At 63.7% G+C, this 55,837-nt stretch carries 54 protein-coding genes and 1 riboswitch (1 of these 55 only partly in view); of the genes, 27 read left to right on the top strand and 27 right to left on the bottom strand.

The genetic code is table 11. The features are described 5' to 3' along the window. Positions 1–74: 74 nt before the first annotated feature. From FHW92_RS17270 to dapA, 10 genes are all read right to left on the bottom strand, one after another. Complete coding sequence (locus FHW92_RS17270) at positions 75–806, bottom strand: class I SAM-dependent methyltransferase (RefSeq protein WP_168604523.1); 732 nt, start codon at positions 804–806, stop codon at positions 75–77. 94 nt (positions 807–900) lie between these two features. Then, positions 901–3,003 carry an NAD-dependent DNA ligase LigA gene (gene ligA, locus FHW92_RS17265; RefSeq protein WP_168604522.1) on the bottom strand — a complete coding sequence of 701 codons (2,103 nt, stop codon included), beginning with the start codon at positions 3,001–3,003 and terminating at the stop codon, positions 901–903. A gap of 9 nt (positions 3,004–3,012) precedes the next feature. Next, the gene (locus FHW92_RS17260; RefSeq protein WP_168604521.1) at positions 3,013–3,687 is read right to left on the bottom strand and encodes a GNAT family N-acetyltransferase; all 675 of its coding nucleotides are present in this window, start codon (positions 3,685–3,687) and stop codon (positions 3,013–3,015) included. A gap of 103 nt (positions 3,688–3,790) precedes the next feature. Then, positions 3,791–5,455, bottom strand: a complete 1,665-nt coding sequence (recN, locus tag FHW92_RS17255; protein WP_168604520.1) for a DNA repair protein RecN — start codon at positions 5,453–5,455, stop codon at positions 3,791–3,793. Between the two features lie 55 nt (positions 5,456–5,510). Beyond that, positions 5,511–5,744, bottom strand: a complete 234-nt coding sequence (locus tag FHW92_RS17250) for a hypothetical protein (protein WP_168604519.1) — start codon at positions 5,742–5,744, stop codon at positions 5,511–5,513. A 76-nt stretch (positions 5,745–5,820) separates the two neighbouring features. Then, positions 5,821–6,285, bottom strand: a complete 465-nt coding sequence (locus FHW92_RS17245) for an Rrf2 family transcriptional regulator (protein ID WP_168604518.1) — start codon at positions 6,283–6,285, stop codon at positions 5,821–5,823. Positions 6,286–6,449: 164 nt separating this feature from the next. Continuing rightward, the gene (locus FHW92_RS17240; protein WP_168604517.1) at positions 6,450–7,256 is read right to left on the bottom strand and encodes an outer membrane protein assembly factor BamD; all 807 of its coding nucleotides are present in this window, start codon (positions 7,254–7,256) and stop codon (positions 6,450–6,452) included. Between the two features lie 82 nt (positions 7,257–7,338). Continuing rightward, positions 7,339–7,962, bottom strand: a complete 624-nt coding sequence (locus FHW92_RS17235; protein ID WP_168604516.1) for a TetR/AcrR family transcriptional regulator — start codon at positions 7,960–7,962, stop codon at positions 7,339–7,341. A 244-nt stretch (positions 7,963–8,206) separates the two neighbouring features. Continuing rightward, positions 8,207–9,115 carry a CmcJ/NvfI family oxidoreductase gene (locus tag FHW92_RS17230; RefSeq protein ID WP_168604515.1) on the bottom strand — a complete coding sequence of 303 codons (909 nt, stop codon included), beginning with the start codon at positions 9,113–9,115 and terminating at the stop codon, positions 8,207–8,209. Between the two features lie 261 nt (positions 9,116–9,376). Then, positions 9,377–10,261, bottom strand: coding sequence for a 4-hydroxy-tetrahydrodipicolinate synthase (gene dapA, locus FHW92_RS17225; protein ID WP_168604514.1), 885 nt, complete (start codon positions 10,259–10,261; stop codon positions 9,377–9,379). Between the two features lie 110 nt (positions 10,262–10,371). Between dapA and FHW92_RS26245 the strand changes: the two genes are divergently transcribed. Continuing rightward, on the top strand, positions 10,372–12,660 hold the full coding sequence (locus FHW92_RS26245) for a lytic transglycosylase domain-containing protein (RefSeq protein ID WP_168604513.1): 2,289 nt from the start codon (positions 10,372–10,374) through the stop codon (positions 12,658–12,660). Here FHW92_RS26245 and FHW92_RS17215 read toward each other — a convergent pair. Next, positions 12,644–13,129 (bottom strand): DinB family protein, encoded by a 486-nt coding sequence (locus FHW92_RS17215; RefSeq protein ID WP_168604512.1) that lies wholly within the window; start codon positions 13,127–13,129, stop codon positions 12,644–12,646. The two genes, FHW92_RS26245 and FHW92_RS17215, sit on opposite strands and share 17 nt — an antisense overlap. 41 nt (positions 13,130–13,170) lie before the next feature. Then, positions 13,171–13,878 carry a DUF2490 domain-containing protein gene (locus FHW92_RS17210; protein WP_349237704.1) on the bottom strand — a complete coding sequence of 236 codons (708 nt, stop codon included), beginning with the start codon at positions 13,876–13,878 and terminating at the stop codon, positions 13,171–13,173. A gap of 189 nt (positions 13,879–14,067) precedes the next feature. Here FHW92_RS17210 and FHW92_RS17205 point away from each other — a divergent pair, with 189 nt between their 5' ends. From FHW92_RS17205 to FHW92_RS17180, 6 genes are all read left to right on the top strand, one after another. Next, positions 14,068–14,508, top strand: coding sequence for a hypothetical protein (locus tag FHW92_RS17205; protein WP_246870238.1), 441 nt, complete (start codon positions 14,068–14,070; stop codon positions 14,506–14,508). 49 nt (positions 14,509–14,557) lie between these two features. Then, positions 14,558–15,079, top strand: coding sequence for a GreA/GreB family elongation factor (locus tag FHW92_RS17200; protein WP_168604706.1), 522 nt, complete (start codon positions 14,558–14,560; stop codon positions 15,077–15,079). Positions 15,080–15,248: 169 nt separating this feature from the next. Next, positions 15,249–16,520 carry an ammonium transporter gene (locus FHW92_RS17195; RefSeq protein ID WP_168604705.1) on the top strand — a complete coding sequence of 424 codons (1,272 nt, stop codon included), beginning with the start codon at positions 15,249–15,251 and terminating at the stop codon, positions 16,518–16,520. A 49-nt stretch (positions 16,521–16,569) separates the two neighbouring features. Then, positions 16,570–17,055: a hypothetical protein gene (locus FHW92_RS17190; RefSeq protein WP_168604511.1), complete on the top strand. Its 486-nt coding sequence runs from the start codon at positions 16,570–16,572 to the stop codon at positions 17,053–17,055. Positions 17,056–17,101: 46 nt separating this feature from the next. Beyond that, positions 17,102–18,385: a 23S rRNA (adenine(2503)-C(2))-methyltransferase RlmN gene (gene rlmN / locus FHW92_RS17185; RefSeq protein WP_172249329.1), complete on the top strand. Its 1,284-nt coding sequence runs from the start codon at positions 17,102–17,104 to the stop codon at positions 18,383–18,385. 31 nt (positions 18,386–18,416) lie between these two features. After that, a complete protein-coding gene (locus FHW92_RS17180; RefSeq protein ID WP_168604510.1) occupies positions 18,417–18,989 on the top strand; it encodes a hypothetical protein in 573 nt (190 codons plus the stop codon). Positions 18,990–19,034: 45 nt separating this feature from the next. On the opposite strand, the gene FHW92_RS17175 is transcribed toward FHW92_RS17180, so the two are convergent. The 3 genes from FHW92_RS17175 to FHW92_RS17165 form a co-directional block, all read right to left on the bottom strand. Further along, positions 19,035–19,211, bottom strand: a complete 177-nt coding sequence (locus FHW92_RS17175) for a hypothetical protein (RefSeq protein ID WP_168604509.1) — start codon at positions 19,209–19,211, stop codon at positions 19,035–19,037. 12 nt (positions 19,212–19,223) lie between these two features. After that, complete coding sequence (locus FHW92_RS17170; protein ID WP_168604508.1) at positions 19,224–20,099, bottom strand: hypothetical protein; 876 nt, start codon at positions 20,097–20,099, stop codon at positions 19,224–19,226. Positions 20,100–20,182: 83 nt separating this feature from the next. After that, positions 20,183–21,019 carry a PhzF family phenazine biosynthesis protein gene (locus FHW92_RS17165; RefSeq protein ID WP_349237703.1) on the bottom strand — a complete coding sequence of 279 codons (837 nt, stop codon included), beginning with the start codon at positions 21,017–21,019 and terminating at the stop codon, positions 20,183–20,185. 84 nt (positions 21,020–21,103) lie between these two features. On the opposite strand from FHW92_RS17165, the gene FHW92_RS17160 reads away from it, so the two are divergent. Both FHW92_RS17160 and FHW92_RS17155 read left to right on the top strand, forming a co-directional pair. Beyond that, a complete protein-coding gene (locus tag FHW92_RS17160) occupies positions 21,104–21,859 on the top strand; it encodes an SDR family oxidoreductase (RefSeq protein ID WP_168604507.1) in 756 nt (251 codons plus the stop codon). Positions 21,860–21,937: 78 nt separating this feature from the next. Beyond that, positions 21,938–23,149 carry an argininosuccinate synthase gene (locus FHW92_RS17155; protein WP_168604506.1) on the top strand — a complete coding sequence of 404 codons (1,212 nt, stop codon included), beginning with the start codon at positions 21,938–21,940 and terminating at the stop codon, positions 23,147–23,149. 281 nt (positions 23,150–23,430) lie between these two features. On the opposite strand, the gene FHW92_RS25820 is transcribed toward FHW92_RS17155, so the two are convergent. From FHW92_RS25820 to FHW92_RS17115, 8 genes are all read right to left on the bottom strand, one after another. Next, positions 23,431–24,138 (bottom strand): phosphatase PAP2 family protein, encoded by a 708-nt coding sequence (locus FHW92_RS25820; protein ID WP_168604505.1) that lies wholly within the window; start codon positions 24,136–24,138, stop codon positions 23,431–23,433. Positions 24,139–24,256: 118 nt separating this feature from the next. Then, entirely contained in the window at positions 24,257–24,532 is a 276-nt protein-coding gene (locus FHW92_RS17145; protein ID WP_168604504.1) for a hypothetical protein, read from the bottom strand. After that, positions 24,529–27,441: an excinuclease ABC subunit UvrA gene (gene uvrA, locus FHW92_RS17140; RefSeq protein WP_168604503.1), complete on the bottom strand. Its 2,913-nt coding sequence runs from the start codon at positions 27,439–27,441 to the stop codon at positions 24,529–24,531. The genes FHW92_RS17145 and uvrA overlap by 4 nt, the downstream gene beginning before the upstream one ends. Before the next feature lie 70 nt (positions 27,442–27,511). Next, on the bottom strand, positions 27,512–28,807 hold the full coding sequence (locus FHW92_RS17135) for a DUF3857 domain-containing protein (RefSeq protein WP_168604502.1): 1,296 nt from the start codon (positions 28,805–28,807) through the stop codon (positions 27,512–27,514). 82 nt (positions 28,808–28,889) lie between these two features. Next, a complete protein-coding gene (locus FHW92_RS17130; RefSeq protein WP_172249331.1) occupies positions 28,890–29,645 on the bottom strand; it encodes an ABC transporter ATP-binding protein in 756 nt (251 codons plus the stop codon). Next, entirely contained in the window at positions 29,642–30,619 is a 978-nt protein-coding gene (locus FHW92_RS17125) for an iron ABC transporter permease (RefSeq protein ID WP_172249333.1), read from the bottom strand. The genes FHW92_RS17130 and FHW92_RS17125 overlap by 4 nt, the downstream gene beginning before the upstream one ends. Next, positions 30,619–31,422, bottom strand: a complete 804-nt coding sequence (locus FHW92_RS17120; protein ID WP_168604701.1) for an ABC transporter substrate-binding protein — start codon at positions 31,420–31,422, stop codon at positions 30,619–30,621. The genes FHW92_RS17125 and FHW92_RS17120 overlap by 1 nt, the downstream gene beginning before the upstream one ends. Before the next feature lie 36 nt (positions 31,423–31,458). Then, positions 31,459–33,306, bottom strand: a complete 1,848-nt coding sequence (locus FHW92_RS17115; RefSeq protein WP_168604500.1) for a TonB-dependent receptor — start codon at positions 33,304–33,306, stop codon at positions 31,459–31,461. Between the two features lie 113 nt (positions 33,307–33,419). Next, a riboswitch (cobalamin riboswitch) is annotated at positions 33,420–33,631 on the bottom strand. A 319-nt stretch (positions 33,632–33,950) separates the two neighbouring features. Between FHW92_RS17115 and FHW92_RS17110 the strand changes: the two genes are divergently transcribed. The 9 genes from FHW92_RS17110 to lpdA all read left to right on the top strand — a co-directional run bounded on the left by FHW92_RS17110 (position 33,951) and on the right by lpdA (position 46,209). Beyond that, positions 33,951–35,099 carry a cell wall hydrolase gene (locus FHW92_RS17110; protein WP_246870237.1) on the top strand — a complete coding sequence of 383 codons (1,149 nt, stop codon included), beginning with the start codon at positions 33,951–33,953 and terminating at the stop codon, positions 35,097–35,099. Between the two features lie 204 nt (positions 35,100–35,303). Continuing rightward, positions 35,304–35,639, top strand: a complete 336-nt coding sequence (locus tag FHW92_RS17105) for a hypothetical protein (protein WP_168604499.1) — start codon at positions 35,304–35,306, stop codon at positions 35,637–35,639. Between the two features lie 155 nt (positions 35,640–35,794). After that, entirely contained in the window at positions 35,795–37,747 is a 1,953-nt protein-coding gene (locus FHW92_RS17100; protein ID WP_168604498.1) for an EAL domain-containing protein, read from the top strand. 304 nt (positions 37,748–38,051) lie between these two features. Beyond that, the gene (gene mdh / locus FHW92_RS17095) at positions 38,052–39,014 is read left to right on the top strand and encodes a malate dehydrogenase (RefSeq protein ID WP_168604497.1); all 963 of its coding nucleotides are present in this window, start codon (positions 38,052–38,054) and stop codon (positions 39,012–39,014) included. 75 nt (positions 39,015–39,089) lie between these two features. Then, the gene (sucD, locus tag FHW92_RS17090; protein WP_168604496.1) at positions 39,090–39,980 is read left to right on the top strand and encodes a succinate--CoA ligase subunit alpha; all 891 of its coding nucleotides are present in this window, start codon (positions 39,090–39,092) and stop codon (positions 39,978–39,980) included. A gap of 172 nt (positions 39,981–40,152) precedes the next feature. Continuing rightward, positions 40,153–43,005, top strand: a complete 2,853-nt coding sequence (locus FHW92_RS17085) for a 2-oxoglutarate dehydrogenase E1 component (RefSeq protein WP_168604495.1) — start codon at positions 40,153–40,155, stop codon at positions 43,003–43,005. Between the two features lie 40 nt (positions 43,006–43,045). Beyond that, entirely contained in the window at positions 43,046–44,272 is a 1,227-nt protein-coding gene (gene odhB / locus FHW92_RS17080; protein ID WP_168604494.1) for a 2-oxoglutarate dehydrogenase complex dihydrolipoyllysine-residue succinyltransferase, read from the top strand. Between the two features lie 12 nt (positions 44,273–44,284). Beyond that, a complete protein-coding gene (locus FHW92_RS17075; protein ID WP_168604493.1) occupies positions 44,285–44,779 on the top strand; it encodes a YfbM family protein in 495 nt (164 codons plus the stop codon). Between the two features lie 29 nt (positions 44,780–44,808). Then, entirely contained in the window at positions 44,809–46,209 is a 1,401-nt protein-coding gene (gene lpdA / locus FHW92_RS17070; RefSeq protein ID WP_168604492.1) for a dihydrolipoyl dehydrogenase, read from the top strand. An 84-nt stretch (positions 46,210–46,293) separates the two neighbouring features. On the opposite strand, the gene FHW92_RS17065 is transcribed toward lpdA, so the two are convergent. Together FHW92_RS17065 and FHW92_RS17060 are read right to left on the bottom strand one after the other, a co-directional pair. Continuing rightward, positions 46,294–47,343, bottom strand: a complete 1,050-nt coding sequence (locus FHW92_RS17065) for a LacI family DNA-binding transcriptional regulator (RefSeq protein ID WP_168604491.1) — start codon at positions 47,341–47,343, stop codon at positions 46,294–46,296. A gap of 90 nt (positions 47,344–47,433) precedes the next feature. Next, positions 47,434–47,952: a sterol desaturase family protein gene (locus FHW92_RS17060; RefSeq protein WP_168604490.1), complete on the bottom strand. Its 519-nt coding sequence runs from the start codon at positions 47,950–47,952 to the stop codon at positions 47,434–47,436. Positions 47,953–48,073: 121 nt separating this feature from the next. Between FHW92_RS17060 and leuC the strand changes: the two genes are divergently transcribed. From leuC to FHW92_RS17025, 7 genes are all read left to right on the top strand, one after another. Next, the gene (gene leuC, locus FHW92_RS17055) at positions 48,074–49,504 is read left to right on the top strand and encodes a 3-isopropylmalate dehydratase large subunit (protein ID WP_168604489.1); all 1,431 of its coding nucleotides are present in this window, start codon (positions 48,074–48,076) and stop codon (positions 49,502–49,504) included. A gap of 39 nt (positions 49,505–49,543) precedes the next feature. Beyond that, complete coding sequence (locus FHW92_RS17050; RefSeq protein WP_168604488.1) at positions 49,544–49,729, top strand: hypothetical protein; 186 nt, start codon at positions 49,544–49,546, stop codon at positions 49,727–49,729. Positions 49,730–49,747: 18 nt separating this feature from the next. After that, a complete protein-coding gene (gene leuD, locus FHW92_RS17045; protein ID WP_168604487.1) occupies positions 49,748–50,344 on the top strand; it encodes a 3-isopropylmalate dehydratase small subunit in 597 nt (198 codons plus the stop codon). A gap of 261 nt (positions 50,345–50,605) precedes the next feature. Then, entirely contained in the window at positions 50,606–50,929 is a 324-nt protein-coding gene (locus FHW92_RS17040; RefSeq protein ID WP_168604486.1) for a DUF1476 domain-containing protein, read from the top strand. Positions 50,930–50,990: 61 nt separating this feature from the next. Further along, complete coding sequence (locus tag FHW92_RS17035; protein WP_168604485.1) at positions 50,991–51,224, top strand: BolA family transcriptional regulator; 234 nt, start codon at positions 50,991–50,993, stop codon at positions 51,222–51,224. 71 nt (positions 51,225–51,295) lie between these two features. Then, entirely contained in the window at positions 51,296–51,619 is a 324-nt protein-coding gene (gene grxD / locus FHW92_RS17030) for a Grx4 family monothiol glutaredoxin (RefSeq protein WP_168604484.1), read from the top strand. 304 nt (positions 51,620–51,923) lie between these two features. Then, positions 51,924–52,712, top strand: a complete 789-nt coding sequence (locus FHW92_RS17025; protein ID WP_246870236.1) for an NUDIX domain-containing protein — start codon at positions 51,924–51,926, stop codon at positions 52,710–52,712. Positions 52,713–52,715: 3 nt separating this feature from the next. On the opposite strand, the gene FHW92_RS17020 is transcribed toward FHW92_RS17025, so the two are convergent. Next, on the bottom strand, positions 52,716–53,072 hold the full coding sequence (locus FHW92_RS17020; protein ID WP_216662347.1) for a PilZ domain-containing protein: 357 nt from the start codon (positions 53,070–53,072) through the stop codon (positions 52,716–52,718). A 215-nt stretch (positions 53,073–53,287) separates the two neighbouring features. On the opposite strand from FHW92_RS17020, the gene FHW92_RS17015 reads away from it, so the two are divergent. Further along, positions 53,288–55,033: a gamma-glutamyltransferase family protein gene (locus FHW92_RS17015; RefSeq protein WP_168604698.1), complete on the top strand. Its 1,746-nt coding sequence runs from the start codon at positions 53,288–53,290 to the stop codon at positions 55,031–55,033. A 35-nt stretch (positions 55,034–55,068) separates the two neighbouring features. On the opposite strand, the gene FHW92_RS17010 is transcribed toward FHW92_RS17015, so the two are convergent. Next, a complete protein-coding gene (locus FHW92_RS17010) occupies positions 55,069–55,602 on the bottom strand; it encodes a GNAT family N-acetyltransferase (protein ID WP_168604482.1) in 534 nt (177 codons plus the stop codon). 190 nt (positions 55,603–55,792) lie between these two features. On the opposite strand from FHW92_RS17010, the gene FHW92_RS17005 reads away from it, so the two are divergent. After that, on the top strand, positions 55,793–55,837 hold the start of the coding sequence (locus FHW92_RS17005; RefSeq protein WP_246870257.1) for a methyl-accepting chemotaxis protein. 1,821 nt of this gene lie beyond the right edge of the window; 45 of the gene's 1,866 nt are visible here — the first part of the coding sequence; the start codon lies at positions 55,793–55,795; its stop codon lies beyond the right edge, outside the window.

The following is a 55,837-nucleotide window of genomic DNA, read 5'->3' as shown; positions in this document are numbered from 1 at the left end:
TGGCAAATCTCCCGCCACCCCAAAAACGGGATTGCCAAGGGACGAGTCCCTTGGCCCGCCGGAGGCAAAACCCCTTACTTGGTAAACTTCAGCAAAAACTGATCCGTCTTGTCATGCAGATCGAACACCTTCTTGGTGTGATCGTCCTCTGCATTGGCCAAAGCCTTGCTTTCACCGGCAAATTTGAAGCCCGCCTTGACCACTTCGGCCTTCACCAGTTCCGGATCGATCCGATGCAGCGCGTCCGTATCCGTGGTGCCCGAACCCGACTTGGCCGCATGATCGCTGACCAGATAGGTGCCGCCCGGCTTCAACGCCGCCAGCGCGGCCGCATTGGTCGGCTCGGGGCTTTTGCCGGTATGGTGCAGGTCGTGATAGTTCTGCGTGGTCCAGATCAGGTCCACCTTTTCAGGCGGCGCGATCTGCTCGCCCAGCACCAGCTTCACATTGGAATAGGCCGGGTTCTTCAGGATCGGATCGAGTCGCGCCAGACGCTCGGGCGGGGTTCCGGCGGGCATCCAGATATAGACGACGCCGGTGGGGCCCACCGCCTTGGAGAGCAGGCGGGTAAAATAGCCGCCGCCGGGCAGCAATTCGCCCACCTTCATGCCCGGCTTGACCCCGGCAAAGGCCAGCAAATCGCCCGGTTTGCGCCCGGCATCGCGCGACACATCGGCCTCGGGGCGGTCCTTGTCGGCCAGGGCCGCCGCGATCGCCGCCTTGTTGCCCTGCGCCAGCACCGCACCTGGCACCATCGCCGTGCCGGCCAGCGCCAATGCGCCCGCGATCATCCACGCCTTCGACATATCTGATACTCCCCACCTATTATGAGACGGATGGGAACCTATCCTAACGCGAGGGATTGCCAAGGCCGCGAATGTAAGATTTTGTACGCGCTCGCTATCCGGCCCGCGCGACGATCTCGGCCCATTCCGCCTCGGTGATCACCGGGATGCCCAGTTTCTCCGCCTGCGTCAGTTTCGACCCCGCCCCCGGCCCGGCCACCACCAGATCGGTCTTCGCGCTGACCGACCCTGCCGAGCGCGCGCCCAGCCGTTCGGCCTGCGCCTTGGCTTCATCGCGACTCATGGTTTCCAGCTTGCCGGTGAACACCACCGTCTTGCCCGCCACCTCGCTGGCCTTGGTTTCGACGATATAGTCGGGCGGGCTGACCTCGTTCAAAAGGTCTTCCCACACGGTGACATTATGCGCCTCGTGGAAGAAATCGCCCAATGCCTCGACCACGGCGGGGCCAATCCCGTCGATGCTCACCAGTTCGGCGCGCGCATCGGCCACTTCGGGCAGTTCGGCCGCGCCCGCATCTCCGTCTGTGCGCAACTGGTTGGCCTTTTGCGCCACCGCGCGCAACGCGGGCAAGGTCACGAAACGCTTGCACAGATCGCGCGCCGTCACCGCGCCGACATGCCGAATGCCAAGCCCGAACAGCAGCCGCGCCGCATCGGGCTGTCGCTTGGCCTCGATGGCGTTCAACAGGTTATCCACAGACTTGTCCTGCCAACCTTCGCGCCCGACAATATCGCCGCGGCGGCGATAGAGGCGGAAAATATCAGCCGGGCTTTCCAGCCAGCCCAGGTTGAAAAATTCCTGAATCGTTTTTTCACCTAATCCTTCAATATCTAATGCGCCCCTGCTGACAAAATGCTTGAGGCGTTCGGTGCGTTGAGCCGGACAGATCAGCCCCCCAGTGCAGCGCACATCGACCTCGCCCTCCTCGGCCACGGCTTCGCTGCCGCATTCGGGGCAATGGTCGGGGAAATCAAAGGCGGGGCGCGGATCCTCGCGGGTCAGGTTTTCGACCACCTGCGGAATCACATCGCCCGCGCGCTGCAACACCACCCGGTCGCCGATCCGCACGCCCAGACGCGCAATCTCGTCCCGGTTGTGCAGCGTGACATTCGTGACCGTCACCCCCCCTACCAGCACGGGCGCCAGACGCCCCACAGGGGTCAGCTTGCCGGTGCGGCCCACCTGAATGTCGATGGCCTCCAGCGTGGTTTCGGCTTGCTCGGCGGGGAATTTGCGGGCGATGGCCCAGCGCGGCGCCTTGGCGACAAAGCCGAGACGATCCTGAAGGGCAAAGTCATCGACCTTGTAGACCACTCCGTCAATTTCATAGGGGAGGTCAATGCGTTGCTTTTGAATATTGCGATAATGGTCGAGCATCGCCGCAAGATCCTCGCAGCGCTGCAGCCAGGGCGAAACCGGCACACCCCAGGCCGCAATCCGCTCCATCGTCGCCCATTGGCTGCCCGCCGGAATGCTGCTGGCCGCGCCCCAGCCATGCGCCAGAAAACGCAGCGGCCGCGATGCCGTCACCCGCGCATCCTTCTGCCGCAAAGACCCTGCCGCCGCATTGCGCGGGTTGGCAAAAATCTTATCGCCCGCCTGCTCCTGCCGCTCGTTCAGTGCGATAAAGGCCGCGCGCTCCATATAGACTTCGCCGCGGATTTCGAAAACATCGGGCGCATCCCCTTGCAATTCCTGAGGAATATCGGGAATATGCGCGACATTGGCGGTCACATCCTCGCCCACCTGTCCATCGCCGCGCGTCGCCGCGCGCACCAATTTGCCCTGCTCATAGCGCAGCGAGAGCGACAGGCCGTCGATCTTGTCCTCAGCCGTAAAGGCCACCGGCGCGTCTTCGGCAAGGTTCAAGAACCGCCGCACGCGCGCGACAAATTCGCCCACTTCCTCGTCGGTGAACGCATTGTCGAGGCTCATCATGCGCACCTCATGCGCCACCTTGCGCAGGGGCGATGCGGCCACTTCATGGCCCACCTTGTTGGTCGGACTGTCGGCGCGGATCAGATGCGGAAAGGCCGCTTCAAGCTCGGCATTGCGGCGGACCATCGCGTCATATTCGGCGTCCGGGATCTCGGGCGCATCATTGAGATGGTAGGCCTTGTTCGCCCGGTTGATCTTGCGGGCAAGGCGCATCAGTTCGTTGGCGGCTTCAGCTTCGTTGGGCAGGGATATCGTCATGACACCCTCTTAGCCCAGCGTCAGCACGCTCGCCACCATCGGGCGCCGAATGGCGAAACCGAGTTGTTCATAAAGTGCTATCGCCGCAGCATTCCCGGCCCATGAATGCAGATAGGCCCGATCGCCCCGCGCCGCCAGATCGGCCATCACCCGCAGGATCAACCGACGCGCCAAGCCCCGCCCGCGATAATCGGGATCGGTACAGACCCCGCTGACCTCGGCCCAGCCATCGCCGGGGCGAGCGCGCTCCCCCGCCATGGCGATGAGGCGTTCGCCATCGAACATGCCATAGAATTGCCCGTAAAGGCGGGTCTTTGGTCCCCATGGCCCCGGCTTTGTCGCAATGGCGAGCGCGGCCATCTGTTCCGCATGGCTCTCATCCAGAGGCATGATCCCGGCAAAGTCCGCCTCGGGCGGCGAATTTTGCGACACCATCTGCACCAAGGGTGCTGTCAACCTGGCGGTCAGGCCGGGGGCGAACACTTCCTCGGCTTCGACCAGCCAGATTTCATCCTCCGCTCCGTTCAACAGTTCGGCCAGCGCAGCCTCCTGCCCCGGTGCGGCATTGGCGAAAGGGCCATAATCGGGGTCGATCCGCACCGCGGTCTGCCCCGCATTCCAGCGGGCCAGATGCGATTGGCGGGTGTTGAGGGCGGTCCAGAACGGGCGGTCGAGAGGATGCATAACACGTTATATAGAGAGGATAAGGCGAGGGTCCAGACCCGGCATCGCCCAACCATCATTTAAACACAGCCAATGCCCTCGCCCGCCATCGCCGCAAGCGCTGCTAAACCCGCTCCAGCAGCCGATCCGCCTGCGCCCTTGCCTCAGGCGTAATTTCCGCACCCGACAGCATCCGCGCGATCTCTTCCTGCCGCCCGCCACCGTCGAGCAGGACCACGCCCGTCCGCGTCACCAGCCCGTCGGAGGATTTGGCGATAAAATAATGCTGCCCCCCGCGCGCCGCCACCTGCGGACTATGCGTGACCGCCAGCAATTGTCCGGAGGAGGCCAGACGCGCCAGACGCTCGCCAATCGCCTGCGCCACCGCGCCGCCCACGCCCCGGTCGATTTCGTCGAAGATCATCGTGGCCGCCCCGCCCTCTTCCGCAAGAGCGACCTTTAACGCCAGGATAAAGCGCGACAATTCGCCGCCCGAAGCGATCTTGGCCAGAGGCGCGAAATCCGCGCCGGGGTTGGTGGCGATCATGAATTCAACGCGGTCCATGCCCGATGCCCCCCACTGGGCTTCATTAAGCCGGGCCACATCGGTGCGAAACCGCGCCGCGTCCAGTTTCAATGGGGCCAGTTCGGCCTTGACCGCCGCGTCCAGCCGCAAGGCCGCCTCGGCCCGCGCGCTGCTCGCCGCCTCGGCCAGTTTCAGCCATGCCACGCGCGCCTTGGCCGCCGCCTGTTCCAGCGCCGCCACCTCGGCCTCCCCGCCCTCGATGGCGCTCAGGGCGCTGCGCATTTCCTCCAGCTTGGCGGGCAATTCCTCAACCGCGCAGCCGTGCTTACGCCCTGCCGCGCGCAGATCGAACAGGCGCGTTTCCACCCGGTCGAGCGCCAGCGGATCAAACGCCAGCGCATCGAGCGCCCGGTTCAGCTTGTCCTCGGCATCGTCGGCCTCGATCATCGCCCGGTCGAGCGCCGCCAGCACTTCTTCGAGCAGGGCATGTTCGCCCGCGATCCGGTCCAGCCGCCGCGCCGCCACGCGCAATTCGGCCAGCGGCGAATGCGATCCGGCAAACACCTGCTGCACAGCAGCCAGATCGCCCGCCAACCGCTCGCCCTTCTGCATGGTCGCACGCTCGCCGGCCAGTTCCTCCTCCTCGCCTGCCTGAGGCGAAAGAGCTTCGAGTTCAGCCACATGCGCCTGATAGAGTTCGCGATCTTCGGCCGCCTTGGCAATGCCCGCGCGCGTCTTGGCCAGCTTGGCCTCGGCCTGCCCCCAGGCCTTCCACGCGGTCTCCATCGCGGCGGTATCGACCCGCGCATAGCGATCAAGCAAGGCACGATGACCACGCGGATTGACCAGCCCGCGATCATCATGCTGCCCATGGATTTCAACCAGATAGGGCGCCACTTCGCGCAGCAGGGCAACACTGGCGGGCTGATCGTTGATGAAGGCCTTGGACCCGCCGTCCGCCTTGATCTGACGCCGAATCAGGATGGGCTCGCCCGGCTCCACCTCGACGCCCGCATCGGCCAGCGTCTGCGCCACCGCGCCATGCAGCGCGCCCGGTTCGAACGAGGCGGTCACGCTGCCCAGTTCGGCGCCTGCGCGGACCAGACCGCTGTCGGCCCTCATCCCCAGAATCAGGCCCAGGGCATCGAGCAGGATCGACTTGCCCGCCCCCGTCTCGCCCGTAAGCACGCCAAGGCCCGGCGCGAAAGCGAGATCGAGCGCCTCGATCAACACGATGTTGCGAATGGAAAGATGGCTAAGCATGTTCGCGCATCGTTCTAGCCGATGCGCAGGCCCGCGTCTATGCCCTCAAACGCCTTCAAAACATCCAGCGCCAGACCGCAACGGCCACCGAAATCAGCCAGACGCCCAGAATCAGTCCATGTTCGATATGAAACGCGGGCTGCCCCCGGTTGGCGTTCAGCAATTCCGGCCCATCGGGATGCAGCGTGGGCGGCGGGTTTTGCAGCATCTCGCGCACAAGCTCTGCGGCGGCGGCATCATCGAGCCATTCGCCCTGATCCTGCCCGGAAATTCTGCGCCATTCGCTCATACTCGACCCTGCCCTTCGGCGGTAATCTGGGCGATGGTGGCTTAAGCCCCGGTATTATCCCGATAAGGACAATATCTTACTCCGCCGCTTCGGCCGGTGATTCCTCGGGCGGATCGGCAAAGGGCGGCTCGACCATGATCGGGTCGGCCAGAGTCAGCCGGTCGAGCATGGCGGCCATTTCGTCGCGCACGGCTAGCATCAGCCCGCGCAACCGGCAATCTGCCTCGGGCAGGCAATTGGCGCAATGTTCGTGGGCAAACCGGCTCGCACAGGGGACGAGCGCCAGACTGCCCCGCGTCAGACGGATGATGTCGCCATAGCGGATGTCGCAAGGCGCCAGCGCCAGTTCATAGCCGCCTTCGCGGCCACGATGGCTGATCACCAGCCCTTCGCGCACCATTTCCGACAGGATGACGGTGAGGAACTTGCGTGGGATATTCTGCGCCTCGGCAATCGCGTCGAGCCGAATCGGACCCTGCTGCCACAGGTCAGCAAGGTGCTGAAGCGCGCGGATCGTGTAGCGGGTTTTCTGCGATAGCATGGCGGCGGCATAACAGCGCCCATCCGAAGAAAATGTCAATCACCGGGTTAGACATTCCACGGTGTCATGCAAAGATATGCCCCGCCACCCGCCACCCGCCGCCCAACGCAAAAGGCCCACGCCATCCCTGGCGCGGGCCCTTGCAAAACGGCCGATCCGAGGGATCAGCTGACCTTGGTGCCGGGGGCATATTTGCCCATCATGGCATAGGCTTTTTCATACCACTCGCTGCCCGGATAATTGGCGCCCAGCACAGCGGCGTATTTCTGCGCCTCGACGGGAATGCCCAGCGCCAGATTGGTTTCCACCAGACGGAACAGCGCCTCGGCGGTGTGGCTGGTCGTCTGATACTTGTCGATCACATTGCGGAAACGGATATCAGCGGCCAGCCAGCGGCCCGAACGCTCGTAAAAGCGGCCGATGTCCATTTCCTTGCCGGCCAGATGATCGTTCACCAGATCGATCTTGAGGCGGGCATCGGTGGCATAGCGCGTGTCGGGATAGCGGCGCACCACGTCATTGAGCGCCGAAAGCGCCTGAAGGGTGATCTTCTGATCGCGGCTGACATCGCTGATCTGCTCGTAATAGCTCATCGCGATCAGGTAATAGGCGTAAGGCGCATCCTTGTTGCCCGGATGAATCGAGAGGAAGCGCTGCGCCGACTGCACCGACTTGGCGTAATCGCGCGCCGAATAATAGGAAAACGCGCTCATCAACTGTGCGCGGCGGGCCCAGGGGCTGTAGGGGTGCTGACGCTCCACCTCGTCAAACAGCGCGGCGGCCGTCTTGTCCTCGCCCGCATCCAGACGCTTCTTCGCCTCCAGATAGAGCGAATCGACGTCGCGCGCGACATAGGCGGTATCCTTGGGCTTCTTGCCCCGCCCGGCGCAACCGCCGGTGATCGCCATCGCGCCAACGGCACAGGCAAGGAGGAGAACACGCGGCGACAGGCTGATGCTGGGCTTAGACATGGTTTGGCCTATAGCCAGCGTCTGGCTGAACGCCAAGTGAAAGCGCATGGTTGCCTGTCGCAATTCATGGGGTACCCGTCCCTTATCTTGCGGTCCGCTGGGTCGACTGCAACATCCGGCGCAGCAATTGCGCATAATGGCGCGAAACCAGCTCGATCTCCTGATCGGGGCGGACCGCCACGCGGAACAGGCGCGGCGCCATCACCACACTGGCCAGCAGCACCGTGGCCCAGACCTCGGCATCATGGGCGCCGCTGACCGTGGGGCCGCCCTTGCCATCCTCGTGGCGCGTCACCTGGGGCGATCGCGAGGCCAGTTCGACCAGTTCGTCCCAGCGCGGAAAATTGTTATGGATCGGCGGATGGTTGACCAGATCCATCACCCATTCATGCATCAGTTCGGGATTGAGCAGCGAGAACTGCACCGCCTTTTCCAGCCATACCTGCGAATCGCCGGGCGCCACCATCATTTCGCCCAGCCGGGCCCCGAACCACGCCTTGGCGGCCGACAGCAGGGCCTCGCGGCTGTCAAAATGATAATAGACGGTCGAGCGGTTCATCCGGGCATCGCGGGCAAGCGAGGCCACCGTCAAGGAATCAACACCGTCACGCCCTATCAGCCCCACCGCCCGCTCAACCAGTTGGCGGTGTGTTTCCTCATAATTGCGATTGCGACGCTGTTCTAAAGTCTGGCGCGTTTCCGACATGCCCCTTGGCAATTCCACATTTGTTGGGAAATCAAGCTGTTTAACCTGTTTTCCCTCTATAAGGGGTAATTTATTCAGGAACCGTTCGCCAACTTTGAACAATCGTTAGCGTTTCGTCGTAAAACCATTTTTACCCCATCGCTACCATCACGCCAACCGCGCCCGGATGGTGAATCAAGATTCGCCAATGGTTAGCGATGGGTTAATCGGAAACACCCCCTTTTGCCGGGGGCGCCAACCGTCCTCAATTCCAATAGGCCACCGCGCGCAATTCGATGCTGGCGCGAATTTGGGCATGGGCCAGACTGGTGTCGTGAAAGGCCGTGTGCGGGCAACGCCATGTGCGCGCATGATCGCTGTCGTGGAATTTGAACAACAGCACATCATCGTGCTCCATGTTCGAAAAATACCACCAGCGATGCGCCGGATTGTGACGGAAAATAGTGGCGGCGATCATCTGATCCTCGCCCTCGACCGGCGCGGTCAAAGCCTCGCCCACCGGGAATTGATCGACCACGAACAAAGTGTTCGAAACGCCCTCGCCATCGGCCACAGAGCGACCATCACACACCGCCAGCGGCCAGTCCTGCGGCCCGGGCGAGAAGGTGCGCCACAGCGAGACACAGCAGAAGCGGCGATAGCCGTCGCGCGAACCGAAATGCTGCTCATGCATCCGCGCGGCGGCCTTTTGCCCGGTCAGCGTGTTGTAATCGACATGGGCCTCACCGGCGGGAGGCTGGATGCCACCGGCGTGCTGATAGTTTTCCGTCTTTTCCTGGGCGCGGGTCGAAAGATCGGCGCTGGTGCGGATCATCCAGCCCTGCGTGGCCACCCGGTCGGCCCCGGTCAGGTTGCGGATGATCCGGGTGGCCTCGGCGTGATATTTCTCGTCCACCTCTTCCCGGTTCCAGAAATCCTCGACCGCGCTCGGCCCCTTGCCGATCATGAAACCATGGGTGTCAAAGGCGAAGTGATCACGGATCGGCATGCCATCGCGCACCACCGCCTCGTAATCGCGATATTCGCCGGTGTTGATCTCGGCCCCGGCGCGAACATAGCGGCGCGTGACGAAATCCCCCGGCGCCAGATAGCGTATCAGGGCCGGAGCCTGCCGCTGCCGGTCCTCTACGGCATCATGGGTGATGGTGGCCATTATCTGCTCCTCTCTCTCGGATTCGCGCTCTCGGGCGACGTCGGAGAGAAGGTAACGGATGTTAGAGAATTACACAAGTGTGTAAGAGGGGGGGATGCGAGGACACAGACCCGCCTGCCGCCCCAATAAGCCCGCCCTCCCCGCGCCGCAGGCCATAAAAAAGACGGCCCCGCCACAAACGCAACGGAGCCGCCCAAACCCAATTATAGGGATTGCAAAGGGTCGAGACCCTTTGCCCGCCGGAGGTAAAACCTCCTTAAATTACTTCACCAACCCGGCATGCACCAAAGCCGCATCCACCGCCTTGCGCGCGCCCTCATTGCAGGGCACCAGCGGCAGGCGCAGCTCCGCGCCAAAGCCTTCGAACACCTTGGACAGGGCATACTTGACCGGCCCCGGCGAGGCATCCTCGAACATGGCATAGTGCAGCGGATAGAGCAGATCGTTCAACCGGCGCGCCTCGGCCAGATTGCCCGCCGCGCAGGCCGCCTGGAAATCGGCGCACAGGCGCGGCGCGACATTGGCCGTCACCGAGATGCAGCCGACCCCGCCCGCCGCGCTGAAGGGCAGTGCCAGTTCATCGTCGCCCGAAAGCTGGCAGAAGTCCTTGCTGATGCCCATCCGGTGATCGGTCACGCGCGACAGGTCGCCGCTGGCGTCCTTGATGCCGATGATCCGCTGCGGGAATCGACGCGCCAGTTCGATCACCGTCTCCGGCTTGATATCGGTGACGGTGCGCGCCGGCACATTGTACAGCACGATCGGCAGGTCGATATGTTCGGCCAGATAGGAGAAATGGGCAAGCAACCCTTCCTGCGACGGACGATTGTAATAGGGCGCGACGAGCAGCGCGGCCGCGGCCCCGCATTTCTTGGAAAAAGTCATGTGCAACAAAGCGTTTTGTGTATCATTGCTGCCGCAACCGGCGATCACCGGCACGCGCCCTGCGGCCTGCTCGATGCAGACCTCGATCACGCGGTGGTGTTCGGCATTCGACAGGGTGGAATTTTCCCCCGTCGTCCCGCAAGGCACCAAAGCGCTCGAACCGTTCTCGATCTGCCAGTCCACCAAACGGCGGAAAGTCGGCTCGTCAAACGCTCCATCGCGAAAAGGTGTCACCAGAGCGGGTATGGAACCGGAAAACATCGACTTTATCCTCTTTCATCGCCCACCTATAGGCGGCATGGCAAATCTGCCAGCCGCGCCATGGGCCGGCGCCTACTATCGCAACGCCTGATAAGGAGCCATAGGCCATCGTGTCCAGCACCATGATGCCCCGTTCGAAATCCACTTCCCGGCACCGTCGGCGCCGAATCGCCTCGCTGGCGCTGCTGGCGACGGTGGTCCTCTCCGCGCCCGCGCAATGTCAGGAGGGGGCCGAATGGGACCGCGCCCGCGCCGAATTAAAGGCGAGCGCGCCCGGCGCCGTGGCCCCGGCCATCGCCCGCTGGAAACAGCTGGTGGGCACAGAAAATCAGGGATTTGACGCCTATGCGGGCTTTGTTCTGGCCTGGCCGGGCTTTCCTTTGGAGGAGAGCATGCGCCGCGCGGCGGAGAAATCGCTGGCGATCCAGAATGTGCCTTCGGCGCGGATTGTCGCGCTGTTTGATCGCTTTCCCCCGCTGACCAATCCGGCGCGCGCGCAATATGCGCTGGCGCTGGCGGCCGAGGGACGGGCGCGCGATGCGGCCGATATGGCCCGCGCGGCATGGCGCGGCGGGGCGATGAGCGATGCGGCCGAGGCGGCGATTCTCTCGCGCTGGGGCGACAGATTCGCCCAGACCGATCATGATTCGCGTCTTGAGGCGCTGCTCTGGGACGGTTCAACCGCGCAGGCCGCCCGCGCCCTCACCCGCGCCTCGCAGACCCGCTGGGCCGTGGCGCAGGCGCGTCTGGCCATTCAGCAGGGCGCGGGGGTGGAAACCCCGATGGTCGGCCCCGATGCGATCGAACAGGTTGCCGCAACTGCGCGCACCGCCGATGAGCAGGCCGAAATGGCCCGCATCACCGCCGAGGCCAATCCGGGCCTTGTTGCCCCCTCGGCCCCGACTCCGGCCCCCGCTCCGGCGCTTATGGCCGCCACGCCTGAAATGCTCTCCGATCCGGGCTATCTGGTGGACCGGGCGCGCTATCTGATCCGGCGCGGGCGCGGGGCCGAGGCGGCCAGCCTGCTGGCCACCCGTCCGCCGCTGGCACGCCCCGCGCTCGATCCCCGGCGCTGGACGGGGGTGCTGCTGGCTGCGGCACGAGCGGGCGGGCCTTCCGATTCGCTGCGCATCGCGCAGGGTGCCGCCGAGGGCTTTCCCGAGGGCAGCGAGATCGCGCAGATGGCCTTTGGCGTGCGCGATGATTACACCTCGCTGATGTGGCTGGGCGGGACCACGGCGCTCTGGCAATTGCGCGATCCGACTTCGGCCGCCAAATTGTTCTATAATTACGCCCATGCCGCGCGCACCCCGATGACGCGGGCCAAGGGTTATTACTGGGCGGGCCGCGCGCTGGACAGCGTGGGGCAGAGCAATGGCGCGTTTGAGTATTACCGTTGGGCCGCGCAATTCCCCGATCAGTTCCACGGGCTTTTGGCGCTAGAGCGTCTGGGCCAGCCGATCCCGCCGCTGCACGACGGACGCCGCGCCGCGCCCACCCATGCACAGGCCCGCGACTTTGCCGCCCGGCCGATCACCCAAGCCGTGCGCGAAGTGGCCCGCGATGCCGAATGGCAGACCACGATCCGTTTCTTCCGCGAAATCGCCAATCAGGCCAAGGTCGAGGCCGATTTCACGCTGGTGGCCGATCTGGCCCGCGCCTTGGGCCGCCGCGATCTGGCGGTGATCGTGGGTCAGGCGGCGGAGAATGCGGGCTTCAACAATTTCCGCGATTCCGCCTTCCCCATCACGCCCACCCCTCCGGGCAGCGACTGGACATGGATCCACGCCATTTCGCGTCAGGAAAGCCAGTTCAGCCAGAACGCCATGTCGCGCACCGGCGCGCGCGGCCTGATGCAGTTGATGCCGGGAACAGCGGCGGAGCAGGCGCGCCGCCTCGGCCTGCCCTCGTCAACACAGGCGCTGATCGACGATCCGCTGTATAACACCACGCTGGGCAATGCCTATTTCCAGCGGTTGGTGACCTCCTATCGCGGGTCCTATCCGCTGGCGGTGGCGGCCTATAATGCGGGGCCGGGCAATGTGAACAAATGGATCGCATCACGCGGGGATCCGCGTATGCCGGGCGGGCCGGAATGGGTCGAATGGATCGAGAAGATCCCTTTCAGCGAAACCCGTTCCTATGTCGCCCATGTGCTGGAAAACGCCGTCACCTATGAGGCGATGTATCCCGACCGTGCGGCCTACAAGGGGGCCAATCCGCTCAGCCATTATCTGAAGGACCCGCGCCCCGCCCCGCCGCCGCCTGCGGTCATGCCGGCACCTTCGGGGATGCCTGCGCCTTCCGGGATGCCGGTGCGTACGCCCGCGCCCAGCTATGGGCCGCAGCCGACCTTCACCTCTTCGCCGGTGATCCAGCCGGTCAGGCCGGGGCAGTAAGGAACACCGGCATATCGCTGTTTGCCATGCTGATCCCTGCCCCGTTCAGCATGGCGACGATATGGCCCCGGTGATAGGTGGCATGGTTGACCACATGCATCAGGATGGCCTCGCGCGTCATCGCGCCATCCCCGCCGCCGATGAAGGTGAAAGGCACCACCTGCGCCCGCGCCCCGGCATCCAGCCCTGCGCCATAATCCAGGAACCACGCATCCAGTTCCGCCAGCGCCGCGCCGATCTGCGCCATGGGCGGCGGATGGCCGGGGTCGCGGCTGGTATAGCCATGCGCGCGGCCCAGCAGATGTGCCTGCCAGACCTGAGCGATCACCAGCATATGGTGATAGGTCCGCCGGATCGAACCAAACACCACCGGTTGCGGCGCATCCAGCACCGCGTCCGGCAGGTCGGTCAGGCGATCAATGACAATCCGGTTGGCCCATTGGCCATAGGCAAGATAGGTTTGCAGCATGGCACCCGGTTTGCCCGCCCCGGACGCCATCGGCAAGTACGTCAAAAACTGGCCTTGATCTCCAGCGTCGCGGCATTGTCATTGGTATCCTTGCCGCCCGGCACAAAGCCGTGCTGGTTCAGATAGCCCAACTCAAGGTTCACCCGCCGATTGAGCGGCATGTTGAAGCCCAGCGAATTGCGCATCCGTTCCTCGCCGCCCAGACGCTGGAAACCGTTGCGATTGGCATCGATAAAGCTCTCATGCGCGGCCACCAGCATGACCTTGCCCACCACCGGCATCGTGGCCTTGATAAAGGGGCGCAGACGCCATGCCGTGCCGGTGATCCCCTCGCGCCAGCGCTGTTCCACCCGCATACGGCCCGAAATCCGCACCGGACCCAGCGTCAGCAGACGGTCAAAGCTCAATTGCTGGCGAAAGCGGTGCTCCATGATGGTGAAATTGCCATGGGCATATTGCGGGTCATGGGTATAGCCCAGATAGAACACCATCCCGAGCGGTCCACCCCTGTCGCCGATCTCGTGGCCCAGCATCAGGTTCTGTTCCAGCTCGTAAAAGCCGCGCGTCTGGCTGAAGCGGGTGATGTTCTCCGCCGAGGCGCGCCAGCCATCGCCCAGATTGGCAGTCGCCGTGGCGATTTCCCAATGCTGGGCATCGCTGGCCATGGCGGCGACAGGCGTGATGGACGCCATGGCCAAAAGCGCCTTGGCCGCCCCCACGGCCATGGCATGAAATGTGTTGCGCTGCACTCTTGCGATCCCCGTATGTGACAATTCGGCGTCAACTATGACGCTATGATGACAGTTTTATGTCAGTCGATTGTCACAAAAACCCGTATGCGAACGTAGGGACAGCCAAGCATCGGAAGAAATATGACAAAATCCTTGTCACAATCCTCGCTTTTTGACGTCGGCGCTGCGCGATGCCATGCCTTTGTCATGAACGAATCGAGCGCCTTTACCGACGAAACCATCGAAACCATTGCGCTGGGCATGGTCGAACGCCGCCTGCCCAAGGAACGCTGGACCCACGGCGCGCATTGGGCCGCCGCGCTCTGGCTGTTGCGCTATCGTCCTGAAATTGCTGAACCGCAGGCGATGGGGGCGGCGATCCGCGCCTATAATGAATCGGTGGGCGGGGTGAATGATGACACCTCGGGCTATCATGAAACGATCACCATCGCCTCGCTGCGCGCCGCGCGGGCTGAGTTGGCACGTCATGGAAGTGACACAGCCTTGTCACAAATCCTCGCCGCCTTGCTGGCGGGCGATCTGGGCAAGAGCGATTGGCCGATGACCTATTGGCGGCGCGAGACGCTGTTCAGCGTGGCCGCGCGGCGCGGATGGGTGGCGCCCGATCTGGGGGAATTGCCGTTCTGAACCCTTGCCTTGGGCGCGGGCCTGACCCTATGCCCGCGCCATGAGAAACATGCGCCCCGCCCCGAAACCTGCCGCCCCGAAAGCCCCCGGCGAAGGCCCGCCGATCACACCTGCGGGCATGGCGGCGCTGCGTGCGCGTTACGATCATCTGTTGGGCACAGAACGCCCCGCGATCGTCGAGATCGTCAGTTGGGCCGCAGGCAATGGCGACCGCAGCGAAAATGGCGACTATCTCTATGGCCGCAAGCGAATGCGCGAGATCGACCGCGAACTGGCCCATCTGGCGCGGCGCATGAAGGCGTGCCGCGTGGTCGACCCTGCGCGGCAGGAGGACCGGGGCCGCGTCTGGTTCGGCGCCACCGTGGAAATTGCCGATGAGGATGACAATCGCAAGCATCTGACCTTTGTGGGCGATGACGAACAGGATGCCAGCAAGGGCCTGATCGGATGGTCAGCGCCGATTGCGCGGGCATTGCGCGGGGCCGCATTGGGCGATTTGCGCCGTGTGGCCCTGCCGGGCGGGGAAAAAGAGTGGGAAGTAATGATGATAACCTATCCCCCTGCCCCCTGAAACGCCCGGCAGGTAATAAATACTCTCCATTTTCGCTCTTGCGCGCAGGAAACTTTCGCATCTAAGGCGCTTCGCGGAGGAAAGCGCCGGGATCGGATGGCGCTGGCTTAGGAGACATACCATGCGCCATCGGCCAACCGGCCTTTGGGCAAAGCATCGTCGCAGCCTTATGGCGGCTGCCTTGCTGTGCCCCACACCTGCTTTGGCCCAGACCGCAACCGGCGCAAATGGCGCCGATACGGTATGGATCCTGATCTCCAGCGCGCTGGTGCTGTTGATGTGCCTGCCGGGTCTGTCGCTGTTTTATGGCGGTCTGGTGCGGGCCAAGAACTTCCTGTCGGTGATGGTGCAGGTGGGCGTCATCACGGCGGTGGCCTCGCTGGTCTGGGTGCTGGTGGGCTATGCGCTGGCGTTTGGGCCGGTGACGAATGGCTGGATCGGGGGCCTGTCGGGTCTGGGTCTGGCGCATCTGGCCCCGGTGCGGTCGGGTACGGCGCTGCCCGAAAACACCTTTGCGCTGTTTCAGCTCTGCTTTGCCGCGATCACGCCCGCGCTGATGGCGGGCGCCTGGGTGGACCGGGCGCGCTTTGGCTGGGTGGTGGCGTTTTGCGGGCTTTGGGGTCTGCTGGTCTATGCCCCGGTGGCGCACTGGATCTGGGGCGGCGGCTGGATGAGCACCGGCTATGGCACGCTCGATTTTGCGGGCGGCATTGTCGTCCATACCACGGCGGGCGTTTCGGCGCTGGTGGCGGCATGGGTGCTGGGCGCGCGGACGGGTTTTCCCAAGACGTTGATGCTGCCGCATTCGCCTGCCTTGACGATGTTGGGCGCGGGTCTGCTCTGGGTCGGCTGGTTCGGCTTTAACGGCGGCAGCGCGCTGACCGGCAGCGCGGCGGCGGCCAGCGCAATTTTGAACACCCATACGGCGGCCTGCGCGGCGGCGCTGATGTGGATCGGCATCGAAGCGGCCCATGTGGGCAAGCCGACCAGCGTGGGCTTTGCCACCGGCGCGGTGGCGGGTCTGGCCACGGTGACGCCTGCGGCGGGCATGATCGCGCCCGGCGCGGCGGCGGTGTTTGGCCTTGCGGGCGCCTGCGTGTGCTATGCGATGATCCAACTGGTCAAGCAGCGCTGGAAGATCGACGATTCGCTCGACGTGTTCGCGGTGCATGGCGTGGGCGGGATGATCGGCTCGCTCGGCCTTGCGGTGGCGATGAGCCCGGCGCTGGGCGGCACGGGATATGCCGCAGGCGGAAGCATGGGCCATCAATTCATCGCGCAGTCCGTGGGCGTGGGCGTGACGGCGGCATGGTCGGCGGTGATGTCCTATGTTCTGGCTGTGGGTCTGGGCAAGATCATGCCGATGCGCGCCACCGAGGATGACGAGCGCGAGGGCCTCGACATTACCTCGCATGGTGAAAGAGCCTGGGAACTGGACTGACGTAACTGGATTGATCCGGTATCGCCGCATGATTAAAGGAGGCCGGGTGATGAAACGCCCGGTCTTTTTTCTTTGCCTTTTCGCCTTGGGCGCCGCGCCTGCGGATGCCCGCGATGCGCTGGGCATGTTCGGCGCATGGGGCGCGTTTCGCGATGCGGGCATTCCGCGCTGCTACGCCATTGCCATGCCCGAAGCGGGCGCGCGGCGCGAGGTCGATCCCTATGCCGATGTTGGCCTGTGGCCGAAAAAAGGCGTGCGCGGACAGGTCCATTTCCGCCTCTCGCGCCGGATACAGCCGGGCGCGGCGGTGCAACTGACGCTGGCGGGACAGCGTTACAGGCTGATCGGCGGCGGGATCGATGCATGGGCCGCCGATGCGCGGATGGAGGCCGCCATCGTGGCCGCGATGCGCTCGGGCGAGATCATGACCGTTTCATCGCGCGACGGCGCGGGGCGATTGTTCAGCGACCAATATACGCTGCCCGGCGCGGCCACGGCGATTGATGCCGCCGCGCTGGGCTGTGCGGCGCGATAAGGCGTCAGGGTAGCATTTTGCCCGATTCGCCGCTATGGGCCCGACTATGGACACCCCCCTTCCCACTTCTCCCCTGCCCACGTCGATGCCGATTGCGGGCCATATCGACCCCGTCGTCACCGCGCGCGACATTACCGCGCGCGCCGATGGCCGCGTCGATCTGCTGGGCCTGCCGCGCCCGCGCATCGCCGAAATCTTTGCCGAGGCGGGCCTTGAGCCCAAGCAGGCCAAGCTGCGCGCCAAGCAGGTCTATCACTGGATCTATCATCGCGGCGTCACCGATTTTGAGGCAATGACCGATATTGCCAAAACCATGCGCCCCTGGCTGGCCGAACGTTTTGTCATCGGTCGCCCCGAAATCGTCGTTTCGCAGCACAGCGAGGACGGCACGCGCAAATGGCTGCTGCGCACCGATGACGGGCATGAGTTCGAGATGGTGTTCATCCCCGATGCCGATCGCGGCACACTTTGCGTTTCCTCGCAGGTCGGCTGCACGCTCAATTGCCGCTTCTGCCACACCGGCACGATGCGTCTGGTGCGCAATCTGACGCCGGGCGAGATCGTGGGACAGGTCATGCTGGCGCGCGATGCTCTGGGCGAATGGCCCAAGGCGGGTCAGGCTGATCTGGCTGCGCTGACCGATGATCTGGTCGATGATGAGGGCGGCTATTCGCCCGATGGGCGCCTGCTGACCAACATCGTGATGATGGGCATGGGCGAGCCGCTGTATAATTTCGACAATGTGAAGGGCGCGCTCAAGCTGGTGATGGATGGCGATGGGCTGGCTTTGTCCAAGCGCCGCATCACGCTCTCGACCAGCGGCGTCGTGCCGATGATGGAAAAGTGCGGCGAGGAAATCGGCGTCAATCTGGCCGTTTCGCTCCACGCCGTGACCAAGGAGGTGCGCGACGAGATCGTGCCGATCAACCGCAAATATGGCATCGAGGAACTGCTTCAGGCCTGTGCGGATTATCCCGGCGCGTCCAATTCGCGCCGCATCACGTTTGAATATGTGATGCTCAAGGACAAGAACGACACCGACGAGCATGCGCATGAACTGGTGCGCCTGCTGCGCCAGTACAATCTGCCCGCCAAGGTGAACCTGATCCCGTTCAACCCCTGGCCCGGCGCGATTTACGAATGCAGCACGCCCGAGCGTATCCGCCAGTTTTCAAACATCATTTTCGAGGCGGGCATTTCCGCCCCCGTGCGCACTCCTCGCGGGCGCGACATCGATGCGGCCTGCGGACAATTGAAGACCTCGGCGCAGAAAATGTCGCGCGCCGAACTGGATCGTCTGGCTGAGGAAAAGCAGGCTGCTCTGGGATAAGGCCATCAGCGTGATCCCGGTTGGTGGATGGATGACCCCGCCTGATATGCTGGCTCTGGCCAGTCGGGTGGGGCATCAGCTGGCCAGCGAGTGCGAGATCCGCAGCCAGCGCGGCAAGACCTTCCGCGAGGCCTTCATGGCGGCCAGTTTTGCCCAGCATCGCCATGCCGAGGCGGTGCGGCTATTGCCCGAAACCGGCAAGCCCACGCCCGACTTCGAAATCCGGCTGCATGGTGTCGACCTGGTTTTTGAAAATACCGAGGCGGATAATCCGCTGGTCCACCGCAACACCGCCTATGAAACGACATGTCGGCAGTTTGAACTGGGGGCGCCCTATGTCTCGCCCACGCCGGTGATGATTGCGCCCGACGCCTATGCCGCCGAAATCGCGCGGCTGATCGCCAAGAAATGCGCGAAACGGTATGAGCGCTGCGATGGCTTGCTGATCCGGTCGAACACGACATGGATCGAGGGGCTCTCCGATCCGCCCCTTGCCTGGTGGCAGGATGCCTGCGCGCAGGCCGCCAACCATTTCGACGAGGTATGGGTGTTCCACCATCGCCGCTTTTTCGCGGTATCTGGCCCGGTGGGCCGGGTCGCCTGAAAAACCGCCCCGGCCCATCGGACCGAGGCGGACAAATCCGGAAGCTCAGTCGTCATCCTCCGGGGCCGCGGGCGCCCAATTGGGCGTGCCGACATAGCTGAAATCGACATCCGCCCCGAAATGCGCCTCCGCCCCGGCCCGGCTGAAGCCTTCCTCGCCGGGCAGCAGCGCCACGCCATCATCGAAACGTTCGCCATTCGCGTCATTCTGCCAGATTGCCATGATGCGCGCTCCTTACTGATAATCGAGGTTGAGGCCGACAATCGCGCCTGCGGCGATCGCAGTCGTATCGCTGTCTGCGGCTGCGGCGGTCAGCGCATAGGCGATGCCGGTCGAGAAATAGAGGCCGTTGGCCCAGGTCGCGCTGGCCGCGAGGCTGGCGCTGGGCGCAATGGCGATGGTTTTGATCGGCGTATCGGTGCCGACGGTCGGTGCGGCCGCCTTGTTATAAAGCTTGAGGTATATGACAGAGGTGGTTGTATTATAAGCCTGAATGGCAAAAATGTCGCCTGCGCCGCCCTTCGCCACAGTGGCATTGGTGCTCGCCGCGCTTGAGGCGATACGGCTGACGGCGACGGGCTTTTTCTGCCGATCCCACGTGCTGCCATTGAACAGGAAACCGCGCGTCAGCGTCATGATCGTGTTCACGCTGTTGGTCGCGCCATCGGTGATATTGCCCGACACGCCCGCGATATAGCCCCCGCTCCATTGCAGGCGGACCGCCAGCGCTCCTGAACTGTCAAGCTGAAGTGATCCGACCTGCCCGCCAGTCAGCGTGGGCTGGGCGGTGTTGTAGACACCCGCCGTGGTGATCGCGCCCTGATCGCTGGCCAGCACGACCGGCAGGCTGGCGGCAGCGGTCTTCTGGCCAAGGCCGGCGGGAAATTTGCCCAGCAGGCGCTTGAACAAGGCGATCAGGCTGGCGGTCGCCGAATCCGATGCCGCCGCCGTATCGGTGGTGGACCCCATGGCCGCCAGCGCCCCATCGCCCAGCGCCACAGGCAGGGGCGTGCTGGCCGAAACCGTGGCGGCCGAATTATCGGTATTGGCAAAGGCAACGGCATTGGCCGGGGTATAGGTGGCCGGATAGACAATTTTGGGATTGGGCATGTCGGACTCCATCTCTCAGCGATTAGCCGAGTGATGAATTATCCAAATGGGTTAAAGTAGGAAAGCCTTGCGTCCAAAAAAGCTCACATGGCCAAATCCGCCCCCGCTCCAACCGCGCGAATCTGCCCCGCAATCCACACGCCTTCCTCATCGCGCGAAACATGGACGCGGCCATCGGCGCCGATCCTGCGCCCCTGCGCCGCCACATAATCGCCCGTGGCCAGCCCGCTTTCATACAGATAGAGCGCGGCCCCCGCATTCAGGCTGCCGGTCACCGGATCTTCGACCAAGATGCCGCCGGGCCCGGTGAAAAATCCGCGAATTTCCCAATCGACGCCCGGTTCGTCCGATGGCCCGATCAGGCCCAGATCAACCACGCCCTGTGCCGTGACCACCGGCGAAACGGCCAGAACAGCCTGCGCACTGGCCAGGCGGAGCAATTGCCAGGGCGGGCCATTATCGACATGCACCGCCTCGATCACATCCTCGGGCGACAGGCGCAATTGGGCCAGCGCCGCCGCCTTTTCGGTATCCGACAAAGGCCCGCTGCGCCGCAGCGGCGGGGCGCGGAAGGCCAGCCCAGCCTCCGTCACACGCACCGGCACCAGCCCGACCCCGCATTCCTGCATGATCCGCTCGCCCTTGGCCACGCCCCCCGTCGCACGCCATGCATAGGCGCTGCCCAGCGTGGGATGGCCCGCGAAAGGCAATTCGAGCGTTGGCGTGAAAATGCGGACGCGGTAATCGGCCTCGGGATCCGTCGGGCGCAACAGAAAAGTGGTTTCCGAAAAGCCGATCCAGCGCGCCAGCGACTGCATCGCCGCCTCTGACATTCCGTCGGCCCCATGCACCACCGCCAGAGGATTGCCCGAAAGCGCGCCATTCACAAAGACGTCGACCAGATCCAACCGCATCGCCATTTCCTTTCAGAAACATAGCATAGCGGCAAATCGCTTCCCCTCAAGCCGCCTTCCCTCGCCGCGCGCTTTATGCTTGATGGGGGCATGAACCGTCCTGCCCTGCTTATCACCGGCGGCGCCAAACGTATTGGCGCGCGCATTGCTCATCGTTTTGGCGCGGCGGGATGGCATGTCGTGATCCACTATGGCCAAAGCCGCAAGGATGCCGAGGCCTTGGCCGCGCAATTGCCCAGCGCCGAATGCGTGGGCTGCGATCTGGCCGATCCCGATGCGGGCGTTGCCATGGTAAAGGATCTGGCGCAGCGGTTGGGCGACTGGCGCATTTTGGTCAATTCGGCCGCCGTGTTCCGCTATGACGATGCCCGCGCGATGGACGCCGATGTCTTTGCCGAGGCGATGACGGTCAATGCGCAAACGCCCACCCGCATGGCGCAGGCATTTCTGGCCCATGCGCGGGCGCGGGCGGGGCGCCGCGTGATCGCCATCACCGACATGAAACTGGCCAATCCCAACCCCGATTTCTTCAGCTATACGATGGCCAAGCACGCCCTTTCCGCCACGGTGCGGATGCTGGCGATGGGCGCGGCGGGGGCGCAGGACCGGATCTACGCCATCGCGCCGGGCGCCATGCTGCCCAGTTTCGACCAGCAACCGCATGAGCATGAGACCTCGGGCCGGATGAACCTGCTGGGCCGGTTGACCGATCCGGCCGAGATTGCCGATGCGGCGCTGTTCCTTGCCGATGGCTGGTTGGCCAGCGGGGAAACCTTGTTTGTCGATTCCGGCCAGCATCTGCTGTCACAGCCGCGCGATGTTCTCTATCTGGCGCGGGGCGGATAGGGGGCCCAAACGCTTGCCCCTTGGCGCATGCCCTGCTAGGCGCGGCGCCAATCTCTTTCTTCCTATGCGGAGCGCCCCATGTCAGACATCAAGCGCGTCGTTCTCGCCTATTCGGGCGGGCTTGACACCTCGGTCATCCTCAAGTGGCTGCAAGTCACCTATAATTGCGAAGTGGTGACCTTCACCGCCGATCTGGGTCAGGGCGAGGAACTGGCTCCGGCCCGCGCCAAGGCCGAGCTGATGGGCGTGAAGCCCGAGCACATCTATATCGACGATCTGCGCGAGGAATTCGTGCGCGATTTCGTCTTCCCCATGATGCGCGCCAACGCCCGCTATGAAGGCGACTACCTGTTGGGCACGTCGATCGCGCGTCCGCTGATTTCCAAGCGCCTGATTGAAATCGCGCGCGAAACCGGCGCCGATGCCGTTTCGCATGGCGCCACCGGCAAGGGCAACGATCAGGTTCGCTTCGAACTGTCGGCCTATGCGCTGGAGCCGGGCATCAAGGTTATCGCCCCCTGGCGCGAATGGGACCTGACCAGCCGCACCGCGTTGATCAAGTGGGCAGAAGAACACCAGATCCCCGTGCCCAAAGACAAGCGCGGCGAGAGCCCGTTCAGCACCGACGCCAACCTGCTGCACACCAGCTCGGAAGGCAAGGTTCTGGAAGATCCGTGGCAGGAAACCCCGGATTATGTGTACAGCCGCACGGTTAACCCCGAGGATGCGCCCGACGCCCCGGAATATATCGAGATCGAGTTCGAAAAGGGCGATGGTGTTGCCCTGAACGGCGAAGCGATGTCGCCCGCCACGCTGCTGGCTGCCTTGAACGAGCTGGGCCGCAAGCATGGCATCGGCCGCCTCGATCTGGTCGAAAACCGTTTCGTCGGCATGAAGTCGCGCGGCATGTATGAAACGCCGGGCGGCGAAATCTATGCCCGCGCGCATCGCGGCATCGAATCGATCACCCTGGATCGCGGCGCGGCGCATCTCAAGGATGAGATCATGCCCAAGTATGCCGAACTGATCTACAACGGTTTCTGGTTCAGCCCCGAGCGCGAAATGCTGCAGGCCGCCATCGACCATTCGCAGGCCAAAGTCTCGGGTACCGTCCGCCTGAAGCTCTATAAGGGCGGCGCCTATGTCGTGGGCCGCAAGTCGCCCTATTCGCTCTACAGCGAACGCCACGTGACCTTCGAAGATGACGCGGGCGCCTATGATCAGAAGGACGCAGCGGGCTTCATCAAGCTGAACGCGCTGCGTCTGAAGCTGCTGGCGAACCAGAAGTAAGGGTTGCAGGTTAGCCGAATTAAGGATGCCGGGGGCCGCGAGGTCTCCGGCATTTTTGTTTTTGGGCTTGGAAAAAGTGTGCCTCCGGCGGGCAAAGGGCCGGGGCCCTTTGCAATCCCGTTATGGGATGGCGCGAAGTTTGCCGGGAAGCGCCATTCCGCGAAGCGGTTTATAAAGCCTGCGGCGCATCAACGTCACGCGACAATGCCTCAGGGCGCGACAAAGACAGTATCGGGATTGCAAAGGGACTAAGTCCCTTTGCCCGCCGGAGGCAAACCGCTCTAACGCAACCCCGCCAACTCCGTCCGCGCCGCCGCAACCTGAACCGCCAAACGCGGATCGGCCAACAAACGCTCGGCCACCACCATTGCCGCGCCCCGGCTGGCTGAAGTGTCGCTCGGATAATGCACGCCGCACAGCCAGCGCCCCAGCGCATAATCATCCGCCCGCGTCAGCACCGCCTCGGCCCGCTGCGGCGCCAGACGCGCCAGCGCCCAGCCCATGGAATAGCCCACGCTGGCATGGCCGCTGGGATAGGAGCGCTGGCTCTTCCCCGGCTTCACCGCCTTGCAGGTCGGCATCGTAGGATCGGCCTGATAGGGCCGAGGCCGCGCAAATTCATCCTTGCCCGCGCCGATCACCGCATTGGCCTCTTCTTCTATGGCCACCAGCAGGTTCCATGTGGCCGGCATCTGGCGCAAATCGCGGCCCAGCGCGACGCTGTAGATCGCGGGCGTCTCATCCTCGCCATCAGCGCGGGCACGCGCAATCCGGTCTGCGGGCGTCACCGCGATCAGACGATGGAGGAAATCCAGTTCCTGCCGCGTCATAGCTTCGCCCGGCGGAGGGGCGAAAATCAAGCGCGGCGCAACTTCGGCGGGATTGAGGTAATGGATCTGGGGCGGATCGGACATTTCGCGCAAAGGCACCCCGGCATGGGCGATGCCGCACAATCCCAAAGCCATCAGCCCCAATGCTGTCAAACGCATAGCCACCTCTCCATGAAAGGCGCCCTGCTATCGCACGACAATGACAACCTTGGGACAAAACCGGGACAGAGGGGCGGTTACGGGCGAACATGGCGCAAATGCCATGTTCGCCCCGACGCTAGTCCGTCAGATCGCGATAGATCGCCGCCATCCACCAGACCAGAATACCCAAACCCGCAACCACCACCACCGCCTGTTGCCAATCAGCCTCAGACGCCGGCGCCAAAAACTTGGTTGCAACCACAATCCAGACCCACATCGCCGCCCATGGCATCAACCGCCGACGACGCCAGCGCCACCGGGCCGAAGGAAAAGACAACATGCCATCGATCTTTGACCAGAATGCCCAGTCGACCACAACAATCAGCGGCAATATCAGAACCGCCCAGATCACCGCGCCAGCAACGGCTTCAGATACCCCCCCGTAAAGCTGGCCGGATTGGCGGCCACCTGCTCGGGCGTTCCCTCGGCCACGACCATGCCGCCCCGCACGCCACCCTCGGGCCCCATGTCGATGATCCAGTCGGCGGTCTTGATGACATCGAGATTATGCTCGATCACCACCACCGAATTGCCCTGATCGACCAGCCGGTGCAGCACTTCGAGCAGCTTGCGCACATCCTCGAAATGCAGACCCGTGGTCGGTTCATCCAGCACATAAAGCGTCTTGCCGGTCGAGCGCCGCGCCAGTTCCTTGGCCAGTTTCACCCGCTGCGCCTCGCCGCCCGACAGGGTCGTGGCCTGCTGCCCCACCTTGACATAGCCAAGGCCGACCTCGTTCAACATATGCATCCGGTCGCGGATCGGCGGCACATTGGCAAAGAAACTCTCGGCATCCTCAATGGTCATATCCAGCACATCGGCAATGGAATGGCCCTTAAACTTCACCTCCAAAGTCTCGCGATTATAACGCTTTCCGCCGCATTCCTCGCAAGTCACATAGACATCGGGCAGGAAGTGCATCTCGATCTTGATGAGGCCATCGCCCTGACAGGCCTCGCACCGCCCGCCCTTGACGTTGAAGCTGAACCGCCCCGCCTTATACCCGCGCGCCTGCGCCTCGGGCAGGCCCGCAAACCAATCACGAATCTGGCCAAAGGCGCCGGTATAGGTGGCCGGATTGGATCGCGGCGTGCGGCCGATGGGCGATTGGTCGATCTCAATCACCTTGTCGCAATGCTCAAGACCGGTGATCCGATCATGCGCCCCGGCAATCACCCGCGCCCCGTTCAACACGCGGCTGGCCCCGGCCTGCAACGTATCAAGCGTCAACGTCGATTTGCCCGACCCCGAAACGCCCGTCACGCAGCAGAACGTCCCCAAGGGAAAGCGCGCCGTCACACCTTTCAGGTTATTCGCCCGCGCATTTTCAACGACAATCGCCTTGCCACTGCCGGTTCTGCGCTCGCTCGGCACCTCGATACGCCGCTCACCGGTCAAATATTGGCCGGTGATGCTGTCGGGATTGGCCAGAATATCCTCGAGCGTCCCCTCGGCCACGATGCTGCCGCCATGGACGCCCGCGCCCGGCCCCAGATCGACGATATAATCGGCGGTGCGGATCGCATCCTCGTCATGCTCGACCACGATCACCGTATTGCCCAGATCGCGCAGGCGCTTGAGCGTTTCCAGCAAGCGGTCATTGTCACGCTGATGCAGACCAATAGAGGGTTCGTCGAGCACATAAAGCACGCCCGACAGGCCCGACCCGATCTGCGAAGCCAACCTGATCCGCTGGCTTTCCCCGCCTGACAAAGTGCCGCTCGTCCGATCCAGATTCAAATAATCCAAGCCTACATTGTTCAGGAAACCAAGCCTTTCGTTGATTTCCTTCAGGATCGCCTTGGCAATCTGGCGCTGCTGATCCGTCAGCTTTTCATCCAGCGTCGAAAACCACGCCAGCGCATCCGAAACACTCAACCGTGTCGCGCTGGAAATATCGCTCTGCGCCACTTTCACGCACAGCGCCTCGGGCTTCAACCTTTTGCCCTCGCACACTTCGCAAGGCTGCGAGGTCTGGAATTTGCCCAGTTCCTCCTTCATCCACGCGCTTTCGGTCTGCAGCATCCGGCGGTTCAGATTGCCGATGACACCCTCAAACGGCTTGGTAACGGTGTATGCCTTCTTGCCATCGATAAAGGTCAGCGGCACCGGCGTCTTACCCGTGCCATAGAGCACGACAATCTTCACTTCCGTCGGCAAATCGCCCCAGGGCGTTTCCAGGCTGAACCCATAATGCCCGCCCAGCGAGGCCAGCACGTGCATGTAATAGGGCGAAGGCGGGTTCGATTTGGCCCATGGCACCACCGCCCCTTCCTTGATGCTCAGTGCCTCGTTGGGCACCACAAGCTGCGGATCAAACAGCAATTTCTCGCCCAAACCGTCGCAGGCCGGACAGGCCCCCTGCGGCGCGTTGAACGAAAACAGGCGCGGCTCGACCGCCTCCAGCGTGAAACCCGACACCGGACAGGCAAATTTTTCGGAGAACACGATGCGGTTGGCCGGAACCCCAGCCCCCTTCAACTGCGCGCCCTTCTTCTTCGAACCCGCCGTGACCTCGCCCTCGCGCCCCGGCACCACGCCATCGGCCAGATCGACAAAGGCCAACCCCTCGGCCAGCTTCAATGCCTGTTCAAACGAATCCGCCAGACGCGATTCGATGCCCGGCTTCACCGCGATACGGTCGACCACCACCTCGATGTCATGCTTCAACTTCTTGTCGAGCGCGGGCACATCCTCGATCGCCATCAACTCGCCATCGACGCGCAGGCGCGTATAGCCCGCCTTCTGCCACTCGGCGATTTCCTTGCGATATTCGCCCTTTCGCCCCCGCACCGCCGGCGCCAGCAAATAGGCCCGCGTCCCTTCGGGCAGCGCCATCACCCGGTCCACCATCTGCGAAACTGTCTGCGCCGCAATCGGCAATCCCGTGGCGGGCGAATAAGGCACACCCACCCGCGCCCAGAGCAGGCGCATGTAGTCATAAATCTCGGTCACCGTGGCCACGGTCGAACGCGGGTTGCGGCTGGTGGTCTTCTGCTCGATGGAGATCGCGGGGGAAAGCCCGTCAATATGCTCCACATCGGGCTTCTGCATCATTTCAAGGAATTGGCGCGCATAGGCCGACAGGCTTTCGACATAGCGCCGCTGCCCCTCGGCGTAGATCGTATCGAACGCCAGGCTGGATTTCCCCGAACCCGACAGGCCGGTGATGACGATCAGACTGTCCCTCGGCAGAGAGATGTCGATGCCTTTGAGGTTATGCTCGCGCGCGCCGCGTACAGTGATATGGGTCAGACTCATGGTGGCGGTGTTCCAGATTTGTTCGCGGGATGCAAGCCTCAATCCCCGCTAGACAAAGCCGGTCGGTCGATCAAGTTCCCCTGGGGGCGCGTGTCTTGCCTCTGGCGCTGCGCATTCCCCCCACCGCCTCCAGCCCCGCGCCCATCCGCAGCGGCAAGGCCCAGCCATAGCGCGGCACCGGCATCGCGGCCAAATCCAGCGCCCCATCCTTGGCCCCCATCTCGGCGGTGGGGTCCAGCCAATAGACGCGCCCGGCGATCTGCGCCCGCACGATCACATGGTCAAAACCCGTCACGCTGGGCAGGCGGCGGTCCATCCCCTCGCCCCCTTGCGTGGCCACCAGCGCGGCCTCGGCCTTGATGCCCAGCCCATCGAGCAGCCCCAGCAACAGCGCCGTCTTGCCCTTGCAATCGGCAAAGCCGCGCAGCCACACCTGATCGGCGGGCATCGGCTTGAGATTGCCCTGCCCCAGCCCAACATAGAGGTAGCGCACATCGCGCCGCGCAATGGTCAGCGCCATCCCGGCCTGCGCCAGAGGATCACTGCTGGCCGCGCGAATATCGGCAATTTGCCCGCGCAGGGGCGAATCTGGCCCCACCCGCCGCGCCGCATCAAACAAGGGCGCAAACACCCCCGCCACATCGGCCCATTGCGCAAAATCCGACAGTTCCAGCATCCGCGCCGCCTTGCTCTCCGCCAGCGCATCGGTGACCATCGCCACCCGCCCCGGCCCTCGCTCCAGCGCGGCGGGTAGGTTTTCGGCCGCTACCCCCATCGGCCGCGCCCCATCCCAGCGCGCCGCCAGCGCAAGCCGGTCGATCACCCCATGGCTGCCCGCATCGAGCGACACCTCGTGATGCCCGCCCAGCAAAGGCTCGGTGCGGTCGATGGTCCAGGCGATCTCGATCACATCGCCCACTGCCATGCCCGCAATCGGCAGCCCCAGCGAACGCTGCCCATCCACCCGCAAACCGCCCAGATTGCTGCCTTTATGCGCCAGCACCTCCTGCACGGCGGGCAACAGGTCATTGCTGCGATTGCCCCGCGTCAGGCGAAAGGCGTGGATGGTCAAACGGTCCGTTTCGGGCCGCCATTGCACCGACAGCCGGGCCATGCCCTGAATGCCTTCGGGTTGGTCGATGCGCAGAATGCGGCGTTGATAGAAACTGGTTGTGCCCCCATGAAACCACACCTGCTGATCCTGCATCACCATATGCAGCGGCGCTTCGCCCGCAGGCTGCACCGTGGCGGGCATGGCTACCGGCACCACCCACGCGGGCGCAGCTTCGGCGCGCGGCAATTCATCGGCGCGCAGCGGCCCGGCCAGCACGGCCATCAAGGCGAGGAAAGGCAAACCCTTGTTCATGGCACCAAGACAACCGCAAACCGCGCGCCATGTCCATTCGGTTAACCCGCAATTTGCCCCGCCGTTCCCATTTGGCACATCGTCACAGACTAAGCGCCCGCGCCCCCTCCGGCCCCAGCCAGCGCCCTGTGACGCCCCAGACCTGCGCGATGACCGCCTCGCTTAACGCCTCGCCCGGCGCGCCATCGGCCACCACGCGGCCCCGGTCCATCACCACCACGCGGTCGGCATGGTTCATCGCCATGGCCAGATCATGCAGCACAAGGCACACGCCAATGCCCTGCGCCGCCTGATCGCGCAGAGCCTTCAGCAGGCGCAGCCCATGGCCAAGATCGAGGCTCGCCAAGGGTTCATCAGCCAGCACCCAGCGCGGACACCCGGCCAGCACCCGCGCCAGCAAGGCCCGCGCCCGCTCGCCACCCGACAGTCGTGAGAGCGGGCGGTCGATCAGATGCTCAAGATCCATCGCGACCATCGCCTGCGCCACGGCCTCGCGATCCTGCGCGCCATCGGCATGGGCGCGGTGCATGGGCGCGGCCTGCCACGGCAAACGGCCCAGTTCGACCAGCGTGCGAACGCACACATCCCACGCCGCCTCACCCCCTTGCGGCAAGTAGCCGAGCAGGCGCGCCCTTTCGCGCGGCTGCATCGCGGGCAGGTCATGTCCATCGAGCGACAAGCGCCCCGCTACCGGTAAGACCCCCGCCATGGCCGAAACAAGGCTGGATTTGCCCGCGCCATTGGGGCCGCAGATCGCCGTCACCTGCCCCGGCGAAAGGTCAAGGGACACATCGCCCAGCCGCCCGGCCAGCGTCAGATTACGCGCGCAAAGCATCATCGCCAAACCCCGTCCCGCATCCGCCACAGCAGCGCCAGAAAGAAAGGCGCGCCCAGCAAGGACAGCGCGATCCCCAGCCGCAATTCGCCCCCCGTCAGCGGCAGGATACGGCACACGCTGTCCCCCACCACCAGCAGCAAAGCCCCGCCCAGCGCGGAAGGCACGATCAGCGAAGAAGGCCGCCGATCCGTAAAGGGCCGCAGCAGATGCGGCACGACAAGCCCGACAAAGCCGATGATCCCGGCCACCGCCACGCTGCCCCCCACCGTGCATCCCACGCCAAGGATCAGCAAAGCCTGCAACCGGCGCGGATCGACGCCCAGCGAGCGCGCCGCCGCCTCGCCCAGCGTGAGCGCATCAAGCGAGCGGGCCGCGACCACAAATGCGCCCAGCCCGACCAGCATCAGCGGCGCGGCCATCCACACCTCATGCCACGAACGATCCGCCAAGGCCCCCATCAGCCATGTCACGATTTCCGACAGGGCAAAGGGTGAAGGCGAAAGGCTGATGGCAAGGCTCATCAAGGCGCCCGACAGGCTGGCGATCATCATGCCCGCCAGCGTGAAGAGCGCCACGCCCCCGGCCGAACGCCCCGCGATCAGCCCCAACAGCGCCATCGCTCCGCCAGCGCCCACCAGCGCAAAAACCGGCAGCGCCCATGGCCCCAGCGATACGCCATAAGACCCCAGCCAGATGCTGAGCACCGCGCCGAGCGCCGCGCTGGGCGCAATGCCGAACAGGCCCGGATCGGCCAGAGGATTGCGCAAATAGGCCTGCATCGCCGCCCCCGCAGCGCCCAGCCCGCCGCCCACCAGCACCGCCAGCACGCTGCGCGGCAGGCGCAATTGCATCAGGATCAGGCCCGCGCCCGGCACATCGGGATGGAACGGATCAATCCACACCCGCCCCGCCAGCAAGGAAGCGACAAAAGCCAGCGCCAGCGCGCCGACAAGACGGAGGTTCAACCGCGTCATCAATGGGCCTCCCGGCGGATTTGCGCCAGTCTTTGCGCGGCGCGGATGATGGTGGGGCCGCCGCAATATTCCAGTCCAGCGTCGAAATCGAAACGCTGCATCGCGCGCAATTGCGTCAACACCGGATGGCCCAGCACCCGCCGCCCCTCGCGCCCGCCATCGGCATCACCATGACCTATCACCAGCAACACGCGCGGCGGATCGACCACCATGCGTTCAAGGGGCAGGAATTGTGACTGGCCCATGCCCCGGATCGCGGCAAAGGGCGTGAAACCGGTGCGACGCAGCAGGTCGGACACCAAAGTCTCGCCCCCGACAACCAGCCCGCCGCCATGCCAGATCAGCGCGGGCAAGGGTTTGGCACCGGGCGGCAGCGTCGCGTCGCGCATGGCCCGATCGATCCGCGCAATCATCGCCTCGCCCCGGTCGGGGTGGCCCAGCAGGGCGGCCATGCGGCGGATCTGCGCCTCGCTTTCCTCGACAGTGGGCGCCATGGAAAATTCCTCCAGCCGCAGGCCCATGCGCGCATAGGCGGCGCGTGTGGCGGCTGGCGTAAAACTGCCCGAAACCACCAGCGATGGCTGGGCAGAGATCACCTCCTCCATCGTGCCGCGAGTGAAGGGAAAGCGGAGCGCCTGCGCCACATCCATCGAGCTTTGCGCCGGATCGCGGCTATAGGAGGACAGCGCCCCGATCTGATCGCGGTCGGCCAGTTCGACCAGCAGCGCGTCGGTGCAAGGATTAAGGCTGATGATGCGGGAGGGCTGAACCCGAGGCGCAGCGGGAGCGCAAGCCCCCACCATCAAGGCTCCAAGCAGGGCCAGCCCCCCGCGCATCAATTACAGCTTTGCCCGCAGGCCCAGCGATGCGGTGCGGCCATAGGAATTGTAATCCTTGACCACCGCATAACGCTCATTCGTCAGGTTTTCGATGCGGCCAAAGATTTCCGCGTGATCGCCCAGCGGCATGCTGGCGCGCAGGCCCACCAGCGCATAGCCCGCCAGACGGTTTGTGTTGGCCGCATTGTCAAAGCTGGACGAGACGACGCGAATGTCGCCGCCGATGGCAAGGCCCGCCAGCGGCGTCTTCCAGTCGGCCGACCATGTAACCATATGGCGCGGGCGACGCGCCAGATCCTTGCCCAGCGCGCTGCTGCCGGCGGTTTGGTTGGTGCTCTTCACGAAAGTGTAGAGCGCGCGCAGTTGCAGCGCATCGACCGGGCGCAGGCCGGTTTCGAATTCCAGACCCTCGGCCCGCGTGCGGCCCAGATTGGCATAGGTCGAGGTGGACAGGTCATAGTCGATCTGGTTGTTGATATCGCGGTGGAACCATGTGACGGCGCCGTACAGCTTGCCATTGCGGTCGCCCTTTTCAAGGCCGACGTCATAGGACTTGCTGGTTTCCGCCTTCAGCCCCTTGTTGCCCGAATAGGGATCGAAAAGCTGATAGAGCGAGGGGGCGCGGAAACCCTCGCCATAGGAAGCGCGCAGGCGGACATCGTCGATCAGGCTGTACGTGCCGTTCGCGCCAAAGGTTGTGTGGGTGCCAAAGGTGGAATGGCTGTCCACGCGCAGGCCGCCCGACAGGCTCAGCCCAAACGCCCTCCAGCCCAGCAGGCCATAGCCGCTGGCGATATTCGCATCATTCACCGCGCCGGGCGTGAAATAATACGAGCGCGCATGGTTCCACATCGCCTCGCCGCCCACATCGGCGGAGAAGAAGTAGGGCAGATCGACATGGGCCGCGCCGTCAATGCGCGTGCTGCGGCCAAGGTAGGAGCTGTATTCGGTGTTCTGCACCGTGGGGTCGATATAGCCCCGACGCAGCGAGGACTGGCTGATGCCCAGACGCGCCGAATATTTCTCGGCCGCATATTCCAGACCCACGCGGCCCGAAACCTGCTCGCTCGACTGCACCTCGCCCCGGTTCACATAGCCAAGCACCCAGTCATAGGAATCGACGCCCACCTGACCATCGGCATAGCGCGCCGTGGCCACAAGGTTGAGCCCCTGCGCCAGACGCAGGCGGGCGCGGGTGGACAGGCGGGTCTGGTGGAAACCGTTGGCGCGCGTGTCGGTGGTGCGGGTGGGAATGCCGTCGGTGCTGATGTAGCCGCCGTTGAGCGTGATCGCATAGGCGTCCTTCGACAGACCCAGCGTGGCGCCCGCGTCAAAGGTGCTGTTGCTGCCGCCCTCGAAATTCAGCTCCGCGCCGTTCAGTTCGCGGCTGGTGATGGCGATGACGCCGCCGATGGCATTGCTGCCCCACACCACGCTGTTCGATCCGCGCAGCAGTTCGATGCGACCGACGCCGCCACTGACCAGATTGGCAAAGTCATAGCCGCCCGAAGGGGCCGCCGTGTCCTCGACCTTGACCCCGTCGATCATCACAAGCGTCTGTTCGGAATTGGCGCCGCGCACGAAAAAGCTGGTGGTGGCGCCAAGGCCGCCCGCGCGGGCAAAGGATACGCCCGGCAGGCGGGTCAGCACGCGGGTCAGGTCCGGCCCCTGGATCGACTGGATCTCGGCCAGATCGACCACGCTGATCGACTGGCCGCTTTCATCAACCGGCTGGCTGTTGCCGGTGGCCAGAACGGTGATGGCCCCAGCATCCTCTGCGGCCATGACGGGCGCGGACAGGGCCAGCGCGATCAGCGACGAAGCGGCGGCGAAATAACGGATTTTCATAGCTCTTTCCCTCACGAAGGCTATTTGCCGTTCGTGGCGGGAGAGGCCGCCCCACGCGCCCCTTGCGCATGGAAACAGACGGCATCGCGCTGCATCCGGTCTTCCCCGCCCGGCGCTGAACGACAACCACCGGCAGGTCTCCTGGCTATCCGGGGTCATCGCGCATCCGCCGCCTTCCCAGACCGATCGGCCCAGTGGCATATGACGGTACGCTCGCCCGGAAACAGTTGCGGGGGCAGCTTTGCATCCCTCCTTGGCAAAGCAAGGACGGGCAAATTCCCTTTTCAGCCCCCTTGCGAGGGGCACCGTTGGCGTGGCCGACCCCCTAGCCCCACATGCCCAAAGGTGCAAGGGGCACAGCCGGATTGGCGCGGGCAAGGCTTTTTTAACCCTGATCGGAGGGCGCCAAATTAAGGCATTAAGGATTATCCGCCCCTTCCGTGCCGCAATGAGACGGCCCCAATTCGGCAGGTGCAGCCCCGACGATTGTGTGTTTTGCCATAATCGCCCGATTTGCCAAAGGCCGAGAAGTCAGGATGAACAGCCCGCGTGCCTCCCTTGCGTTTGATGCCCTGCGATCCGCCCCGCCCGCGCGCGACGATGGGCGGCCGGACCATGCGGCACGCTTACGCCGGGGCGACGGCATGAGAATCAAAGCCCTGCGCAATGCCGAACTGCGCCGCGCGACGATGCAGCGCCTGCTGGCTGTGGCCTGCGCCCTGCTGGCGATTTTGGCCGTGCAGGCATGGCGCGGGCAAGGCACCGGAGCGATGGCACTGGCCGCCACAACCGCCCATGACGAGGCCGATCCCGTCGATGGCCAGAGCAGCACCGCCCCCATGCCCTTTGAACAACCGGGCGACAGTTGGCCGGGCGCGGCCTACTATTACGTCAGCCGCGAGGCCGAAGCGCCCGCCCTCGCGACCGGCTGGCGCGGGGCGCTGGCCGCGATGGCGCCGGGGCTACATTGGGATGGCGGTGCGGCGGCGCAGGGCGATGATGAAACGCCCCTGCCCGGATCAGGTCCGGCGGCGCGCGCGCTTTCGGGCCTGGCCAATGGGGTGGACCGCGAACGCGCGCTCTCCTGCCTGACCGCCGCGGTCTATTACGAGGCCGCCAGCGAGCCCGACGATGGCCAGCGCGCCGTGGCGCAGGTCGTGCTCAACCGCATGGCCCATCCCGCCTATCCCAAAAGCGTGTGCGGCGTGGTGTTTCAGGGTTCGGAACGCGCCACCGGGTGCCAGTTCACCTTTACCTGCGACGGCGCGCTGATGCGCAAGCCCAGCCGCTATTTCTGGAGCCGCGCCGAGGCCGTGGCCCGCGCCGCACTGGCCGGCTATGTCTATGCGCCGGTCGGGCTTGCCACGCATTATCATACGTTTGCCGTGCATCCCTATTGGGCCGACAGCCTGAATTTCATCGGCCAGATCGGCGCGCATCGCTTTTACCGCATGCATGGACCGGCGGGCGATTCCGGCGCGTTCCGCTTTGTTCACGCCATCAGCGAGCCGCTGCCCGTGCCGCATCAGCGTGTGGCCTTTGCAAATCGCGAACTGGTGGACGACCCGATCGCCATCGAACGCGCTTATGCCGCCAAAATGGGTCAGACCTTTGGCCCCGCTCCCCATGGCGGCGCGTCGGCGGTCACGCCCGCCGCCGCCGCGCCGCAATATACCGCCGAAGCGTTGCGCCATGGCGGCGATAATGCCTATCGCGCCACCAATTTGCCCGGCAGCGACAATGTTCGCCCCGAATATCAGAACAGCGGGCGCTGGATCAGCGATCCCGAATAAACCCTGTTTGACCGGTTAAACCCGCCCCGGAACGCCATTTTTGTCGCAGCGCACCGGGGCATTTTAACACTCGGTAGATCCAAGATGGGTGCAAACTCGGTTAACCCGCGACAGGGATATGATAACCAAGGCAAAACACGAAGACTTAGCCCCCATGTGATAGACAGAGGCCGATTATCAATCGAGATTGAGGAATTTTCAGGCATGTCGATCCGATTTGCAGCGGCAGGTGCGGGTGAATGCGGCGCTGTGGCGCGCGTGTTACGCCGCCCCCGGCTGCGCGCACCGGCCAATGACCATGACAATCAGGTCGAAACCGATGTGATGCTCTACAGCGCCCTGCAACATTTCGCCCGCCATGGCCTTGGCGCCGCAGAACGCGCGCGCAACATCGCCCTGCGCGCCTTTTTCGAAGGCAACCGCGATCAATACCGCCACTGGCTGGGCATTTGCCGCAAGCTGGACCGGCAGATGGCCAACCGTCTGGCCACGGCGCATCGCTCGGTGGAGGAGTTTGAGCCGCTGGTTTCCCCCGAGTAAGGGGGCGGTTGGCGGCATCGCAATTTTTTGTATAAATGCGACAGACTTTGAACGTTTGACAATGTCGTTAACCAATCTGTGACGAGTTCTCCCCTAGGTTGTCCTTGTCCAGCGGGAGTTGTCCGATCCGTCCTTTATTCGACACGTTGCGGGTTTTGTTCAAAACCCATGCTGCTGATGACCGGGCAAGAGCCATTCTGGTCACCACGCTCTATACGCAACCGTCGTCGCTGGCGATCGGCGCGCTGTGCGGGATTTTAACCAGCGCAACCGCCGCCATTGAATCGGGCAACCGCTCCATCACCCTTGCCGCCTGGGTCATGTCGGCCATCGCGCTGATGCGCGTGGCCAGCGCGACCATCCTGCCGCGATGGATGGCGCATAAGGCGCGCGCGCTTGAAATCATTTATGAATTGGGCGCGTTTTCCTATTCGATCATGGCCGGGATGATCGCCGCGCTGACGTTTTTCCATCCAGTGCCGGGGCCGGTGCGCACGCTGATGGTGGGCAATGCGATTGCCTATTCGGTGGGGATTGCCGCGCGCAACGCCGGGCGCCCCGCAATCGCCATCGGGCAATTGGCGCTGGCGCTGCTGCCGGTGATCGTGGCGGCCGGGATGCAGACCGATCTGGCCAGCCAGTTGCTGGCCTTCACGCTGTTTCTCGTGCTGCCCGCGATGATGTCGATCACGCTCAATGTGTTCCGCACGCTGCGCGATTCGATTGCCAGCGCCGAAACCAGCCAGCGCCTTGCCGAAAAGATGCAGCATTTGGCGCGCACCGACATTGTCACCGGCCTGCTCAATCGAGCGGGGCTTAACCATCATCTGGTCGAACGCCTTGTGGCGATCCCAGAGGGCAACAAGCTGGCGATCCTGTGGCTGGATCTCGACCGCTTCAAGGAAATCAACGACACGCTGGGCCATCAGGTGGGCGACCGCTGTCTGGTCGAGGTGGCCGCGCGCCTGCGCCGCAGCGCGCCGGTGGGGGCGGGCATCGGGCGGTTTGGCGGCGATGAATTCATCATCGCGTTTGAGGCCGCCTCCGACGCCGTCATCAAGGGCGTGGCCGACACGATCCTGAACGACATCCTGCGCCCGCTGCGCATTGATGATGACCGGCTTGAGATCGGCTGCTCGATCGGCATCGCGATCCTGCCCGAACATGGCACCGATCTGGAGGCCGTGCTGCAGGGGGCCGATCTGGCGCTTAACCATGCCAAGCTGAACGGACGCAAGCAGATCGTCAGTTTCAACCCCGCGATGACGCGTGACCTGATCCGCCGCAAGGAGATCGAGGCCGAACTGCGCCTTGCGCTGCAGCGAGATGAGCTTTCCGTCCATTTCCAGCCGCTGGTCGATCTGGAAACCGGGCGGATCCGGGCGTTCGAGGCTCTGGTGCGCTGGTTCCACCCGGAAAAGGGCGAATTGCGGCCCGATGAATTCATCCCCGTGGCCGAGGAAAGCGGGGCGATCATCACGCTGGGCAACTGGATCACCGCCAAGGCCGCCCGCGTCGCTGCCGAGTGGCCGGACGATGTGACCCTGGCGGTCAACCTCTCCCCGCTCCAGATCCGCGCGCCCGGCGCCGCGCTGGGCATCCTCAACGCGCTGCGTGAGGCGAAACTGCCCCCCAGCCGCCTTGAGCTGGAAATCACCGAAACCACATTGCTGGATCACAGCCCCAACACCTCGGCCTTCATCAACGAACTGGCCGGGGCCGGCGTGCGTTTTGCGCTGGACGATTTCGGCACCGGCTATTCGTCCCTCGGTTATCTGGACCGCTATCCCTTCAAGAAGATCAAGATCGACCGTAGCTTCATCTCCGGGCTCAGCGCCGGGACGACCAGCCATGCGATCATCTGCGCAGTGGCGGCCATGGGCAAGACGCTGGGGATGGAGATCGTGGCCGAAGGTCTGGAAACGCTGGAACAGGTGCAGGCGGTGCGCGACACCGGATGCACGCTGGGTCAGGGCTGGTATTTCAGCCGGGCCGTGCCGGACTATCTGGCCGCGATGCTGCTGGCGCAGGAGCGCCGCCGGATCGGGGCCGATGCCGCGCCCGCGACTCCCCATCAAGACTCGGCGCCCGCTCGCAAGCACGCCTGAACGCCTGTTCATCCGGTATGGTTACGTATGCCAAACCGGATATGGCTTAGCTGCGCCAATTTAATTGCCATATCGGTTATCGGAGCAAGGCTTTCCGCTATTGCGAATTAGTCGCGCAAACTCTTTCGTCTTATATGCTTTTCCCGCCTTGCAAAGCAGCAAAGACAGGAATAGGGCCACCCCCAATTCGGTTAAGGGCCACCTGCGCGCTTGCGGGACTGCGTATGATGGTCAGTGAAACACCCGCTATCCTGCGGCCACTTCCGGCCAAGGGGAAGCCCCGCAAGTAGGGAAGGATTGGTTCATGGCTCGCAAGAAGATTGCCCTGATCGGCGCCGGCAACATCGGCGGCACGCTCGCTCATCTGGCAGCGCAAAAGGAACTGGGCGACATCGTCCTGTTCGACGTTGTCGAGGGCGTTCCTCAGGGCAAGGCTCTTGACCTGTCGCAGTGCGGCCCGGTCGAAGGCTTTGACGCCAAGATCACTGGTACGAATGATTATGCCGATCTGGCCGGCGCCGATGTGGTGATCGTCACCGCGGGCGTTCCGCGCAAGCCCGGCATGAGCCGCGACGATCTGCTCGGCATCAACCTCAAGGTGATGAAGGCTGTCGGCGAAGGCATCAAGAACAACTGCCCCGACGCTTTCGTGATCTGCATCACCAACCCGCTCGACGCGATGGTCTGGGCTCTGCGCGAATTCTCGGGGCTCCCCGCGAACAAGGTCGTCGGCATGGCCGGCGTGCTCGACTCGGCCCGCTTCACCACGTTCCTGGCCTGGGAATTCGGCGTGTCGATCCGCGACGTGAACACCTTCGTTCTGGGCGGCCACGGCGACACGATGGTGCCGGTGGTTCAGTATTCGACCGTCAACGGCATCCCCGTTCCCGACCTCATCAAGATGGGCCTGTCGACTCAGGAAAAGATCGACGCCATCGTGGCCCGCACCCGCTCGGGCGGCGGCGAGATCGTCGGCCTGCTCAAGACCGGTTCGGCTTTCTACGCTCCGGCCGCCTCGGCAATCGCCATGGCCGAAGCCTATCTCAATGACCAGAAGCGCATCCTGCCTTCGGCCGCCTATGTGAACGGCGAATATGGCGTGAACGACCTGTATGTGGGCGTTCCGGTCATGATCGGCGCCGGCGGCGTGGAAAAGGTCATCGAGATCGAGCTGGACGAAGAAGCCCAGGCCAACCTGAACGTCTCGGTCGAGGCGGTGAAGGAACTGCTGGTGGCGTGCAAGGGCATCGACCCCTCGCTGGCCTGATCGAAAAAATATGGCTCCGGTGATAAGCCGGGGCCAAAACAATAAGACGACCTCCTCCCCATCTCGGAGAATCCAATGTCGATCCTGATTGACAAGAATACCAAGGTCATCACCCAGGGGATGACCGGCAAGACCGGCACTTTCCACACGCAGCAGGCGCTGGCCTACGGCACGCAGATGGTTGGCGGCGTCACCCCCGGCAAGGGCGGCACGATCCATGCCGACACCAACCTGCCCATCTGGGACACGGTTGCCGAAGCCAAGGCTGTTTCGGGCGCGACCGCCTCGGTCATCTATGTTCCGCCGCCATTCGCCGCTGACTCGATCCTCGAAGCGATCGACGCTGAAATCGAGCTGATCGTTGCGATCACCGAAGGTATCCCCGTGGCCGACATGGTCCGCGTGAAGCGCGCCCTTTCGGGTTCGAAGTCGCGCCTGATCGGTCCGAACTGCCCCGGCGTGCTGACGCCGAACCAGTGCAAGATCGGCATCATGCCCGGTTCGATCTTCAAGGAAGGCTCGGTCGGCGTGGTCTCGCGCTCGGGCACGCTGACCTATGAAGCGGTGTTCCAGACCACCAACATCGGCCTGGGTCAGACCACCGCTGTCGGCATCGGCGGCGACCCGGTCAACGGCACCAACTTCATCGACGTGCTCGAACTCTTCCTGGCCGACGAAGCCACCAAGTCGATCATCATGATCGGCGAAATCGGCGGCAGCGCCGAAGAAGAAGCGGCCCAGTTCCTCAAGGACGAAGCCAAGCGCGGGCGCAAGAAGCCGATGGCCGGCTTCATCGCGGGCCGCACGGCTCCTCCGGGCCGCCGCATGGGCCACGCCGGTGCGATCGTCTCTGGCGGCCAGGGCGGCGCCGAAGACAAGATCGCGGCGATGGAAGAGGCCGGCATCAAGGTCTCGGCCAGCCCCAGCCTGCTCGGCGAAACCCTCGCCGAAGTGCTTAAGGGCTGAATTTAAGTTCAATACCGGGCGTGATGGCCATCTGTGGTTCAGCACGCCCGGTGTTAGAAGAATGCCATGTGCCGGCCATTCCTCCCCGGGGCCAGAGGCTCTTTCGGAACCAGCCGCCACAATAAACCCCCACCAGCGCGCAAAATGCGCCGGTGCGAAAATAGGTGAAGCCATGGGTAGCGAAAGCCAAGATTTTCTTTCCGACCCAGCACAGGACGGGCCGCAGCCCGGACCGAGCTGGCAGCGACGCAACTGGCCGCAGGTAGGCGGCGCAGCGGAGGACGAGCTGACCCGCGCGCTCGACCCCACCACGCTGAGGGAAGGGATCAAGGCGGCGGCGAAAAAGGCGGGCACCCCCGTCAGCGACGCTTCGGTCGAAGAAGCGGCCAATGACACGCTGCGCGCGATCATGCTGATCCGCACCTATCGCGTGCGCGGCCATCTGGCGGCGGACCTCGATCCGCTGGGCCTGCACCATTCCGATCTGCCCGCCGATATGACGCCGGAATATTACGGTTTCACCGGCGCCGCGCTGGATCGCAAGATCTATCTGGGCGGTACGATGGGCCTGCAATGGGCCACGATCCGTGAACTGGTCGCCATCCTGCGCGCAAACTATTGCGGCAAGGTGGGCCTGGAATACATGCACATCACCGATGTGGAAGAACGCCGCTTCCTGCAGGACCGCATGGAAGGCGCCGACAAGCACATCGAATTTTCCGCAGAGGGCAAGAAGGCCATTCTGGGCGCCGTGGTTCGCGGCGAACAGTGGGAAAAGTTCTGCGGCAAGAAGTATGTCGGCACCAAGCGCTTCGGCCTTGATGGCGGCGAGTCGATGATCCCTGCCCTCGAAGCCGTCATCAAGTATGGCGGTCAGCTGGGCGTGAAGGAAATCGTTTATGGCATGGCCCACCGCGGCCGCCTGAACGTGTTGGCCAACGTAATGGCCAAGCCCTACAAGGTGATCTTCCACGAATTCTCGGGCGGCACCGCCAATCCCGAAGACGTGGGCGGCTCGGGCGACGTCAAGTATCACCTTGGCACCAGCACCGACCGCGATTTCGACGGGATCAAGGTTCACATGAGCCTGATGCCGAACCCTTCGCATCTTGAAACGGTGGATCCCATCGTTCTGGGCAAGGTTCGCGCCTATCAGCAGATCCGCGACGACATCGGCACCGACATCGGGCCGGGCGCCAAGCACAAGCAGGTGCTGCCGGTTCTGATCCATGGTGACGCGGCGTTTGCCGGTCAGGGCATCGTGTGGGAATGCTTCGGCCTGTCGGGCGTGAAGGGTTACAACACCGGCGGTTGCATCCACTTCATCATCAACAACCAGATCGGCTTCACCACCAGCCCGCAGTTCTCGCGCGGCTCGCCGTATCCTTCCGACGTTGCCAAGGGCATTCAGTGTCCGGTGCTGCACGTCAATGGCGATGATCCCGAAGCGGTGACCTTCGCGTGCAAGCTGGCGATCGACTATCGCCAGACCTTCGGCCGCGACATCGTGATCGACATGTGGTGCTATCGCCGCTTCGGCCACAATGAAGGCGATGAGCCCGGTTTCACCCAGCCGCTGATGTATCAGAAGATCCGCGCGCACAAGCCCGTGTCGGAACTCTATGCCGAGCGTCTGCAGCGTGAAGGCGTGATCCCGGCCGGTTTCCTTGGGGAACAGGTTGCCGCCTTCAACGCCCATCTGGAAGAGCACTTCGACGCCGCCAAGACCTATAAGGCCAATCAGGCCGACTGGTTCGGTGGTCGCTGGAGCGGTTTCAACCAGCCGATGGACCCCGAAAGCGCCCGCCGCAACGTGCCCACCGGCATCGAACAGAAGCTGTTCGACAGCCTTGGCCGCACGCTGACCTCGGTTCCGGGCGATCTGACGATCCACAAGACGCTGGGCCGTGTGCTGGACGCCAAGCGCGAGATGTTCAACAGCGGTCAGGGCTTTGACTGGGCCACGGCCGAAGCGCTCGCCTTTGGCTCGCTGCTTTCGGAAGGCTATTCGGTCCGTCTGTCGGGTCAGGATTGCGGTCGCGGCACATTCAGCCAGCGTCACGCCGTCTGGGTCGATCAGGCCACCGAAAAGAAGTATGTTCCGTTGACCACGGTGCCGCATGGCTTCTTCGAAGTCTATGACAGCCCGCTCTCGGAATATGGCGTGCTGGGCTATGAATATGGCTATGCCAGCGCCGACCCCAAGACGCTTGTCCTGTGGGAAGGTCAGTTCGGCGACTTCGCCAATGGCGCCCAGATCGTGATCGACCAGTACATCGCTTCTTCGGAATCGAAGTGGCTCCGCGCCAACGGCCTCGTGCTGCTGCTGCCCCACGGCTATGAAGGTCAGGGTCCGGAGCACTCGTCGGCCCGTCTGGAACGTTATCTCCAGCTTTGCGCCGAAGATAACATGCAGGTGTGCAACATCACCAGCCCGGCCAACTACTTCCACGTTCTGCGTCGTCAGATGCACCGCAGCTTCCGCAAGCCGCTCATCATCATGAGCCCGAAGAGCCTGCTGCGTCATCCTCTGGCGAAATCGAGCGCCGAGGAATTCGTGGGCGAAGGCCACTTCATGCGCATTCTCTCGGACATCAACGGCGCCGCCGACAAGGATACGCGCCGCGTGGTCCTGTGCTCGGGCAAGGTTGCCTATGACCTGTTCGAGGCGCGCGATGCGGCCGAAATGACCGATACGCAGATCATCCGTATCGAACAGATCTACCCCTTCCCGGGCGAACCGCTTGCGGCGCGTCTGGCCAAGATGCCCAATCTGGAAGAGGTCATCTGGTGTCAGGAAGAGCCCAAGAACAACGGTTCCTGGTTCTTCGTCGAACCGCTGATCGAGGAAACGCTGGCCAATGCCAAGGCCAAGGTTTCGCGCGCTCGCTATGCGGGTCGTCACGCTTCGGCCTCGCCTGCCACGGGCAGCGCCAAGCGCCACACGCTCGAACAGAACGCCCTGGTGGCCGACGCGCTGGGTCTTTCGGCCCGCAGCGAAATCCGCCGCAAGAAGAAGGGCTGAGCCCTCGCTCTCCTCCCAATTTCTCTAGGATAAGCAAGTCATGTCCACGGAAGTCAAAGTCCCCACTCTGGGTGAATCGGTGAGCGAGGCCACGATCGGCCAGTGGCTCAAGCAGCCGGGCGAAACGGTCGCTCTGGACGAACCCATTGCCAGCCTCGAAACCGACAAGGTTGCGATCGAAGTCAACGCGCCGGTCGCGGGCGTGCTCAGCCAGCAGCTCGCCGCTGTCGGCGACACGGTGACCGTCAGCGCGATCATCGCGGTGATCGAAGAAGGCGCAGCGGGCGCTGCTGCTCCCAAGGCGGCGGCTCCGGCGGCGGCGGCCCCTGCCCCGGTGGCGGCGGCCCCGGTTGCGGCGGCTCCGGCTGCTGGTGAGAGCACCGATCCTGCGGTGCTGAGCCCCGCCGTGCGCCGCGCGGTGCTGGAATATGGCATCGACCCGGCCACCATCAAGGGCACCGGCAAGGACGGCCGCATCACCAAGGAAGACGTGGTGGCAGCCGCCCAGACCAAGGCCGCCAGCGGCGCGCCGACGGTTCCGGCCGCTGTTGCTGCGCCTGCCAACGAGCGCCGCGAAGAACGCGTCAAGATGACCCGCCTGCGTCAGACGATCGCCAAGCGTCTGAAGAGCGCGCAGGAAAATGCCGCTCTGCTCACCACCTTCAACGACGTTGACATGTCGGCGGTGATGGAAGCGCGCAATCGCTTCAAGGACTCGTTTGAAAAGAAGCATGGCGTGAAGCTGGGCTTCATGTCCTTCTTCGCCAAGGCTTCGGTGCTGGCCCTTAAGGACATCCCGGCCGTCAACGCCCAGATCCAGGGCGATGAAATCGTCTATCACGACTATGTCGATATTTCGGTCGCCGTTTCGGCCCCGAATGGTCTGGTCGTGCCGGTGGTGCGCGATGTCGACAAGATGTCCTTCGCGGGCATCGAAAAGGCGATTGCCGACTATGGCAAGAAGGCCAAGGAAGGTTCGCTGACCATGGCCGACATGACGGGCGGCACGTTCACCATCTCGAATGGCGGCGTGTTCGGCGGTCTGATGTCGACCCCGATCATCAACCCGCCCCAGTCGGCCGTGCTCGGCCTGCACCGTATCGAGGAGCGCCCGGTGGTTCGGGGCGGTCAGATCGTGATCCGCCCGATGATGTATATCGCCCTGTCCTATGATCACCGTATCATTGATGGCCGCGAAGCCGTGACGGCGCTCAAGACCATCAAGGAAGCGATCGAGGATCCCACGCGTCTGCTGATCGACCTCTAAGGGGTAGAACATATGGGAATGGTCGTCTGCCTGCGGGGTGCAAGCACTGAGGATCTGGCCGTTTTACGGTCGGATCCCGATGCGGCGGACGGCTATTTGTTCAGCCAGGATGCTTACGAAGCGGGTGATGTGATCGATTTTGACAAGGCATGGCATGCGCTGCATTTCATGCTGACCGGACAAGTCGAGGAAACCGATCACCCGCTGAGCTTCCTGCTGAAAGATCCCGAAAGACTGGGCACCGATAATGGATATGGCGGGCCTTGGATCCTGTCTCCCGAGCGGACGGCAAAGTTCCATGCGGAATTGGAAAAGCTTTCCGACGAACAGATCATCGAGCGCTATGATCCAGCGGCAATGGTTGCTGCCGACGTCTATCTTGCTGATACATTTGCAGACGAAGGCGAGGAAGCAATCGAGTATATCATGCAGGGCGTTCCCGCATTGCGGGCGCTGCTCAACCGCTGCGCGAACAGCGGGTCATGTATCATTGGTATCATCACCTGACCAGTTCAGCAGTAAGATAGGCGGAACAAATGGCTGAATACAATTACGACGTCCTCGTCATCGGCGCTGGTCCCGGTGGTTATGTTGCGGCAATCCGCGCGGCGCAGCTCGGTCTCAAGACCGCCTGCGCCGAGGGCCGCGCCACGCTGGGCGGCACCTGCCTCAACGTGGGCTGCATTCCCTCCAAGGCCCTGCTGCATGGCTCCGAGCTGTTCGAGGAAGCGGCCCATGGCACGCTGGCCAAGTTTGGCGTCAAGACCGGTCCGGTCGAGCTGGACCTGCCCGTGCTGCAGGGGGAAAAGTCGACCGCAGTCAAGGAACTGACGGGTGGCATCGAGTTCCTCTTCAAGAAGAACAAGGTCGACTGGAAGAAGGGCTACGCCAAGTTCAAGGACGCCCACACGGTGGAAGTCGCGGGCGAAACCGTGACGGCCAAGCATATCGTGATCGCCACCGGTTCGTCGGTGACGCCGCTGCCCACCGTGCCGGTGGACAATGACGCGGGCATCATCGTGGACTCGACCGGCGCTCTGGCGCTCGACCGCGTGCCGAACCACCTCGTCGTCATCGGCGGCGGCGTAATCGGTCTGGAGCTTGGCTCGGTGTGGCGCCGTCTGGGCGCCAAGGTCACCGTGGTCGAATTCCTTGACCAGTTGCTGCCCGGCATGGACGGCGAAGTGCGCAAGGAAGCGGCCAAGATCTTCAAGAAGCAGGGCATGGAGCTCAAGCTTTCGACGAAGGTCACGGGCGCTGTGGTCGAAGGCGGCAAGGCCACCCTCACCCTCGAGCCTGCTGCGGGCGGCGAAGCCTCGACGCTGGAAGCCGACTGCGTGCTGGTGGCCATCGGTCGCCGTCCCAATGTCGACGGTCTGGGTCTGGAAAACATCGGTCTGGCGCTCAACGCGCGTGGCCAGATCGAAACCGACCACGATTTCCGCACCGCCGTCGATGGCGTGTGGGCGGTCGGCGACGTGATCCCTGGCCCGATGCTGGCGCACAAGGCCGAGGACGAAGGTATTGCGGTGGCGGAAAACATTGCCGGTCTGACCGGCATTGTGAACCATGACGTGATCCCGGGCGTGGTTTACACGATGCCGGAATTCGCGGGCGTGGGCCTGACCGAGGAAGCCGCCAAGGAACGCGGCCCCATCAAGGTCGGCAAGTTCCCGATGCTGGCCAACAGCCGCGCCAAGACCAACCGCGAGCCCGATGGTTTCGTCAAGGTCATTGCCGACGCCGAAACCGACCGCGTCCTGGGCGTGTGGTGCATTGCCTCTGTGGCGGGCACCATGATCGCGCAGGCGGCTCAGGCCATGGAATTCGGCGCCAAGAGCGAAGACATCGCTTATACCTGCCACGCTCACCCGACTCATTCGGAAGCGATCAAGGAAGCCGCGATGGCTGTGCTGGGCAAGCCGATCCATATGTGATCGGCCTGCCTGAGGCAAAAAAGGGGCGGGAAGGCATCACGCTTTCCCACCCCTTTTTTTGTGTAGCTTCAGGCCAATGCGACTTCAGGCAGGCGTGGCGACCCGCCCCAAAGCGCTGCCCCGCACGACGAGGCGGACCGGCACGCGGTCTTGCGGCCCCTCCTCGCCATCGACCAGAGCCTGCAGGCGATCGACCAGCCTCTGGCCCGCCACCGCAAAGTCCGGTTCGATGGTGGTAAGCGGCGGCACGCTGAATTGCCCCGCCTTCACGCCGTCAAAGCCCACTACGCCGACATCGCCCGGCACATTGAGCCCGCGCTCCTCGAGCAAGGCCATTGCGCCCAGCGCAATATCATCGCAGGCGGTGAACAGCCCGTCGAAAGGCTCGCCCGCGTCGATCAGCGCCGCGGCCGCCCGCCGCCCCTGTTCATGGCGCGAATGGCCCGGCTCCAGCGTCATGATGCGCGGCGTCAGCCCGGCGGCCTGCAATGTTTCGGCATAGGCGTCATAGCGTTCGGCAAATTGCCGCTGCGGACAATCGGCCTCGCCCACATAGACGATGCGGCGATAACCATGGTCGAGCAGATGGTTGACCGCCGCGCGGGCTCCGCCGTGATTGTCGGCGCGCACCCATGGCAATTCATGCGCCGGCGCCGGCGCCCCCCAGCACACGACATGACATCCATCATCGGCCGAGGCCTGAAAATAGTCCCACGCGGCGCGGTTCTCGCTGGTGCCGAACACGATCATGCCGATGGCGCGGCGACTGCGTTCGAAATGATCGTCCAGGCGATCAGGCGCGCCCTGAAACGACACGATGGTTTCCATGCCCCGCGCCGAGGCCGCCGCGCAGATCCCGCCCAGCAGCGCATAATGGAACGGGTTGAAGGCCCGCACATCTTCATCCTCGGGACAGATCACCACCACGGCAATCGTGTTCAATCGCCCGCTGCGCATCCGCGAGGCGGAGGAATCGATGTGATAGTTGAGCCGCCGCGCCGCCTCGACAATCCGCTCGCGCGTGGCTGCTGCGACAATCGGGTCGCCGCTCAATGCGCGCGAGACGGTGGACTGGCTGACGCCTGCTGCTTCTGCAACGTCGTAGGACGTGGCGCGAAAGCGCTGTTTCACCATGGTCCCTCCCTTAACGACCGCTTCGCAAATCTGGGCCTCTTTTGCAAAGCTGAGCCCAAAGCGCAAATGGCATGGGCATTAAATACGGTTTCAGACCTCTTCGGCCTCGCGCAGCACGGCGATCCCCGCCTTGCGCTGCTCGGCCAGATCGCGTTTCAGCGCGGCCGGGTCGCGCGCGATGACAAAGCCGAAGGACACGCCGCCCTCCTTGCCCACCGTGGCGTGATGCAGCCGGTGCGCCTGAACCAGCCGTTTGGCATAGCCGCCGCGCGGGACGTAATGGAAATAACGCTGATGGACGAGCCCGTCATGGATCAACGAATAGACGATGCCATAGCACAGGATGCCGAGCCCGATCCAAGTCCCCGGCTCCCAGGCATGGGCGCCCATGATCAGCGGGCTGCCGATGGCGAAGGCCGAGATGCTCATCCCCGCGCCGAACAGGGCGTAAAGGTCGTTCTTTTCGAACATCCGGTCATGGCGTTCATGATGGTCGCGGTGCCAGCCCCAGCCCCAGCCATGCATGATATATTTATGCGCGCTCCACGCGACACCCTCCATGGCGAAAAAGCTGATGATGACGATGGCGATGGCGGCAAAAGGACTCATAAAGCTCCCTATAATGCGCAATGCATGATTTCGCCACCGGCCCGAATGTCCATGTGAATGTCCATGGTGCGACCATTCGCCTCTTGTTTTTGCCGCCCCCCATGCCTAGGTCGGTTTCACTATGACCGGACCCAAGACGCTCTACGAAAAGATCTGGGATGCCCACACTGTGGAATCCCGCGAGGATGGCACCAGCCTGATCTGGATTGACCGACACCTTGTGCACGAGGTGACCAGTCCGCAGGCCTTTGAGGCGCTGCGCGCCGCGGGGCGCAAGGTGCGCCGCCCGGATCTTACGCTGGCGGTGCCCGATCACAATCTGCCCACCACCGCGCGCCGCGACAGCGCAGGCCATCGTATTGCCATCAAGGACCCCCAGAGCGCGCAGCAATTGGCCGCGCTGGAAAAGAATGCGCCCGAGTTCGGCATCCGCCTGATTGGCGATGCGGATCGTGAACAGGGCATTGTCCATGTCGTCGGCCCGGAACAGGGTTTCTCGCTGCCCGGCGCAACGATTGTCTGCGGCGACTCGCACACCGCCTGCCACGGCGGTCTGGGGGCGCTGGCCTTTGGCATCGGCACGTCCGAGGTCGAACATGTGCTGGCCACACAGACCTTGCAGCTCAAGCGTTCCAAGACGATGGAAGTGCGCGTTGAGGGTGAGCTGGGCGCGGGCGTGACGGCCAAGGATCTGGTGCTGCATATCTGCGGTACGCTGGGCGCCAGCGGCGGCACGGGCTATGTGATTGAATATACCGGCTCGGCCATTCGCGGCCTGTCGATCGAGGGCCGCCTGACCGTTTCGAACATGGCGATCGAGCATGGCGCGCGCGCCGGTCTGATCGCGCCCGATGAAAAGACCTTCGCCTATGTGCAGGGCCGCCCCTATGCGCCCAAGGGCGCCGATTGGGACAAGGCCGTGGCATGGTGGAAGAGCCTGGCCACCGATCCGGGCGCGACCTATGACAAGGTCGTGGTGATCAACGCCGCCGAGATCGCCCCCACCGTGACCTGGGGCACCAGCCCCGAGGATACCGTGGCGATCGGCGGCGTTGTGCCCGCGCCCGAAAGCTTTGCCGATCCCAGCAAGCAGGAAGCCGCGCGCAAGAGCCTGGCCTATATGGGCCTGACGCCGGGTCAGAAGATGACCGATGTCGAAGTGCAGAACGTGTTCATCGGCAGCTGCACCAACAGCCGCATTGAGGACATGCGCGCCGCCGCCGCTGTTGTTAAGGGCCGCCGCAAGGCTGACAATGTGCGCTGGGCGATTGTCGTGCCGGGCTCGGGTCTGGTCAAGGAACAGGCCGAGGCAGAAGGTCTGGACAAGATCTTTATCGAGGCGGGCCTTGAATGGCGCGAGCCGGGCTGCTCGGCCTGTCTGGCGATGAACCCGGACAAGGTGCCCTCGGGCGAACGTTGCGCCAGCACGTCGAACCGCAATTTCGTGGGCCGTCAGGGTCCGGGCGCGCGCACGCATCTGGTGTCGCCCGCGATGGCGGCGGCGGCGGCCGTCACCGGTAAATTGACCGATGCGCGTGAATTTCTGGCCTGAACCTGGCCTAAACTTGCCTTGAATTTGGAGGGTTAAGGGATGAGCGAAGAGAGCGAAAAGAAGGTTCTGGGCGAACGTTCGAGCTGGGCCGGAGTGGCGACCATCGCGGGCGCGGCGGCGATTGGTTCGGCCGCGCTGACGGCGGCGCTGATCTTTGGCAGCCGCCGCAAGCCCAAACCGACCGATGCTCCCGCCCATCCTGAAGATGCGCCCGAAACCGACTGATCCGAAAGATATTTCCTGATGAAACCGATCAACCACGTAGCGGGTACGGCGATCCCGTTTGGCGCCAAGAATGTCGATACCGACGTTATCATCCCGGCCCATTGGCTCAAGACGATCACGCGTGAGGGCCTTGGCAAGGGCGCGTTTGAGGCGATCCGCGCCGAGGAAGGCAATATTTTCGACACGGAGCGCAACAAAGGCGCGCCGATCCTGATCGCGGGCGACAATTTCGGTTGCGGGTCCAGCCGCGAACATGCCGCATGGGCCTTGCTCGACATGGGCATCACCTGCGTCATCGCCCCCAGCTTTTCCGACATTTTCTCGGGCAATGCGTTCAAGAACGGTATCCTGACGGTGGTGTTGCCGCAGGAAGCCATCGACCGCCTGCTCGTCGTGGCGGTTGACCAGCCGATTGATGTCGATCTGGAAAGCCAGACTGTGACCACGCCGTTCCAGGACCGCTTCACCTTCGAAATCGATCCGTTCCGCAAGCACTGCCTGCTGGGCGGTCTTGATGAAGTAGGCCTGACGCTGTCGCGCGATGCGGCCATCAAGCAGCATGAAGCCAAGATTGCGGCAGACCTGCCGTTTCTGGCCACAGCATCGGCGGCCTGAGGCGGGAAAGATTTTCTCGCTTTTTTAAGGAAAAGTTCCCCGTTTTTGAGCAAGCGCAAAGATCGTCCGCTGCCGATATGCTGAAAAAGCCCTGTCGCAGCGGAGGTCGCGCCAAATCGGGGGATTGAACCGCCGCCGCTGCGACACATATACATTGGCGCGCGGTTTTCATCGCGTTATGGACGGCAGGCTGAAAAAGCGCCACATTACGCCGACCATTGCAAAAATCCACAAACCTCAAATTCACGCGGGAGACGCATCATGACCAGCTTTCAAGATCGCGAGCGGGGCGAAGAAGCCAAGTTTGCCCATGACGAAGAGCTGGAGTTTCGCATCCACGCCCGCCGCAACCGCCTGCTCGGCACCTGGGCGGCCGAACGGATGGGCCTGTCTTCGGCCGAAACCGAAGCCTATGCCAAATCGGTGGTGCAGGCCGATTTCGAGGAAGCGGGTGATGAAGATGTTGTGCGCAAGCTGCTGGGCGATCTGATCAGCGCGGGCGTCGATGCCGATGAGGCTGAAGTGCGCACCGCGCTTAAGGCCAAGGAAGCCGAAGCCCGCCGCGCGATGATCGGTCAGGTCTGACCCTAATTTTCCGGGCGCGGGGCCTCAAGGCCCACGCGCCCTTTTTGACAGGACACCCCCGATGCCCATGCCCGCCGACCAGATCGAGGCGCTGATTCGCGCCGCCATTCCCGATGCAGAGGTGACGATCACCGATCTTGCCGGCGATGGCGACCATTATGCCGCCCATGTCACCTCGCCCAGTTTTGCCGGCAAGCCGCGCATCGCCCAGCACAAAGCCGTCTTTGCCGCGTTGGGCGATCGCATGGGGGGCGAACTTCATGCCTTGCAACTGACCACCGGCATCCCCACCTGAGCGATTGACGAAACAGATTTCCTTCGCAAAAAGGACCTGTTCCCCCGATTGGTTGCAGAAAGTTTCAAGCCATGTCCGACGTCCAGACCCGCATTGCCGATATTGTGAACACGAATGACATCGTGTTGTTCATGAAGGGCACCGCGCTTTTCCCGCAATGCGGTTTTTCCAGCCGCGCGATTGCGATCCTTGAGCATCTGGGCGCGACCTATCACACGGTCGACGTGCTTCAGGATATGGAGATCCGTCAGGGCATCAAGGCCTATTCGGATTGGCCCACGATCCCCCAGCTCTATGTGAAGGGCGAATTTCTGGGCGGCAGCGACATCATGATGGAAATGTATGAGGCCGGCGAGCTTCAGGCATTGCTCCAGCAGAACGGTCTGGTTGCCTGAGCGCACTTGCTGTTTCTGAAGTCAAAAGGGCCGCTTCCCCGTGGGGAGGCGGCCCTTTCATTTGGGGAATGGTGGGGTCGGGAGACTGGGAAGACCGACCCCACCTTTTTGCTCGAGACGGGAATGAGGCGGGACCGCGGAGACCGGGAAGCAGCCCGCCTCTTTTCGAGACTGCCATTGGTTCAGTCATTTAAGCATGAGGCGTGCCAGTTTTGAAGAATGGCAGATTTCAGCAGTTTTCAATCGAGTGCATTCCCGCCGCGCTCCGCCAATTGTCAAATTCTCCGACACCTCTTGCCAAGCCATGATCGCGCCCTATCAAAAGCAGATGGATTCCAGCCTGCCCCTCGTCCTGCGCCCCGCGGCCACATTGGTCATCTTTCGCCAGACCAGCGTGCAAAACCCTCCTGAATTGCTGATGGTCGAACGCTCCGAGGCGATGCGTTTTGCGGCCGGGGCCACGGTTTTTCCCGGCGGCAAGGTCGATCCGCAAGATGTCGAACTGGCGCAAAGCCTGACAGACGAGGACCCAACCGACACCGCCGCCCGCATCGCGGCGATCCGGGAAACGCTGGAGGAAACCGGGCTTGGACTGGGCTTCACCCGCAACCTGCACTATGATGAAGCGGTCGCCGCGCGGGCGATTTTGCAATCGGGCGGGACGATGGGCGATGTCCTCTCCCGGATCGGTCTGGCGCTGAATCTGGAGGCGCTGACACCCTTTGCCCGCTGGCGGCGCGAGAGTGTCGGAGGATTTGACACTCGCTTTTATCTGGCAAACATTGGGACGGGCGCGGTCGATCTGGCGGTGGATGCCACGGAAAACAGCCGCCTTTTCTGGGCCAGTGCCGGTGAATGCCTGAACGGCGCGGCCAGCGGCGCGCTCAAGATCATCCTGCCCACCCTGCTCAATCTGGAGCGGCTTGCCCAATTTGCCGATTTCGCACAGGCGCGCGCCGATGCTCAGGCCCATCCCATCGCCCCGATCTCGGCCCGCCGCATGATGCGCGATGGCGAGGAATGGCTGACGATTCCCGAAGGTCTGGGCTATCCGATCACCACCATTCCGTTCAGCGCCGCGCGGCGCGGCTAGGCATCAGCCCGAGCACAGGCCCCGCGTGCGGGCGCGGTAATCGTGCACCTCGCCGCTCATCTGGACATGCAGGCGGCACAGATGCTCGACCACGGGTTCATAGATCGGCCGTTCGAATTGCAATCCGCATTGGCCGCTCTCCACCCAGCGCACCGTGCAACTGATCGCTTCCAGCCCGTCGAGTTTCAACAGGACCCGTGTCCCCACCGCCAGCGAGAGCGTTCGGGTCGTAATGCGGCATCCGTGAGTGGAAAGATCGCTGACCGTCACGCTGTCCTGCAACCCGCTCATCAGACGACAGCGGGCCGACATGGTCAGCGGCCTTCGGATGGCCTCTCGGGTGGTCTGGCGGGATCGCATGGCTTATGTAGCCTAGCGTATGGCTGGTTAACCCTTCGTTTGCATTGGCGTGGATGGAGCAAAATTCCTCCATCGCCATCCGTCAAGTCTGCAACCGTGAAAGATAATTCATCGGCATCCGCAAAAAGCCCCTTTGACTTTGCCCGCCAAAGCGCAAACACCGGGGCCATGGCCAAGTCCATGGATTACAATCCCGGAGTATCATCTTGTCTGTAATGCTTTCCTGCCGCGCGCTGTTCCGCATTGGCGCCGCCTCGCTTGCCCTATGTGCGCTGCCCATCGCGGCGCAGGCCCGCACCGCCCCGGCCGCCCGGCCCCTGATCACTGTTGCCCCGGCCAAGGGCGATGCCAAGGCCGGTTTTGCCAGCCATGCGATGATTTCAGCGGCCAACCCGCTGGCGGTTCAGACCGGCCTGCGCATCCTGCAGCAAGGCGGCAGCGCGGTGGACGCAGCGGTCGCGGTGCAGGCGGTGCTGGGTCTGGTCGAGCCGGAAAGTTCGGGTCTGGGGGGCGGTTCGTTCCTGCTCTATTACGATGCCAAGACCAAGCAGGTCACCGCCTATGACGGGCGCGAAGTGGCGCCTAAGGGAGCCAGCCCGCGCCAGTTCTACGGCCCCGACGGCAAGCTGCTGCCCTTCCCCGTGGCGGTGGTGGGCGGGATCGCCACGGGCGTTCCGGGCGCGATCGCCATGCTGGAAATGGCGCAGAAAGAGCATGGCCGCCTGAAATGGAACCAATTGTTTGGCGAGGCGCACAAGCTGGCCAGCGATGGTTTCGAGGTCACGGGCAAGCTGGCCCGCGCCATCGTCAGCCAGGCTCCGCAGGCCAAGGGCGCCGATGCCCAGGCCTATTTCCACAAGGCCGACGGCACGCCCTATCAGGCGGGCGAGCATATCGTGAACAAGGCCTATGCCGCCACGCTGGACCGTATTGCCGCGCAGGGTTCCAAGGGGCTGCTGACCGGCCCGGTGGCCGAAAAGATCGTCGCCAAGGTGACGAGCGGCACGCTGCCCAGCACGATGACGCTGGCCGATCTGGCCGCCTATAAGCCGCGCAAGACCGAGGGGCTTTGCATGCCCTATCGCACCCATCTGATCTGCACCCCGCAGGCGCCATCGGGCGGCGTGGCGGTGCAGGAGGCGATGGGCCTGCTGGCGCATACCGACATTGCCACGCGCAATGCGCAGGACCCCAAGGGCTGGCTGCAGATCGCGCAGGCAAGCCGCCTCGCCTATGCCGACCGCGACCGTTATGAGGGCGATCCGGCCTTTGTGCCCTTCCCCACCGGGTTGCTGGCGCCTGATTACATTGCCGAGCGGGCCAAGCTGATCGGCGAGACGATCCAGCCCGTCACCTTCGGCATGCCCAAGGACGCGCCCAAGGTGGGCAAGGACGCCACGCATGAGCCGGGCGGCACCACGCATATGGTAATCGTGGACACGGCGGGCAATGTCGTGTCGATGACCACCACCGTGGAGAGCATCTTTGGTTCGGGCCGGATGGTGGACGGGTTCTTCCTCAACAACCAGTTGACCGATTTCTCCTTCAGCACCAACGATCCGGATGGCGCGCCTGCGGCCAATGCCGTCGCGCCGGGCAAGCGTCCGCGCTCCAGCATGGCGCCCGCCATCGTGCTGACGCCAAAGCGCAATTTCGAACTGGCCGTGGGTTCGCCGGGCGGCACCTCGATCATCGCCTATAATATCAAGGCGCTGGTGGGCATGCTTGATTGGGGGATGAAGCCGCAGGATGCGATCAGCCTGCCCAATCTGGTGGCGCGCGGCGATATGTTCAGCGCTGATACGTTCCCGGCGCCGGTGGCCGATGCGCTGGCGGCCAAGGGGCTGCCGCTGATGACCGCCCGCGGGGAAAACTCGGGCCTGCATCTGATCGTGCGCCGCGCCAAGGGCTATGAAGGCGGGGCCGATCCGCGCCGCGAGGGTGTGGCCCGCGGGTTCTGATACGAAAAAGGCGGGGCCGCAAACCCCGCCTTTTCTTATTTCCGGCGCATGATGAATTCTTCGTCGCGCCAATCGCCCACGGCGAATCTATACTCGCCCACGATCTCGAAACCGCGCCCGGCATAGACATGCTGGGCCTTCAGGTTGCCCTGCCACACGCCGATCCAGATCGGGCGGCCCCATGAGGTCAGTTCCTCCAGCGCCAGATCGAGCAATTGCTTGCCCAGCCCCGCGCCCTGCACTTCGCGGCGCAGATAGAGCTGATAGAGTTCGCCATCGCCATCCTCGCGCTCGGGATGGGGCAATTTGCTGGGCCCGATATGGACATAGGCGACCAGCGCGCCATCCCCGTCCTGCGCCACCCATGTGCAATGCGTGGAATCGGCCAATTCGCGCGCCACGGTCGGCTCGCCATAGGAGTCGGCCTCGAACACGGCCAGATCGGCGGGCGGATAGGGAATGGCAAAGCCGGTTGGCCCGAACGTGTCGCGGAAACAATGCAGTTTGAGCGCGGCGAGCGCGGGAATGTCGGCGGCGCTGGCGGGACGAATGGTGATGCTGGCAGTCATGCCCCCCGCCCTATAGCAGCGCGCTGGGCGCCGCAATCATCCCATTATCGTAAATCGAAATCGTCACTTTATCCCGCCGCCTTAGGTAAGTTTTCGGATCAACCTGTAGCCCCAAATGCTGACGAAATAGGGAGAAAAGCATTCCGTCGCATCTTCATGAATGACGCGGGGGAGATCAGCCTTGTTGCGTATGGGTATTTCGGCCAAGTTTCTGGCCGCTTTTGCAGTCCTTCTG

The organism is Novosphingobium sp. SG707, from assembly GCF_012275515.1.
In the GTDB taxonomy this organism is placed as follows: domain Bacteria; phylum Pseudomonadota; class Alphaproteobacteria; order Sphingomonadales; family Sphingomonadaceae; genus Novosphingobium.
The sequence above is the reverse complement of the archived record's forward strand: the minus strand, read 5'-3'. Positions and strand labels throughout refer to the sequence as shown.

What these genes read in the sequence shown, in the direction of transcription:
- FHW92_RS25820 (WP_168604505.1), bottom strand. Translation starts at nt 24,138, where the DNA reads ATGCGTTTGACAGCATTGGGGCTGATGGCTTTGGGATTGTGCGGCATC.
- uvrA (WP_168604503.1), bottom strand. Translation starts at nt 27,441, where the DNA reads ATGAGTCTGACCCATATCACTGTACGCGGCGCGCGCGAGCATAACCTC.
- FHW92_RS17075 (WP_168604493.1), top strand. Translation starts at nt 44,285, where the DNA reads ATGGGAATGGTCGTCTGCCTGCGGGGTGCAAGCACTGAGGATCTGGCC.
- FHW92_RS17040 (WP_168604486.1), top strand. Translation starts at nt 50,606, where the DNA reads ATGACCAGCTTTCAAGATCGCGAGCGGGGCGAAGAAGCCAAGTTTGCC.
- FHW92_RS17015 (WP_168604698.1), top strand. Translation starts at nt 53,288, where the DNA reads ATGCTTTCCTGCCGCGCGCTGTTCCGCATTGGCGCCGCCTCGCTTGCC.
- FHW92_RS17205 (WP_246870238.1), top strand. Translation starts at nt 14,068, where the DNA reads ATGAACGAATCGAGCGCCTTTACCGACGAAACCATCGAAACCATTGCG.
- leuD (WP_168604487.1), top strand. Translation starts at nt 49,748, where the DNA reads ATGAAACCGATCAACCACGTAGCGGGTACGGCGATCCCGTTTGGCGCC.
- FHW92_RS17175 (WP_168604509.1), bottom strand. Translation starts at nt 19,211, where the DNA reads ATGGCAATCTGGCAGAATGACGCGAATGGCGAACGTTTCGATGATGGC.
- FHW92_RS17035 (WP_168604485.1), top strand. Translation starts at nt 50,991, where the DNA reads ATGCCCATGCCCGCCGACCAGATCGAGGCGCTGATTCGCGCCGCCATT.
- FHW92_RS17050 (WP_168604488.1), top strand. Translation starts at nt 49,544, where the DNA reads ATGAGCGAAGAGAGCGAAAAGAAGGTTCTGGGCGAACGTTCGAGCTGG.
- sucD (WP_168604496.1), top strand. Translation starts at nt 39,090, where the DNA reads ATGTCGATCCTGATTGACAAGAATACCAAGGTCATCACCCAGGGGATG.
- FHW92_RS17230 (WP_168604515.1), bottom strand. Translation starts at nt 9,115, where the DNA reads ATGGCCACCATCACCCATGATGCCGTAGAGGACCGGCAGCGGCAGGCT.
- FHW92_RS17240 (WP_168604517.1), bottom strand. Translation starts at nt 7,256, where the DNA reads ATGTCTAAGCCCAGCATCAGCCTGTCGCCGCGTGTTCTCCTCCTTGCC.
- FHW92_RS17215 (WP_168604512.1), bottom strand. Translation starts at nt 13,129, where the DNA reads ATGCTGCAAACCTATCTTGCCTATGGCCAATGGGCCAACCGGATTGTC.
- FHW92_RS17270 (WP_168604523.1), bottom strand. Translation starts at nt 806, where the DNA reads ATGTCGAAGGCGTGGATGATCGCGGGCGCATTGGCGCTGGCCGGCACG.
- mdh (WP_168604497.1), top strand. Translation starts at nt 38,052, where the DNA reads ATGGCTCGCAAGAAGATTGCCCTGATCGGCGCCGGCAACATCGGCGGC.
- leuC (WP_168604489.1), top strand. Translation starts at nt 48,074, where the DNA reads ATGACCGGACCCAAGACGCTCTACGAAAAGATCTGGGATGCCCACACT.
- FHW92_RS17105 (WP_168604499.1), top strand. Translation starts at nt 35,304, where the DNA reads ATGTCGATCCGATTTGCAGCGGCAGGTGCGGGTGAATGCGGCGCTGTG.
- FHW92_RS17085 (WP_168604495.1), top strand. Translation starts at nt 40,153, where the DNA reads ATGGGTAGCGAAAGCCAAGATTTTCTTTCCGACCCAGCACAGGACGGG.
- FHW92_RS17130 (WP_172249331.1), bottom strand. Translation starts at nt 29,645, where the DNA reads ATGATGCTTTGCGCGCGTAATCTGACGCTGGCCGGGCGGCTGGGCGAT.
- FHW92_RS17135 (WP_168604502.1), bottom strand. Translation starts at nt 28,807, where the DNA reads ATGAACAAGGGTTTGCCTTTCCTCGCCTTGATGGCCGTGCTGGCCGGG.
- FHW92_RS17190 (WP_168604511.1), top strand. Translation starts at nt 16,570, where the DNA reads ATGAAACGCCCGGTCTTTTTTCTTTGCCTTTTCGCCTTGGGCGCCGCG.
- FHW92_RS17025 (WP_246870236.1), top strand. Translation starts at nt 51,924, where the DNA reads ATGATCGCGCCCTATCAAAAGCAGATGGATTCCAGCCTGCCCCTCGTC.
- FHW92_RS17120 (WP_168604701.1), bottom strand. Translation starts at nt 31,422, where the DNA reads ATGGTGGGGGCTTGCGCTCCCGCTGCGCCTCGGGTTCAGCCCTCCCGC.
- FHW92_RS17250 (WP_168604519.1), bottom strand. Translation starts at nt 5,744, where the DNA reads ATGAGCGAATGGCGCAGAATTTCCGGGCAGGATCAGGGCGAATGGCTC.
- FHW92_RS17195 (WP_168604705.1), top strand. Translation starts at nt 15,249, where the DNA reads ATGGCGGCTGCCTTGCTGTGCCCCACACCTGCTTTGGCCCAGACCGCA.
- FHW92_RS17260 (WP_168604521.1), bottom strand. Translation starts at nt 3,687, where the DNA reads ATGCATCCTCTCGACCGCCCGTTCTGGACCGCCCTCAACACCCGCCAA.
- FHW92_RS17170 (WP_168604508.1), bottom strand. Translation starts at nt 20,099, where the DNA reads ATGCCCAATCCCAAAATTGTCTATCCGGCCACCTATACCCCGGCCAAT.
- rlmN (WP_172249329.1), top strand. Translation starts at nt 17,102, where the DNA reads ATGGACACCCCCCTTCCCACTTCTCCCCTGCCCACGTCGATGCCGATT.
- FHW92_RS17165 (WP_349237703.1), bottom strand. Translation starts at nt 21,019, where the DNA reads ATGGCGATGCGGTTGGATCTGGTCGACGTCTTTGTGAATGGCGCGCTT.
- FHW92_RS17245 (WP_168604518.1), bottom strand. Translation starts at nt 6,285, where the DNA reads ATGCTATCGCAGAAAACCCGCTACACGATCCGCGCGCTTCAGCACCTT.
- FHW92_RS17065 (WP_168604491.1), bottom strand. Translation starts at nt 47,343, where the DNA reads ATGGTGAAACAGCGCTTTCGCGCCACGTCCTACGACGTTGCAGAAGCA.
- FHW92_RS17180 (WP_168604510.1), top strand. Translation starts at nt 18,417, where the DNA reads ATGACCCCGCCTGATATGCTGGCTCTGGCCAGTCGGGTGGGGCATCAG.
- FHW92_RS17125 (WP_172249333.1), bottom strand. Translation starts at nt 30,619, where the DNA reads ATGACGCGGTTGAACCTCCGTCTTGTCGGCGCGCTGGCGCTGGCTTTT.
- FHW92_RS17060 (WP_168604490.1), bottom strand. Translation starts at nt 47,952, where the DNA reads ATGAGTCCTTTTGCCGCCATCGCCATCGTCATCATCAGCTTTTTCGCC.
- FHW92_RS17010 (WP_168604482.1), bottom strand. Translation starts at nt 55,602, where the DNA reads ATGACTGCCAGCATCACCATTCGTCCCGCCAGCGCCGCCGACATTCCC.
- FHW92_RS17235 (WP_168604516.1), bottom strand. Translation starts at nt 7,962, where the DNA reads ATGTCGGAAACGCGCCAGACTTTAGAACAGCGTCGCAATCGCAATTAT.
- grxD (WP_168604484.1), top strand. Translation starts at nt 51,296, where the DNA reads ATGTCCGACGTCCAGACCCGCATTGCCGATATTGTGAACACGAATGAC.
- lpdA (WP_168604492.1), top strand. Translation starts at nt 44,809, where the DNA reads ATGGCTGAATACAATTACGACGTCCTCGTCATCGGCGCTGGTCCCGGT.
- FHW92_RS17110 (WP_246870237.1), top strand. Translation starts at nt 33,951, where the DNA reads ATGAGAATCAAAGCCCTGCGCAATGCCGAACTGCGCCGCGCGACGATG.
- recN (WP_168604520.1), bottom strand. Translation starts at nt 5,455, where the DNA reads ATGCTTAGCCATCTTTCCATTCGCAACATCGTGTTGATCGAGGCGCTC.
- ligA (WP_168604522.1), bottom strand. Translation starts at nt 3,003, where the DNA reads ATGACGATATCCCTGCCCAACGAAGCTGAAGCCGCCAACGAACTGATG.
- odhB (WP_168604494.1), top strand. Translation starts at nt 43,046, where the DNA reads ATGTCCACGGAAGTCAAAGTCCCCACTCTGGGTGAATCGGTGAGCGAG.
- FHW92_RS17115 (WP_168604500.1), bottom strand. Translation starts at nt 33,306, where the DNA reads ATGAAAATCCGTTATTTCGCCGCCGCTTCGTCGCTGATCGCGCTGGCC.
- dapA (WP_168604514.1), bottom strand. Translation starts at nt 10,261, where the DNA reads ATGTTTTCCGGTTCCATACCCGCTCTGGTGACACCTTTTCGCGATGGA.
- FHW92_RS17160 (WP_168604507.1), top strand. Translation starts at nt 21,104, where the DNA reads ATGAACCGTCCTGCCCTGCTTATCACCGGCGGCGCCAAACGTATTGGC.
- FHW92_RS17155 (WP_168604506.1), top strand. Translation starts at nt 21,938, where the DNA reads ATGTCAGACATCAAGCGCGTCGTTCTCGCCTATTCGGGCGGGCTTGAC.
- FHW92_RS17200 (WP_168604706.1), top strand. Translation starts at nt 14,558, where the DNA reads ATGCGCCCCGCCCCGAAACCTGCCGCCCCGAAAGCCCCCGGCGAAGGC.
- FHW92_RS17020 (WP_216662347.1), bottom strand. Translation starts at nt 53,072, where the DNA reads ATGCGATCCCGCCAGACCACCCGAGAGGCCATCCGAAGGCCGCTGACC.